Raw genomic sequence first — 54,407 nt, 5'->3', positions numbered from 1 at the left:
CATCAGGGCCGGCAGCTTCGCGGCGATCTCCTCGGCCAGGGCCGGGGTGAGGTATTCGTCGGCGTCCAGCGCCAGGATCCAGTCGTGGCCGGCCTGGGTGCTGGCGAAGTTGCGCTGCGGGCCGAAGCCCAGCCAGTCCTGGTGCACCACGCGTGCGCCGTGGGCCTGGGCGAGCGCCACCGTGTCGTCGGTGCTGCCGCTGTCGATCACCACTTTTTCGGCGGCGAACGGCACGCTGTCCAGGCAACGGGCGATGTTCTTCGCCTCGTTGTAGGTCATCACGACGAGGGTGAGGGGGAGCGTCTGCATCCGGCGATTCTAGCCGATGGCTTCTGCCGCCCGCCCCAAACCCTCCGGCGCAGGTTGGGGTGAGCCAACGGCGAACCCCAACCTGCGCTGGCTTGCTCCGGCGTTGCGCAAATGCGCCGGCCGAACGTTCTGCTTTGGGTTATGTCCCCGTTCGCGCTCCGTTTCCCCCGGTATGGGTATCCTTGCGCACGGTTGTGCGTTGACTGGTGGGGTCTGGCTCCAGCGGCACCCCCCGGTTGACAGGAATCGCCTCGAGAATGTGGAAGGACAGCTTGAAAGACACCGTGCATGCCGGGGCAAGGGAAGAAGGCCTGGCCGCCCAGTTCAAGCGGCGCTGGCTGGCTTTGCCGGCGTGGCTGCGCCTGTGGATGCTGCTGGGCCTGGGCTGGCTGCTGGTCGGCATGGCGGCCAGTCCGCCGGGACCGAAGGTCTGGAATCCGGGCAAGTACTACCACGACAGCCTGATCGCGCTGTTCCTGCTGCCGGCCGCCTGGCTGACCTGGTCCTGGCGCCGCGCGCTGGCGCGCGGCCTGCTGGAGGCGCGCGAAGGCAAGCTGCTGCTGGCCTTCCTCGGCTGGACCCTGCTGTCGGTGATCTGGGCGCGCAACGGCACGCTCGGCGACGACGCGGTGGTGGTCCTCTACGTGCTGGCCTTCGTGCTGCTGCTGGGCAGCCTGGTCGCGGGCCAGCCGCGGCGCGCGCAGGCGCTGCTCTATTGGGCGGGCGCCGGCCTGGGGCTGGCGGCCCTGGTGTCGATGGCGGTGTTCCCGCTGCGCGTGGGTTCGACCTGGCAGGAGCAGGACCGCCTGGTCGGCTTCGGCACCCTGGACAACCCCAACCTCGCCGCCTTCGCCTTCGGCGCCGCCAGCGTGTGGCTGCTGCAGCTGTCGGTGCGCGGGCGCTGGCAGCGGGTGCTGCAGATCGGCTCGATCGTGGCGCTGATGACCTTCGTGCTGCTGACCTTCACCCGCTCGATCTGGCTGGCCCTGATCGCTACCCAGGCGGTGATGCTGCTGGCCGCGCCGCACCGGCACATCCGCCGCCGCGCCGCGGCGATGCTGGGCGTGGCCGCGGTGATCATTGCCTTGGGAGGCTGGCAGTACATGAAGGACCGCGGCCTGTCCTACCGGCCGGAGATCCTGCAGCAGTCGCTGGTGCTGATCGGCCAGCACCCGTGGCTGGGCCTGGGCATGGGCAGCCACTACGACATCGTCGGCCAGGGCCAGACCTGGGAACACAGCCACAACATCCTCAGCCACCTGGCGATCCTGCTCGGCGTGCCGGGCATGCTGCTGTGGGCGCTGCTGTGGCTGGTGATGGGCTGGCGCGCCTGGCGCTACCGCCACGTGATGCTGGGGCGGGTGATGCTGGCGCTGTGGATCTACGCCAGCGTGGCCTGGCAGTTCGACGCCCCGCAGCTGCTGCGCCGCCCCGACGTGGAATGGCTGCTCGGCTGGCTGCCGCTGGCGCTGAGCCTGGGCCTGTCGTGGAGCATCCGCACGCGCGGCGCGCGCACCGCGCCGCGTTCGGTCAGCCTGCTGGTGCTGACCTACAACTGGCCCGAGGCGCTGGAGCGCGTGCTGGCCAGCGCGGCGGCGCAGAGCCGCCTGCCGGACGAAGTGATCGTGGCCGACGACGGCTCCGGCCCCGCCACGCGCGCGGTGATCGAGCGCATGGCTAAAAGCTTCCCGGTGCCGCTGCGCCACGTATGGCAGGAAGACCTGGGCTTCCGCGCCTCGCGCAGCCGCAATCTCGGCATCGCCGCCAGCCGCGGCGAATACGTGGTGATGATCGACGGCGACATGGTGCTGCACCCGGACTTCATCGCCGACCACCTCGCCCTGGCCGGGCGCGGCTATTTCCTGCAGGGCGGCCGCTTCAAGAACAGCGAGCGGGAATCCAGGCGCCTGCTGGCCGGCGGCCGGCCGGTGTTCGCGCCCTGGGCCGATGCGGATTTCCAGGTGTTCGACGGCATCAAGCGCCTATATGCGTTCCGTTCGCTGCCGCTCGCACGCTGGAAATCCCGCGCGCGCAGCGGCGGCCGCGTGATGAGCTGCAATATGAGCTGCTGGCGCGACGACCTGCTGCGCGTGAACGGCTTCGACGAACAGATGGAAGGCTACGGCGCGGAAGACCGCGAACTGGCCGCGCGCTTAGGCAACGCCGGCGTGCGCCGCCGCGCGCTCAAGTGGGCCGCGCTGGCCGCGCACCTGGAACACCGCAGCCGCGCGCAGGAAGAAGTGGACGATCCCAGCCTGCCGAACAACCAGATCTATCTGCGCACCGTGCGCGAGCACATCGTGCGCTGCGAGCGGGGCATCGACGGCCACCTGGCGGCGATGGCCGCCGGAGAGAACTACGAAATCTCAGCCGCGACCGGCTGAGTCGGCCAGCGCCTGGCGGATGCGCGGGACGAAACCCGCGCTGTTGTCGAGGAACCATTGCCGCGCCCTGGCGCCCATCTGTGCGACGTCCGCTTCCGGCATCGCCAGCGCGCGCGCCACGGCGGTTTCCAGCGCGGCTTCGTCGAACTGGTAAGTGGTCGCCTGTCCCATCCGGCCGGTCTGCGCATAAGGCACCAGCAGGCCGCGTTCGGCGGTGACGATCTCGTTCATCGGCGGCGCGTCGACCACGAAGGTGATCGCGCCCACGCCCAGCGCCTCGACGATGTAGTGGCCCCAGCCCTCGATCTCCGAGGTGCAGATCTGGAACAGATGGCTGTTCTGCAGGCGGCTCAATTCCGCGTACTGCGCCGGCACGTTGCCGTCGAGGAACTGGCGCAGGTGGCGGATATTCGGGGCGCTCAGATCCTGCGGCGCACAGGCCGGATGCTGCAGCACGGTGAGCGTCGGCCATTCCGGATGGCGCCGCCATACCGCGAGCAGGCGGTCGGTGCCGCGCGTGACGCTGCCGCCGGCCAGGTGGAAGAAGGCGCGTTCGCGCGGCACCGCGGCGTCGTAGCGGTCCTCGCTGTCGAAACCCACCATGGAGGTCGGTTTGCCCAGGCCGCGGAATACCTCCACCGCGTCGTTGGTCTTGCACCACACGCGCGCCACGCGCGGCAGGTGCAGCACGTCCTTGGCATCGAACCAGGCCGTATTGGGCAGCGCGATGGTCTGCCGCGCCAGGCCGAAATGCGCCGGCCACAGATGTTCGAACATGATGTTGAGATCGAAGCGCGGCGGCTCGCGGTGGCGCATGGCGAAACGCCAGCGGCGCAGGTCGCCGCGCAGTCCCTTGCGGCCCAGCGACCAGCGTACTTTCTCGTCCGCATCGGTCAGCCGCGTGAAGTGCACCGTGCAGCCGCAGGCCTTCAGCGCCTCGGCGGTGAACTGCAGGTCGCGGCTCAGGCCCAGGCCGTTGTCGGGTGCGATGAGATTGACGCTGGTGCTCATGGAGGATGCGGTCTGCAAGTGGAAGGTCAGGGCAGCGTATCGAGCGCGCGCAGCAGGCGGCCGGGGAAATCCCGCCGATTGTCTTCGAACCAGCGGCGCGCGGCCTGGCCCAGGCGCTGCTGCTCGGCTTCCGGCATATGGATGCAGCGCTCGATCGCGGCACGCATCGCGTCCATGTCGAAATCGTAGAGCGTGGCCAGCGCCTGCGTGCCGGCGGCGTGCGCGGCGACCAGGATGCCGTGCTCGGGCGTGACCAGCTCGTTCATCGGTTCGGCGTCGGTGGAGATCACCACGGCGCCGATGCCTAAGCTCTCGACGATCGAATGGCCATAGCCCTCGGTCTGCGAGGGGCACAGATGGAACACGCTGCTGTTCTGCAGTTCGCGCAGTGCCTCGTCGCCGACGTATTCGCGGATCAGCCGCACGTTGGCCGGCGTCTGCGGCCAGGCGCGGGCTTCGTCGCTGCGCCAGACCACGGTGAGCTGCGGCCAGTCCGGATGGTCCGCCCACAGTTTCAGGATCTGCGCGGTGCCCTTGTTGTTGCTGCGGCCCGGGCCGTGGAAAAAGGTGGGCTGGCGTGCGATGTCCGGCGCGCGCTGGTCTTCGCTGACGAAACCGGTGTGTATCACCGGCCGGCCCAGCTCACTGAAGATGCGCTGCGCATGATGGGTCTTGGCCAGCACCAGGTCGATGCCGCCCAGATCCGCCAGCCATGCCTGGTCGAACCACTCCGGATGCGGCAGCAGCGCGCTGGCGCCGGCCTGGCGGAAATAGCGTGCGCTGACGCTTTCGCACATCAGGTTGAGGTCGTAGCGCGCATGCAAGCGGCCCCGCGCGAGGTTGCGCAGCAGCTGGCGCGCGCGCCCGGAAAAACGCTGCCAGCGGTGGCTGAGCCGCGCGCGGTTATTGAGCCGGGTCACCGTGACCTGATGGCCGCCCTCGCGCAGGATGCGCGCGACCAGGCGCATGTCGCGGGTGAGGCCGGCGCCGTTGTCGTTGCCGATCAGTTGGATGGCGCGCTTGCGCATGCGGGGTCCGGTGGGCATCAGGGCAGGGCGGCGATGGCGGCGCGCAGGCGCGCGGGCCAGTCGGCGCGGTTGGTGTCGTACCAGCCGCGGGCGGCGCGGCCGAGCTGTTCGGCGGTGCTTGCGTCCATGGCGATGCAGCGTTCGATCGCGGCGGACATGGCTTCATCGGCGTAGCCGTAGAGCGTGGCGAGATCCTGCGCGCCCTCGCTGCGCGCCGGCACCAGCACGCCGCGTTGCGCGGTCACCAGCTCGTTCATCGGTTCCGCATCCAGCGTCACCACCACCGCGCCGCAGCTCATCGCCTCGACCAGGTAGTGGCCGTAGCCTTCAGTCTGCGACGGGCACAGGTGGAAGCGGTGTTCGTTCTGCAGCCGGCGATACGCTGCGTCGTCCAGATGCTCGCGCAGCAGCGTGACGTTTGCCGGCAGCGCGCCGATATCCACGCGCTTGCGCCGCCACGCCACGGTCAGCTGTGGCCACGACGGATGCGCGGCCCACAAACGCAGCAGCGCTTCGGTGCCTTTGTTGCCGCTGCGGCCCGGGCCATGGAAGAACGCATGCTTGCGCGGCACCGACGCATCCAGCCGGTCGGGACTGGTGAAGCCGATGTACTGCGTGCGCGCACCGAGCGCGCCGAACAGGCGTTCCGCATGGCGCGTCTTCACCCACACCGCATCCATCGCGGCGAGATGGGCGCGGTCGAACGGGCGGAAATATTCGGGGTTCGGAATCACCACGTTGCGCCGCGCACCGCGCAGGAATTCGGGGCGGATGCGTTCCAGCATCAGGTTGATGTCCTGCGCCGGCGCGCGCCAGGCCAGGCGCAGCCGCGTCGCCCATTCGGCGAGGCGGCCGCGATGCGGCAGGCCGCTGAGCGTGACGCCGTTGCCGGCCTCGCGCAGCGCCTCGGCCAGCAAGGCCATGTCGCGGCTGAGGCCGGCGCCGTTGTCGCGTCCGATCAGGTCCAGGCGCGCCATGGGGCGGTCACTCGGAATCGGCGGTACTGGCCGGCACGCGGTCGACCTCTTCGTTCGGCGTGCAGCCCGGGATCACCGCGTCGGCCTTGAACAGCCACCACTCGCGGCGGTTGGCGTGGCCGAGGCTGATCGCCTTGCTGCGGTCGACGCACTTGTCCATCACGCCGTCCAGCGCGAACAGCCAGCGGTGCGCCGGCGCCTGCGCCTGCCACTTCACCGCCGCCACGTACTGCTCGTGCCAGGGCACGGTGAAGCCGAAGTCGGTGGCGGGACGGTCGAGCATCAGCAGGTTCTGTTCCTTCCACGCGACCAGGCCCAGTTCCTCGTCGGCCGGCACGCGCGCACGCACGTCCTGCATCAGCGCGGCAGCGGAGCTGGAATCGTTGAGCAGCGGATACGCCCACAGGCCCCAGGCCAGCCACATCGCCGCCATGCCGCCGCACACCGCCCACACGGCGTGGCGCAGGCGCAGCGCGGCGATCAGCACCAGCTGCACGGCGCCGATGGCGACGAACATCCACCACAGCGCGTGGCCGCCGTCGTCGAAGCCGCGTGCGGTGGCGAACTCGGTGGCGAACTTCGGATGCGCGATCAAGGCGGCCGCGCCGACGCCGAGCATGGCCGCGCCCATCACGCCGATGAACACCAGGCCCGCGATGCGCAGCCAGCGCTTCTGCAGCAGCTCGTGCAGGAAGGGGCCGGTGATCAGCGCCAGCATCGGCAGCGCCGGCATGATGTAGACGTCGCGCTTGCCCTTGGGGATGGCGAAGAACACCAGGATCAGCACGATCCAGCCCAGCGGCAGCAGGATGCGCGCGTCCTTCGCCTTCAGCCGCTGCCACCAGCGCGGCAGCGTGCCCGGATAGGTGAGCGACAGCGGCAGCCAGCTGAACAGCACGATCGGCACGTAATAGAACGGCGAATGGTGGTGGTCCCACGACTTGCTGTAGCGGCCGGCGGTCTGGTGGAACAGGATGTCGTTGACATAAGCCGTATAGGCCGGATCGTTGCCGTGCGCCTTCGCGCCCAGCAGCATCGGCACCAGCCACAGCGCGATCGCCGCCAGCAGCGCCACCAGGCCCAGCGGCCAGCGCCACCATGCGCCCGGCCCCATGCGCGACACGCCGTCCCAGCCGCCGCGCCATGCCACCAGGTAGGGCAGCAGCATGAACAGCGCGAGCACGCCCACGCCCTTGGTGATCACGCCCAGGCCCGCGCAGAAACAGCCGAACCAGAACGCGCGCCAGTTCGGGCCCTTGAGCAGATGCACCAGCAGGCCCCAGTTCGCCGCGGTGATGTAGAACATCACCAGCGGATCGATCTGCGCGCGTTTCACCTGGTAGACGAACTGGAAACTCACCAGCAGCGCCGCGGCCGCATACAGGCCGGCCTGCCGGTTCCACAGCCGCCGGCCCAGGTCGTAGACCAGCAGCAGGGTGCCCAGCGCGGCCAGCAGCGACGGCAGCAGGAAGGCCGCGCGCCAGCTGCGCAGCACCGTGTAGCTGGCCGCTTCGGTCCACATCAGCATCGGCGGCTTGTCCGAATACAGCTCGCTGCCGCGATGCGGGAACAGCCAGTCGCCGCTTTCCACCATCTGCTTGGCGGCCAGGGTGAAGCGCGGCTCGTCCGACGGCCACGGGTCGCGCAGGCCGATGCCGGCGCCGATCACCACCACGGCGAAGATCAGCAGCAGCCAGAAATAGCGGCGTTCCTGGGGAGTGGCTTGCGAGGCAACGGGCATGCGTGGACTTCCGGCGGCGGCGCCGCGACGTAGCGATGGGTGTAGCGTTTTTTTAGGCCGGGCGCCTTATCGGGCGCTTAGGCGCGCCGGTCAGGCCCGTTCGAGCACGGCATAGTACATGCCGTCGAGGTCCCCATCCCCGGGGAGAACCTGCCAGCCCAGCGCCGCCGCCTGCCCCGCGGGCAGGGTGAACGCGGCCGCCCTTGCTTCGGGCTGGCTGGCCAGGAATGCGCCGACCACCGCTTCGTTTTCCGCCTTCAGCAGCGAGCAGGTCACGTAGACCAGCCGTCCGCCCGGCGCCAGCAGCGGCCACAGCGCCTGCAGGATGCGGCGCTGCTGCGCGGCCAGCGCGGCGATGTCGCTGTCGCGGCGGTGCAGGCGCACGTCCGGCCGGCGGCGCAGGACGCCGGTGGCCGAGCAGGGGGCATCGATCAGGATGCGGTCGAACGGACGGCCATCCCACCAGGTATCCGGGGCGCCGGCGTCGCCGATCACCACGTCGGCGTCGAGGCCGAGGCGGTCGAGGTTCTGGCCGATGCGCCTGGCGCGGCCGGCGTCGGATTCGAGCGCGATCAGGTCGAGCCGGGCGCGTTCGAGCAGATGGCAGGCCTTGCCGCCGGGGGCGGCGCAGGCGTCGAGTACGCGCAGCCCGTCGCGCACCTCGGCCAGATCCGCCGCGGCCTGGGCGGCGCCGTCCTGCACGGCGAAATGGCCTTCGGCGAAGCCGGGCATGCGGGTGACGTCGGCGCTGTGCGGCAGCACGATGCCGTCGGCCAGCCAGGCGTGGGCCTCGGCGGTATAGCCGGCGGCGCGCAGGCGTTCGAGCAGGTCGTCGCGGCCGCTGCGGCGGCGGTTGGCGCGCAGCATCAGCGGCGGCTCGATATTGTTCGCGGCCATCACCGCGTCGGCCTGTTCCGGCCAGTCGCGGGCGATAGCCTTGGCCAGCCAGGCGGGGTGGGCGTGGCGGGTCTGCGGCTTGGCGTCAAGCGCGGCCAGCAGCTCGGTGCGCTCGCGCTGCCAGCGGCGCAGCACGGCGTTGACCAGCCCGGCCATGCGCGGCCGCTGCAGCGCGCGCGCCGCCTGCACGGTGGCGGCGACGGCGGCGTAGTCGGGCAGCTCCAGGATCTCCAGCTGCACCAGGCCCAGCACCAGCAGGGCGTGCACGGCCGGCTCCTTCTGGCGCAGCGGTTTCTCCAGCAGGCGGTCGATGGCGGCGTCGAAGCGCAGCCACCAGCGCGCGCCGTCGCTGACCAGGGCGGTGAACAGGGCGCGGTCGCGCGGGTCGGGCAGGCGCGGGGCGTAGCGCTCGGTGGCGTCCCGCTGCGAGGCGCCGCGCAGGGCGACTTCGGCGAGGGCCTGGGCGGCCAGGGCGCGGGTATCGGTCATCGGGCGCTGCGCAGTTCGGGCCGCGCATTGAGATAGTCGGCCGCGCCGATGCGCTTGCCGCCGGCACGCTGCAGCGCGGTCACGCGCAGGGCGCCTTCGCCGCAGGCGATCTCGATGCCGTCGCGGCCGGCGGACAGCACGCTGCCGGGGGCGGCGGCGTGGTCGCGCGCGATGGCTTCGGCGGCCCAGATGCGCAGCGGCTCGCCGGCGATCTCGCCTTCGGCGACGGGCCAGGGATCGAAGGCGCGGACCTGGCGTTCCAGGCTGAGCGCGTCGCGCTGGAAATCCAGCTTCGCCTCGGCCTTATCCAATTTGTGCGCGTAGGTGACGCCGTCTTCCGGTTGCGCGCGCGGGCTCGGCGTTTCGCCGGCCATGGCGCGGCGCAGGCCTTCGGCCAGCACCTCGGCGCCCAGCGCCGAGAGGCGGTCGTGCAGGCTGCCGCCGGTGTCGGCGCGTTCGATCGGCGTGCGGCGCTCCAGCAGCACGGGGCCGGTGTCCAGGCCCGCTTCCATCTGCATCAGGTCCACGCCGCTTTCGGTGTCGCCGGCCAGGATCGCGCGCTGGATCGGCGCGGCGCCGCGCCAGCGCGGCAGCAGGCTGGCATGTACGTTCCAGCAGCCCAGGCGCGGCAGGGCCAGCACCTTGCGCGGCAGGATCAGGCCGTAGGCGACCACCACCATCAGGTCGGCCCGCCAGGCAGCGAGCGTGTCGCGCGCTTCCTGGCTTTTGAGCGATTCGGGCTGTTCCACCGGGATGCCGGCGGCCAGCGCGGCCTGCTTCACCGGGCTGGGCGTGAGCTTGCGGCCGCGGCCCGCGGGGCGGTCCGGCTGCGTATACACGGCAACGACCTCGGCGCCGCTGGCGCGGCAGGCTTCCAGGCAGGGGACGGAGAACTCGGGCGTGCCGGCGAAGACGACGCGCAAGGGCGCGCCCGTCAAGCGCTGGCCGCCTGCTTGCGCTGCTTGTCCAGGCGCTTGAGCAGCATGGAGCGCTTCAGCGGCGACAGGTAATCGACGAACACCTTGCCGGCCAGGTGATCCATCTCGTGCTGGATGCACACCGCCAGCGGGCCTTCCACGTCGAGCACGAACTCCTTGCCGTCGGCGTCCTGCGCCTTGACCTTGATCTTCAGCGCGCGGGTCACGTCGGCATAGATGCCGGGGAAGGACAGGCAGCCCTCCTGGTACACCTGGGAGCCGTCCTTTTCCAGGATTTCGGCATTGATCAGGGCCAGCGGCTCGTCGCGCCCGTCGCTCATGTCCGCCACCAGCACGCGCCGGTGCACGTTGACCTGGGTGGCGGCCAGGCCGACGCCGTTGGCGGCATACATGGTTTCGAACATGTCGGCGACGAACTGCTTGAGTTCTGCGTCGAACAGGCGCACGGGCTCGGCCTTGGTGCGCAGGCGGGGGTCGGGGAATTCGAGAATGGTCAGGGTCGACATTTGGTGTACACCTCGGCGCCAAAAATGCGGGCGAATCGGTGAAAACCCAGCCCGGGCGCGATCTAGAATGAGCCTTATTGTACGTCGGCAACCCCGTGTCTGGCAGAGGATTCTGCCAACTGGCTCTGGTTGCGGGCGTTAAACCATCGGTTACACTCCGCCGAGCATCGGGGGATGGGGGAATCCCGTTTATGATTAGAAAGTCCATCGGGCTGCTGGCCGGCATGCTGGTCACTGTCGCCGTTTACGCTGCCGGCGCTCAATTGCGCTCGGACCACCCCGATTCGTACACCGTGCGCAAGGGCGACACGCTCTGGGCCATTTCGGCGCGCTTCCTCTCCAAGCCCTGGCTGTGGCCGGAGATCTGGCAGGCGAACCCGCAGGTGCAGAACCCGCACCTGATCTATCCGGGCGACGTGCTCAATCTTTCCTTCATCAACGGTCCGCGCCTTGGCCTGCAGCCGCGCGTGCGCGCCGAAGGCGAGCCGATCCCCGCCATCCCGCTGTCCGCGCTGCGCATGTTCCTGAAGGAAACGCGCGTGATGAACTCGGACGAGGTGAAGCAGTCGCCGTACGTGATGGGCTTCGAGGAAGCTCGCCTGCGCGGCACCGTCGGCCAGAACATCTACGCGCGCAATCTCAAGTCCGAGCCGGGCCAGCGCTGGGCGATCGTGCGCCCGACGCATACCTTCCGCGGCTTCAACCAGGACGACCGCAGCGAGCCGTACCCGATGGTCGGCCATGAGCTGGACGACGACGCCTCGGTGGTCACCACCCCGTGGCGCGAAGAATTCCGCAACGACCACCACTACGGCACCGGCACCGACCTGGGCACCGAAGTGACGGTGATCGGCAATGCCGAAACGCTGCGCACCGGCGACGTCTCCACCCTGCTGCTGCTGGATTCCACCCAGGAGATCCGCAAGGGCGATCGCATCATGCCGATCGACGACAAGCCCTACGACCCGTACTACTACCCGCATGCGCCGAAGTCGGTGCCGGACAACTCCCGCGTGATCGCCTTCACCGACGCGCTGGAGGCCGTGGGCCCGCACCAGGTGGTGGCGATGTCGATCGGCGCGAAGGACGGCGTGGAGAACGGCCAGACCTTCTCGATCGTGCATCCGGGCGAGACCATCAACGACGACGTGGCCAGCGACAGCTGGCGCCGCGGCACCGGCAAGGCGGTGACCCTGCCGGAGGAATTCGTCGGCCACGTGATGGTGTTCCGCACCTTCGACAAGGTCAGCTACGGCCTGGTCATGGACGGCATCAAGCCGATCTCGATGGGCGACCGCCTGACGATGCCTGAGTAAGCGCATCGGCATCGGCTGACACAACGGCGCGGCATCGTCCGCGCCGTTTTCGTTTGCGCGGCCCATAAACTGCACGGATGAGCGAAACCGACGCATGGCGCGCCTGGCTGGTCCTGCTGCGCACTCCCGGCCTGGGGCCTTCCACCCTCCGTCAATGGCTGCTGGCCCACGACCGGCGCATCGAGACCGTGCTGGCGCATGCGCCGCGGCGTGCGGCGGCGTTGGGCGCAGATGCAGTGGCCTGGCTGGAGCGGCCGGACGAAGCCCTGATCGCCGCCGACCTGGACTGGCTGGCCCAGCCGGGGCATCGCCTGCTGTGCTGCACCGAGGCGGATTTCCCGCCCCTGCTGGAGGCGATCCCGAACCCGCCCGCCGCGCTGTTCGTCAGCGGCGACGCCGGGCTGCTGCTGTTCCCGCAGGTGGCGATCGTCGGCTCGCGCGGCGCCACCGCCGGCGGGCTGGCGCAGGCGCGGGCGTTCGCGCGGGACCTCGCCGTGGCCGGCTTCGTGGTGACCAGCGGCATGGCCGACGGCGTCGACGGCGCGGCCCACCTGGGCGCGCTGGATGCCGGCCGGCCCACGGTGGCGGTAGTGGGCACGGGCCTGGACCGGGTCTATCCGCGCAAGCATCTCGCCCTGGCGCACCGGATCGCGCAGGAAGGCGTCCTGGTCAGCGAATTCCCGCTGGGCACGCCGGCCGTGGCGGGGCATTTCCCGCGGCGCAACCGCATCTTGTCGGGCCTGGCCCTGGGCACCCTGGTGGTCGAGGCGGACCTGGAATCGGGCTCGCTGATCACCGCCCGCCTGGCCGGCGAGCAGGGGCGGGAGGTATTCGCGCTGCCCGGCTCCGTCCATAATCCGCAGTCCCGTGGCTGCCACCAGCTGATCCGCGACGGCGCCCGGCTGGTCGAAACGGCGGCCGAAGTGGCCGAGGTGCTGGCGCCGCAGGCGCGCGCGCTGGGCGCGGAACTGGCGGCGCGGCTGCAGGATGCGCCACCGGGCCGGGCCGTTCAGGCCGCCCAGGCGGGCTGGAGCGGCGACCCGGAGTACGGCCAGCTGCTGGCCGCCCTGGGCCACGACCCGGCCAGCCTGGACGAGCTGGCCGGCCGTACCGGGCAGTCCGCCGCCGCCTTGTCGTCCATGCTGCTGATGCTGGAGCTGGAGGGCGTGGTCGGCAGCCTGCCGGGCAATCGCTACCAGCGCCTGCCGGGCTAGCCGGGCCGGATGGCCGAAATGGCTCCATGCCTCGTTTTCACGAGACCGAGCTTGACGGCGTTGGCGCGGCATGCCTTTAACTAAATAAAGAAGGCCCGCCAAAGTGCGGGCCGTTGGCTTCTGGAAACCCCGCTGCATGGCAAAGAATCTGCTCATCGTCGAGTCGCCCGCCAAGGCCAAGACGATCAACAAGTACCTGGGCAAGGACTTCCAGGTCCTGGCCTCCTACGGTCACGTGCGTGACCTGAAGCCGAAGGAGGGCGCGGTCGATCCGGACCATGGTTTCGCCATGGCCTACGAGATCATCGAGCGCAATCAGAAACACGTCGATGCCATCGCCAAGGCGGCCCAGGCGGCCGACGACATCTACCTCGCGACCGACTTGGATCGCGAAGGCGAGGCGATCAGCTGGCATATCAGCGAGATCCTGCAGCAGCGCGGCCTGACCAAGGGCAAGCAGCTGCACCGCGTGGTGTTCTCCGAGATCACCCCCAAGGCGATCAAGGCCGCCGTGGCCCAGCCGCGCCAGCTCTCGCACGACCTGGTCGACGCCCAGCAGGCGCGCCGCGCGCTGGACTACCTGGTCGGCTTCAACCTGTCGCCGGTGCTGTGGCGCAAGGTGCAGCGCGGCCTGTCCGCCGGCCGCGTGCAGAGCCCGGCGCTGCGCATGATCGTGGAGCGCGAGGAAGAGATCGAAGCCTTCGTCGCCCGCGAGTACTGGACCGTCGAAGCCGCGCTGCGCCACCCCGAGGGCGACTTCAGCGCGCGCCTCACCCGCCTGTACGGCAAGAAGTTCGAGCAGTTCGACCTCACCAACGAGGCCGACGCCATGGCTGCCCGCGCGGCGCTGAAGGAAGCCGCGCACGGCCGCCTCACCGTCAGCGACGTCGGCAGCAAGGAGCGCAAGCGCCGCCCGGCGCCGCCGTTCACCACCTCCACCCTGCAGCAGGAGGCCGCGCGCAAGCTCGGTTTCTCCACCAGCCGCACCATGAAGGTGGCGCAGGGGCTGTACGAGGGCGTGTCGCTGGGCAGCGAGGGCAACGTCGGCCTCATTACCTATATGCGTACCGACTCGGTGGCGCTGTCCGAGGACGCCGTGGGCGAGCTGCGCCAGCTGATTGCGCGCGACTACGGCAACAAGGCGCTGCCGGACCATCCGCAGGTCTACAAGTCCAAGTCCAAGAACGCGCAGGAAGCGCACGAGGCGATCCGCCCGACCTCGGCCATGTACACGCCGCGCGAGGTGGCTTCGTACCTCAACGACGAGCAGCGCAAGCTGTACGAGCTGATCTGGAAGCGCACCGTCGCCTGCCAGATGATCCACGCCACGCTCAACACCGTGTCGGTGGATTTCGCCCTGCCGCATGCCCAGGGCGGTGAGGCGGGCTTCCGCTCCACCGGCACCACCGTGGTCGACCCGGGCTTCCTGGCCGTGTACGAGGAAGGCCGCGACCAGAAGAGCGCCGAGGACGACGACGAAGGCCGCCGCCTGCCCAGGCTGGAAAAGGGCGAGCAGGTCGCGCTGCACGACATCCTGGCCGACCAGCACTTCACCGAGCCGCCGCCGCGCTATTCCGAAGCGAGCCTGGTGAAGTCGCTGGAAGAACACGGCATCGGCCGTCCGTCGACCTACGCCAGCATCATCCAGGTGCTGCTCAACCGCGAATACGTGCTGCTGGACAGCCGCCGCTTCAAGCCCACCGACGTGGGCCGCGCGGTGAGCAAGTTCCTGACCCAGCACTTCACCCGCTACGTCGACTACGACTTCACCGCCAAGCTCGAGGACGAGCTCGACGCGGTGAGCCGCGGCGAGGAAGCCTGGGTGCCGCTGATGGAGCGTTTCTGGCAGCCGTTCAAGCAGCAGGTCGAGGAAAAGACCGAGACCGTCGACCGCAGCGAGGCCACCGGCGCGCGCGAGCTGGGCACGGATCCGAAGACCGGCAAGCCGGTGTCGGTGCGCCTGGGCCGCTATGGGCCGTATGCGCAGATCGGCGACAAGGACACCGACGAGAAGCTGCAGTTCGCCAGCCTGCGTCCGGGCCAGAGCATGCACACCATCACCCTGGAAGAGTCGCTGGAGCTGTTCAAGCTGCCGCGCAAGCTCGGCCAGGCCGAGAACGGCGACGAGGTGTCGGTGGGCGTGGGCCGCTTCGGCCCGTTCGTGAAGCAGGGCAGTACCTATGCCTCGCTCAAGGCCGAGGACGACCCCTACACCATCGAGCTGCCGCGCGCGCTGCAGATCGTGCAGGAGAAGCTGGAGCTGATCGCCAACCGCGTGATCCAGGACTTCGGCAACGGCGTGCAGGTGCTCAACGGCCGCTTCGGTCCCTACATCACCGACGGCGAGAAGAACGCGCGCATCCCGAAGGACCAGGACCCGAAGACCCTGACCGAGGCGCAATGCATCGAACTGCTCGCCGCGGCGCCGGTGAAGAAGGGCCGCGGCGGCGCCAGGAAGGCAGCGGCGAAGAAGGCCGCGCCGGCAGCGAAAAAGGCGGCCGCCAAGAAGGCTCCGGCGGAAAAACCGGCGGTGAAGAAGGCCGCGGCCAAGAAGACGACGGCCACCAAGACGGCAGCCAAGAAAACCGCGGCGAAGAAAACCGCCACCAAGAAAGCCGCCGCGAAGAAGCCCGCAGGCAAGGCCAAGGCCTGAGTGGCCCGGCACTTCGCGCTCGATCAGCTCGACGATGCCGCCGCGCTCCTGCGCGGCGGCGGCGTGCTGGCCTATCCCACCGAGGCGGTGTTCGGCCTGGGCTGCGATCCGCATGACCGCGCGGCGTTCGAGCAGATCTTCGCCTTGAAGCAGCGCCCGCCTACCCAGGGCGTGCTGCTGATCGCGGCTGACTTCGCCCAGGTCGAGCGCTACATCGCCCGCGCCGCGGTGCCCGATGAAGTGATGGAGCAGGTCCGCGCGAGCTGGCCCGGACCGAATACCTGGATCTTCCCGCGCTCGGCCGAAGTGCCCGAATGGGTGGCCGGCGCCCACAGCGGCATCGCCCTGCGCGTCACCGCGCACGAGCCCGCCGCCGCGCTGTGCCGCGCCTTCGGCGGCGCGCTGGTGTCGACCAGCGCCAACCCGCACGGCCAGCCGCCGGCCCGTTCCGCGGCGGCGGTGGAGCGCTACTTCGGCGCCGCGCTGGACGGCCTGCTGGACGCTCCGCTGGGCGGCCTGGAGCGGCCCACGGTGATCCGCGACGCGCTCACGGGCGCTATCATCCGCGCCTGACCCGAGCCGGCTCGCCGGCCCGCCTGAATACGCTCTGGACGCTACCGGCGCCAGTGGGGAGGTATTCAGCGGCGGTCGCGAGGATGGGAAGAGCCTCGCCGGGCCCAATCCGCGATCCATTCCGTCGGCCCGGTTTTCCGGGGCGGCTCCATGGATGCGTTGCCGGTGAACAGTACGGGGAGAACACCGCTTGGCCATTGTCTACGACAGCTACCGCCACGATCCGGCCAGCACCGGCCTGCCGCTGCTGGTGGCCGGCCATGCGGCGCGCACGGTGGCCTGGCGCGGCGCCGGGGCGGTGAGCGCCGCGCAGTTCCTGGCGCACGTGCAGCAGGTGGCGGCCGGGCTGCCCACCGCCACCGCGGCGGTGAACTTGTGCGATGACCGCTACGCCTTCCTGGTCGCGTTCTGCGCCATCGCGCTGCGCGGCCAGGCCAACCTGCTGCCGTCCTCGCGCCAGCCGCAGGCGGTGATGGAAGTGATGGCGGCGCACCCGGGCAGCTACGCGCTGGGCGAACTGGCGCTGGATGCCCCACCGCCCGGCTACCGCCTGATGCCCGTGCTGGACGCGCCCGCCGCCGACGGCGAAACGCCGGCGCCGCTGATTCCGGCCGAGCAGGTGGTGGCGATCGGCTACACCTCCGGTTCCACCGGCGTGCCGAAGGCCTACCCGAAGACCTGGCGCAGCTTCCACGCCAGCAACGCCGGCAACATGCGCGCGCTGCGCGCCGTCGTCGGCCCGCGTTTCGACGTGGTGGCCACGGTGCCGCCGCAGCACATGTACGGCATGGAGGCCTCGGTGCTGCTGCCGCTGCTGGGCGACGTGGGCGTGCATGCGGCGCGGCCGTTCTTCCCGGCCGACGTGGCCGACGCGCTGGCGCAGACGCGCGGCCCGCGCGTGCTGGTGATCACGCCGATCCATCTGCGCGCCCTGATCGAATCCGGCGTCGCGTTGCCGCCGATCGCCGCCATGATGTCGGCCACCGCGCCGATGCCGGCGGAGCTGGCCGCCGCCGCGGAACAGCGCTTCGGCGCGCCGCTGCTGGAAGTGTTCGGCTCCACCGAAACCTGCGTGATCGCCTCGCGCCGCGCCGCCGCGGACGAGCCCTGGACGCTGTACGACGGCGTGCGCCTGCATCCGCAGCCGGACGGCACCCTGGTCGACGCGCCGCAGCTGGACCAGCCGATCGCCCTGGCCGACATCGTCGCCCTGCAGGACGAGGGTCGCCGCTTCCGCCTGTGCGGCCGCCATGCGGACCTGTTGGAAATCGCCGGCAAGCGCGCTTCGCTGGGCGATCTCACCCGCCGCCTGCTGGCGGTGCCGGGCGTGCGCGACGGCGTGGTGTTCCAGCTCGACGGCGACGCCATCGGCGTCAAGCGCATCGCCGCCCTGGCGGTGGCGCCGGGGCTGGACGAGCACGGCATCCTGGAAGCCCTGCGCGGCTCGGTGGAACCGGTGTTCCTGCCGCGCCCGCTGCGCCTGGTCGACGCGCTGCCGCGCAACGAGACCGGCAAGCTGCCGCGCAGCGCGCTGATGGAGCTGATCGGCCGCTGAGGGCCGCCTGGGCGGTCCCGCCCGCTACAATGTCGCGCTGCGCCGTGCAGGCGCATCCCTTCGTAGTGGAGCAAGGCATGAAAGTTCTGGTCATCGGCAACGGCGGTCGCGAACACGCGCTGGCGTGGAAGCTCAAGCAGTCGCCGCGCGTGAGCGAGGTGATCGTCGCGCCCGGCAACGCCGGCACGGCGCGCGAGCGCGGCCTGCGCAACGCGGACGTGGCGGTGACCGACCTGGACGGCCTGCTCAAGCTGGCGCGCGAGGAGAAAGTCGAGCTGACCGTGGTCGGCCCCGAAGTGCCGCTGGTGGCCGGCGTGGTCGACAAGTTCCGCGCCGCCGGCCTGCGCATCTTCGGGCCGCGCGCGGTCGCCGCGCAGCTGGAAGGCTCCAAGGCCTTCGCCAAGGATTTCCTGCTCCGCCACAACATTCCCACCGCGCGCTACGCGGTGTTCACCCAGCTGGAACCGGCGCTGGCCTATGTGCGCAAGCACGGCGCGCCGATCGTGATCAAGGCCGACGGCCTGGCCGCCGGCAAGGGCGTAGTGGTGGCGCTCACGCTGGCCGACGCCGAACTCGCGCTGCACGACATGCTCGGCGCGCACAGCTTCGGCGATGCTTCGGCGCGCGTGGTGATCGAGGAATTCCTCGACGGCGAGGAAGCCAGCTACATCGTGATGAGCGACGGCAGCCACGCCCTGCCCATGGCCAGCAGCCAGGACCACAAGCGCCGCGACGAGGGCGACCTCGGCCCCAATACCGGCGGCATGGGCGCGTACTCGCCCGCGCCGGTGGTGACGCCGGAGGTGGAGCGCCGCATCCTCAAGGAAGTGATCGAGCCGACCCTGCACGGCATGGCCGCCGAGGGCGCGCCGTTCATCGGCTTCCTCTATGCCGGCCTGATGATCGACCAGAGCGGCGCGCCGAAGGTGATCGAATTCAACGTGCGCTTCGGCGACCCGGAAACGCAGCCGATCATGCTGCGGCTGAAGTCCGACCTGGTCGAGCTGATCGAAGCCGCGCTGGACGGCGAGCTGCGCCACACCACCGCGCATTGGGACCCGCGCCCTTCGATCGGCGTGGTGATGGCCGCGGGCGGCTATCCGGGCAAGGTGCGCAGCGGCGATGCGATCACCGGGCTGGATGCCGTGTCCGGTCCGGACGCCAAGGTTTTCCACGCAGGCACGAAGCTCGATGCGCAAGGCCAGCCGGTGACGGCCGGCGGCCGCGTGCTGACGGTATGCGCGCTGGGCAAGGACATCGCGGCGGCGCGCGAGCAGGCTTATGCGGCGGTGTCGAAGGTGCATTTCGACGGCGCGTTCTGCCGGCGCGACATCGCGCACCGCGCGCTGCACCGCTGAGCGTGTAGGTTGGGGTGAGCCAAAGGCGAACCCCAACATGGCCAGGCTCATCGAACCGTTGGGGTTCGCCTCTGGCTCACCCCAACCTACGCCGCTCAGTGCGCGAGGTAGTAGCGCACCAGCGCCATCGCCAGCGCGAACACGTAGCCATAGGCGAACCGGTCGATGCGCAGCGGCGCATCGCCGCGGCGCTGGCGCCAGTAACCGAACAGCATCATCGCGCCGCCGGCGAGGACGGGCACCAGCACCAGGCTGGCCAGGCGCTGCGTTTGGGTGTGCGCCAGGTGGCCCGGCATGACCAGCAGGCTCAAGCCGCCGGCCAGGCCGCCCAGCAGGAGCATCCCGATCACCGCCACGACGGGATGCGGGCGCCGGCGGAAGGGTTCGCGCACGGCGTGGAAACCCAGCTCCGCCAGCGTTTCGGCGAACAGCTGCAACAGCAGTTCGCCCAGGATCTGCAGGATGGCTTCCAGCATGTCAGCGCCGGCCCGCAGGCGCCGCACGCCTGTCCTTCGAATCGCTCATCGATCGCCCCCGGTTCGTTGCCGCATCTTTGCCGATACGCCGCGGCGAGGGTAGCCACCGGCGCCGCCGGGTTTCCGGCTAGGCTATGCCGCACCGCTCTGACGCCAAGGACCTGCATGAGCCAGTTTTCCCTGCTGGGCAGCCGCCGCTTCGCGCCGTTCTTCTGGACCCAGGCGCTGGGCGCGTTCAACGACAACGCGTTCCGCAATGCCATGGTCATGCTGGTGGCGTTCCAGATGGGGCTGGACGACCGCACGGTGTCGCTTTACACCAGCCTGGCGCCGGCGCTGTTCATCCTGCCGTACTTCCTGTTCTCGGCCACGGCGGGGCAGCTGGCGGAGAAGTACGAGAAGACGCGCATCATCCGCTTCGTCAAGCTGTTCGAGATCGGCGCGATGCTGCTGGCGGCGATCGGCTTCTATACGCATCACGTGTCGCTGCTGCTGGTGGTGCTGTTCCTGATGGGGCTGCACTCGACCGTGTTCGGGCCGATCAAGTACGCGATCCTGCCGCAGGCGCTCAAGCCTCAGGAGCTGGTCGGCGGCAACGGCCTGGTGGAAATGGGCACGCAGCTGGCGATGCTGGTCGGCATGATCGCCGGCAACGCGCTGATGCTGATCGTGGGCTTCGGGCCGGTGGCGGCTTCGTCGCTGACCATCCTGGTGGCGTGCATCGGCTACTTCGCCTCGCGGCAGATTCCGTCGGCGCCGGCCACCGCGCCGGACCTGCGTTTCAGCTGGAATCCGTACACCGAGACGGTGAAGGTGCTGAAGCTGACCCGTGCCGACCGCGCGGTGTTCAACGCGGTGCTGGGCATTTCCTGGTTCTGGTTCTTCGGCACGGTGCTGATCTCGCAGCTGCCGAACTACACGCGGTTGAACCTGGGCGGCGACGGCTCGGTGAACACGCTGGTGCTGACGCTGTTCTCGATCGGCACGGGCATCGGTTCGCTGCTGTGCGAGCGCATGTCCGGGCGCCGCGTGGAGGTGGGCCTGGTGCCGCTGGGCGCGTTCGGCCTGACCGTGTTCGGCGTGGACCTGTACTTCGCGCGCTCCGGCCTGGCGCCGATGCATGGGCTGGACTGGACGGCCTTCCTGCATTCGCCCGGCAGCTGGCGCATCGCGCTGGACCTCACCCTGGTGGGCATGTTCGCCGGCTTCTACGTGGTGCCGCTGTTCGCCTTCGTGCAGAGCCGCGCGCCGCGCGAGCAGCTGTCGCGCATCATCGCGGGCAACAACATTCTCAATGCGCTGTGGATCTGCGTCGCTTCCGGCTTCGGCCTGGGGTTGGGCGCGGCGGGGCTGACGCCGGCGCAGATCTTCCTGGCGACGGCGTTGCTGAACATCGCGGTGGCGGTGTACATCTTCACCCTGGTGCCCGAGTTCCTGATGCGGTTCATCACCTGGGTGCTGGTGAACACGCTGTACCGGGTGCGCGTGGACGGCACGCAGCACATTCCGGAAGAAGGCCCGGTGCTGCTGGTGTGCAACCACGTGAGCTTCATGGATCCGCTGCTGCTGATGGCGAACCTGCGCCGGCCGGCGCGCTTCGTCATGTACTACAAGATCTTCAACATCCCGCTGCTCAACTTCGTGTTCCGCACGGCGAAGGCGATTCCGATCGCGGGGCAGAAGGAAGACCCCGAGGTGCTGCGCAAGGCGTACGAGGAAGTGGATGCGGCGCTCGCCGACGGCGAAGTGGTGTGCATCTTTCCGGAGGGCGGGCTGACCAAGGATGGCGAGGTGGCGACGTTCCGTCCCGGCGTCGCGCACATCCTGCAGCAGCGTCCGGTGCCGGTGGTGCCGATGGCGCTGCGTGGACTGTGGGGCAGCGTGTGGAGCCGGCGCGACAACATGCTGCGGCGCGCGCGGCTGCCGCGGCGTTTCCGTGCGCGGGTGGAGCTGGTGATCGGCGAACCGCTTGCGCCCGCCGAGGCGCAGCTGTCGGTGCTGGAAGCGCGGGTGCGCGAACTGCGCGGCGACAAGGCCTGAAGCGCGAGCCGGCGGCTCAGTGCAGCCAGCCGGCCAGCACGATCAGCGCCACCACGCTCATCCACGCCAGCAGCGCGCGCAGCAGCGCGCCGCGCAGGCGGCGCAGTTCGCCGAGCACGTCGATGCGTTCCTCGGCATAGCCGTCGCCGGCTTCGATATCCACCTCGATATCGGCACGCGCGGCGGCGCCCAGAAAGCCGGGGCCTTCGCGCAGCCAGCTGCCGGGAATGGCCTGCTGGTGCCACTGGCGCCAGGCGCCGATCACCGCGTCCCAGTGGCCGACCAGGGCCAGGGTGAACACCATCAGCTGCGCGGGCACCCAGTCCAGGCCGTGGGCGATGCGGCGGGCCATGGATTGCGCGTCGGTGTCCAGGCGCAGGGTGGCGTCGCTGCGCAGCGTCTGCGCCAGCCGGTACAGCAGCGCGCCGGCCGGGCCGAGCACGAAGAACCAGAACAGCACGCCGAAGCGGCGGCGCAGCGCGGCGTAGGCGACGGCTTCGCCGACCGCGACGGCGTTCCAGGCGATCGGTTCGCCCTCGTCCGACAGCGCCTGCACGGCGGCCTGGCGGCTGACGCCGTCCGGCGCCTTGAGGATCGCTTCCAGATCCGCTTCGTAGGCATGCGGCCCGAAGCAGTACAGCAGCACCGCGAGCGAGAACACCAGCAGCACCAGGTCGCGCATCGGCAGCAGGCTGATCAGCCAGATCGCCAGCAGGCACAGCACCACTGGCACGGCCAGCGCGATCACCGTGCGGCCGGCGCCGCTGGCGTCGCCCAGCTGCGCCACCCAGCGCCGGAAGCCGCCGTCGCCGCGCCAGTGCGCGAGCGCCGGCTGCAGATGCAGCAGGCCGAGGGCGATAAGAGCGGTGAGCAGGCTGACGGCCATCGGTGGGACTCCCTTGCGTTGGCCGCATTGTAGCGAGGAGCGTGCGACAGCCGTGCGCCTGGCGGGCAGGCCTTTCTTTATACGTCGTTGGTGATGCGCGGCTTCAGCGCGCCGGCGTGGTCCGCGCCGCGTGCGCCTGTTCGACCAGCGTGTCGAGGTCCAGCCCCGCGCGCCACTGCAGCCAATGCGCGAGCAGGTGGTACGACACCGACAGGCGCGGCGACGGCAGGAAGCTGCCGTCGTTGAGGCCGTCCACGATCTGCCGCGGGGTGAACCAGCGGGCGTCTTCGAGTTCGTCGTCGCGCAGGCGGATCGCCGGCGACACTGCCTTGGCCATGAAGCCGACCATCAGCGAGGCCGGCAGCGGCCACGGCTGCGAGGAGTGGTAATGCACCTCGCCCACCACCACGCCGGATTCCTCGGCGACTTCGCGGCGCACCGCGTCTTCCAGCGCCTCGCCGGGTTCGACGAAGCCGGCCAGGGTGGAATAGCGCCCCGGCGGCCAGCCGGCCTGGCGGCCGAGCAGGCAGGCGCCTTCGTGTTCCACCAGCACGATGATCGCCGCGTCGGTGCGCGGGAAGTGCAGGCGGCCGCAGTCGGCGTTGGTGCATTGCGCGCGATGGCCGGAAGCGACCAGCACCAGCGGCGCGCCGCAGCGCGCGCAGTAGCGCGTCTCGCGCTGCCAGTGCGCCAGGCCCTTGGCGTAGGCGAACAGGCCGGCCTCGTCGGCGGGCAGGCGCAGGCCGGCATCGCGCAGGTTGGCGCGGCGGGCGTCGAGCGGGATTTCCAGCGCGGCGGCGCGTTCGGCGTCGTCCAGCGCCAGCACGAAGTGCGGACGGTCGTCGGCGAAGCCGAGCAGGCTGGCGTCGATGTCGCCGAGCAGGCTGGCGCGCTCGGCGGCATCGAGCCAGCGCAGCGCTTCGCCGTCCTTGCGCAGATAGGTTTCGCCCAGGCCGTCCAGCAGCAGGTAGCGCGCTTCGGGCGAGGCGCCCTGTTCGGCCACCCAGGCCAGTTCCTCGCGCCGCTCGGCGACGCGGTCCAGGATCAGGCTGAGGCCGGCGAAGGTGTTGGGCCGCGGCAAGGTCTTGCTGTCCATGCCCGGGAGGCCTTTAGGCGGAGAAGGAGGAGCCGCAGCCGCAGGTGGTCTTGGCGTTGGGATTGCGGATCACGAACTGCGAGCCGCTGAGGTTTTCCGCGTAGTCGATCTCGGCGCCGGTGAGATATTGCAGCGAGAGCGGATCCACCAGCAGGGTGACCCCCTCGCGCTCCAGCGCGAAGTCGTCCTCGGCCTGGGCCTCGTCGAAGGTGAAGCCGTACTGGAAGCCCGAGCAGCCGCCGCCGGTGATGTAGACGCGCAGCTTCAGCGAAGGATTGCCTTCTTCCTGGATCAGCTCGCGCACCTTGTGCGCGGCGGCCTCGGTGAACACCAGCGGTGCGCCGGCGCTGCGGTAGTCGGGAACGGTGGGGAAGGGAACGACGGTATCCATCGCGATCACATGGGGCTGCGGCGGGCGATGCGCAAGGATACCGCGTTTCGGGCCGGCCTCAGGCGGGAACGGGTTCGCCCAGTTCTTCCGGCGACGGCAGCTCGCGCGGGGCCTCGCCGGTGCGGTGCGACATGCGGCCGTTGACCTGGGCGCCAGCGGCCATTTCCAGGGTCTTGTAGTGCACGTCGCCGTGGATGCGCGCCTGCGGCGCCAGTTCCAGGCGCTCCTCGATGTGGATGTCGCCCTGCACCTGGCCGTTGATGATGGCGTGGGGCACGCGGATGTCGCCGTGCACCTGGCCCGATTCGCTCAAGGTGAACACGGCATCCGGGCCTTCGCCCAGCACGGCGCCTTCGATGCGGCCGTCCAGGTGCAGCGCGCCATTGAAGCGCAGGTCGCCCTGGATCACCGTGCCGCGGGCGATCAGGCTGGTGTCGTGGGAGGTGCTGCTGCTGGTGCGCTCGGTGCGCTGCTTACGGTTGAGCATGGGAATCCCCTGGTTTGGTGAGAGTGCCGCCGACGGCATCGGTCCAGGCGACCGTGCGGCTGACCGCATCGTCGCCCGCGGGCTGCGCGCTGACGTACACGCGATTGGGGCGGAAATCCGCCGGCAGCACGATGGTGGCGTGCAGTTCCTGGAAATACTTGAGGCGAAACGGCAGGCCGTCCTTCTGCGCGGTGTCGCCGAGCGCGGCCCAGTCCAGCCGCACCACCTTGTCGCCGCGCAGGCCTTCCACGCTGAGCGTGGCGGTGCCGCTGGTGTCTTCGCCGCGCTTGGCGTTCTGGGTGAGCGAGACGGTGAGGTTCCAGCCCTGGGTGCCTTCGATCGGCTGCACCCGCACGCTCTGGATGCGCAGGCCGCCGCGCTGGGCGTCGCCGCCGACCAGGCGGCCGTAGAAGTCGAGGTCGGCGCGCAGGCCGCTGATTTCCTCTTCGCGCTCGGCCAGCGTGGTGCGCAGCGAGCGGTTGGCGATGTCGTTGACCTGGGCGGCGCGCAGCTGGTTGGTGACCTGCTGCTTGAGGTCGTCGTTCTCCCGGCTCAGCGCCTGCACCTGGCGGTGCTCGCTGGCCGCGGGCGTGCCATGCCCGACCAGCAGGCCGGTGACCAGGGCCACCAGCAGCACGCTGGCGAACCACGCCACGCCCAGCCAGATCCAGCGGCGGCGCTGGCCGGCCATATCGTGCGGTCGCACGACGAAGCGCGGTGGTGGACGTGAAGCCATGCGGGGCCTTCCCGGGAAAAAACACGGTATAGCCGCGGCGTGACAAGAGCGTCAAGGAACGGCCGCACGCTTCGGCGGCCATTCCCTGCATTTCGCGATAATTCCGGGACGTTTATGTCCGGATCGTCACGGATCAGCTGGACATCTTGCTCTGCAGGTAGCGCTCCGCGCCGATGTCCTTGATCAGGCTCTGCTGGGTTTCCAGCCAGTCGATGTGTTCTTCCTCGTCGTGCAGGATGCCCTTGAACATGTCGCGGCTGACGTAGTCGGCGATGCCTTCGCTGTAGGCGATGGCTTCGCGCAGGTCCTTCACCGCGGCCATTTCCAGGTCCAGGTCGCCCTGGATGCATTCGAGCACGTTCTCGCCGATGCGCAGCTTGCCCAGGTGCTGCAGGTTGGGCAGGCCTTCGAGGAACAGGATGCGCTCGATCAGGTGGTCGGCGTGCTTCATTTCCTCGATCGATTCCTTGTACTCGTGCTCGGCGAGTTCGCCGTAGCCCCAGTCCTTGAACATGCGGTAATGCAGGAAGTACTGGTTGATCGCGGTGAGCTCGTTGTAGAGCACCTTGTTGAGGAACTCGATGACCTTGGTGTCGCCCTTCATGGTGTTGTCTCCTGATCGCTGCAGCTGGCGACTATACGGGTCCGTGCCGCGCCATGATGGAACGCAAATAGGAATGCTTCGCTCACACGAAAGCGCCCGCGGCGAACCGCGGGCGCCAACATAGCCGTGGGGACGGTATTAAGCGGTGACGATGGGCAGCTGGAGCAGCACCTGCTCCACCGCCTTGCCGAGCGTGGCGCGCGCTTCCTGCTCGCAGCAGCCGCAGCAATCCGAGCAGCCGGTGCGGGCCTGCAGCTCGGCAAAGGTATGCACGCCATCGGCCGCGGCGCGGCGGATGTCATGGTCGGTAACGGCGTTGCACATGCAGATGTACATGTGGCGTATGGGAACGCAAATGCGAATGATTGTCAACTTACGTGCCCGGATGCCCGGGCCAGGTAGTCAGGCAGCCTGGCAGCCCGGACCGCCGCCCGGCCGCTCGGTCTCTTCCTGCCGGGGCAGGTTGCCGAGCTGGATGCTCAGCAGGGTCTCGACCATGGGCGCGAACTGGCGCAGCGCCCGCTCGTAGACCTGGCGCTTGAAGTTCACCACGTGGTTGGCCGGATACCAGAAATCCACCCAGCGCCAGTGGTCGAACTCGGGTTTCTCACAGCCATCGAGACAGAAGGCCTCTTCGCTGCCGACCAGGCGCAGCAGGAACCACACCTGCTTCTGGCCGATGCACATGGGGCGCTGGTGGTGGCGGATATAGCGGTTGGGCAGCTTGTAGCGCAGCCAGCCGCGGGTCGCGCCGATCACTTCGACGTCGGCGGGGTTCAGGCCGGTTTCCTCGGCCAGCTCGCGGTACATGGCTTCCAGCGGGGTCTCGTCGCTGCGCATGCCGCCCTGGGGGAACTGCCAGCCATCACGATTGACGCGGCGCGCCCAGAACAGGCGGCCGTCTGTATTCAGCAGCACGATGCCCACATTCGGACGGTAGCCATCGACGTCGATCATGTCTTCTCCTAGGTCAGGCGCTTGCCTTGATGCCGGCAACACCTTGTTCCCGCGACCGATTCAACCACAGCCCCGGAAGCACCGGCAAGCGACGCCTGAACCGGAGACTTGAACCCATGGCTAAGGCCGACTAAACTTCCGCGCCCTCGCCCCGGTGCTTCCGCGCCCGCCGGGCGAAAGACCTTACCGTGGCTAGGTAGCTCAGATGGTTAGAGCGCGGCACTCATAATGCTGAGGTCGGCGGTTCGATCCCGCCTCTAGCCACCATTCATTCCTTCGCCGACAGCGGCGAACGGTCAGGAAACCGCGCCAGGCGCGGTTTTTTTGTGCCTGCGATTCCTTGGGCGCGGCACTCATGGGGATATCCCTATCTAGGGTTCGACCTAGCTGGTCGCTGTCCGGTGCCTGCGGATACTTCGCCTACGGCCCGGAGGCGGTCTGCACGGGGCGAGGCCATCGGCGCCGGCAAGGCGCGGCGGAGCGGCCATCCAATCCTTCCCCCTAGATGCAGAGGAATCGCCATGTCGCACGGAATCAGCTTCAACTCGATCGCCAACCCCGTCCTGGACGCCACGGCTACCTCGCTCAGCGGCGGTTCCTCGCTGGTGTTCAACTCGGCGGTGCGCCAGATCGCCCATGAGGCCTTCACCAACGCCATCACGCAGCAGTTCGGCCCCAGCGGCACCCTCGCCAGCGACGCTTTCAATGCCTCGTTCACCGGCGACACCGCGTCGCTCAGCGGCTGGAACGACAGCGCGCTGCCGCAGGCCACCAGCGACGTGATCGCCGCCGCCAACCACCAGGGCCCGAACGGCGCCTACACCGGCGACGCCGACCGCTTCCGCAGCGACCTGCAGGACGCGATGACCAAGGACATCAACAGCATCATCAACAACGAGTCGCTGATGCGCGCGCTGAAGGGCGGTTCCGACAAGGACTCCGACGGCCTCGGCGAAAGCTGGCTGGTGGCGATCGCCAAGGCGATGGGCAAGATGCTCGGCCAGCAGGCGCAGCACCTGGTGGACCTGACCAACCAGATGTCGCAGCACACCGGCAAGGACGATGCGCAGGTATTCCAGCAGCTCAACGCCGAGTTCTCCGCGCAGTCGCAGATGTTCGGCATCCTGTCCAACTCCTTCAGCAACTCGATCAAGACCATCGGCGACGGCCTGACCACGCTGGCGCGCAAGAACTGATCGAACGGCTGCACCGGTTGTTCACACGCGGGGGCTACCATGCCCCCGCGTTGTTTTTCTGGAGCCATGCCCATGAAACGTTCCCCGCTCGCGCTGCTGCTGTTGCTGCTGGCGTGCACCGCGCACGCGCAGTACGACGCCGGCGCCACGGTGGGCATGGGCCAGGGCATGGTGCTCAACAATGCAGTGATCGGCTCCAACGTGATGGGCGACGTGATCCTGAAGCAGGGTCAGGCGGCGCATCGCGGCGGCGCATCCAGCCAGGGCGGCGCCGCGAATCTCGCCGCCCTGCAATTCCAGCCCTCGGCGGACGTGAGCAGGTCGGTGCTCGACCGCATCGCCCGCCAATTCGGCGGCCGCCAGCCGGACAGCTACCGCCAGGCGCTGCTGCGCGAAGGCCTGCTGGCGAAGTTCGATGCGCTGCTGCAGCAGTACGGCTACGACAGCCATAACGTGGCCGACGCATTCACCGCCTACCTGGTGCTGTCGTGGGAAGTGGTGAACAACGGCAGCATCGGCCAGAACCGCGCGGGCATCGATGCCGTCCGCCGCAACATGCAGCAGGCGCTGGCGCGCAATCCGCGCTTCGTCGCCATGCCGGATGCGCAGAAGCAGGAAATGGCCGAGACCTTCGGCTATCTCGCGATGATCGCCTCGTCCACGCGCAGCGCATTGCAGCGTAAGGGCGATCAGATGAGCCTGGCCAGGCTGCAGGAAGGCGTCAACGGTACCGCGCAGAAAATGGGCGTCGATTTGCGCGAGGTCAGACTCACGCCGCAAGGCTTCGTCGCGCTGTGATGCAGCGGCCTGGGGAAATCCCCAGCTAGCCAGCGCCGCCGCCGCGCGTCAGAGTCGCGCAAGCATCGACTTCGGGCACGGCCATGAGCGATACGGCGGAACGGCAGGTCAGGGCGCGGCCCATGGCGCCGGCCGCTGGCGTGGAAATCGCGCGCAGCCGCCGCATTCGCTTGCGCCAGCTGAGCTACGGCGACATTCCCTGGCTTAGCCGTCTATACGCCCAGCCGCAGGTGCGCCAGTTCCAGCTGGACGATTGCCCCACGCGCTTTATCGACGTCGCCGCCCTGGTGGCCTGGGTCAACCAGATCTACGCCAGGCATCGTGGCCTGGGCATCTGGCGCGCCGATTCGATGGGCGGGGAATTTCTCGGCACCTTCTCGCTGATGCCGGTGCAGGCCACCGGCGAAGTCGAAATCGGCGCGCGGCTCACGGCCCAGGCATGGGGGCGCTGGTATGCGATCGAGGGCGGCCGGCTGCTGTGCCGGCAGGCCTTTGCGGTGCTGGGCTTGCCGGCGCTCGCGGCTTACCACCATCCGCAGAACGAAGTGGTCGCACGCGTACTGGAACGCTTGGGCTTCCGTGAAACCGGCGCTTGCGAATACGCGGGCAAAGCGGCGCGCCGTTTCGAACTGGCCGCGGCGGATTGGGGTGTGAGCGAGGCCGCGGCCGCGCAGGCCTGATCACAGCCGATGCACGATCCAGCCCGGCGGCACCGGCGTATCCGGCGCATCGCCGCGCAAGGCGGCGCGCACGACTTCGTCCGGCGTGCTCTGCGGCTTGCGCCAGCGCTGCGCCATGCGGCTCAGGATGTCGCGCGTATCGCGCGTGTAGGTGCCTTCCAGTTCGCCGCCGGCATCGGAGCCGAGCTTGCCGGCGTACAGCTCGCGCAGTTCGGGATTGAGATCGAACAGCGCCAGCAGCTTGCGCACCGCATCGGCGTACAGCGCTTCTTCCAGCATCGGGCGCTGGGTCTGCTGGCAATGCCACACGGTGAGATATTCGATCGGACCGAGCAGGCGGCGGCGCGTGTGCGCATTCATGCCGGCGCCTTCGCCGCTGGAGCCGCCCCAGGCGCTCAAGGGGCCGCTGGGCAGATCCATGCGGCGCGCGGCGGCGGCGAGCAGGTCGGCCACCAGTTGCTTGGCGGCGCTGTCTTCGCTTTCCGCCACGATCAGCAGGATCTTGAGGAACACCGGATACGCCTCGTCGCCGAGCTGGCGCACCACGCGCTTGGCCAGCGCCAGGCGCATCTCGACGGAAGGTTCTTGCTGAAGCGCACCGATCAGCCGCCGCGCGGTTTCCAGCAGCGGTGCGGCAAGCGGTTGCAGCTGGGCGCTCATGCGGGCGCTCGCGCCGGATCAGCCGAGCGGGGCCAGGATGTGGCTGACGACCTGGTCCAGATGCGCACCGCCGCCGGGCAGGGCCGGGGCGCCGCCCAGCAGGCGTTCCGCGGCGCTGCTGCCGGCCCACACGTCCAGGCCCAGCAGCTGGTTGCCGTGGCTTGCCGGCAGGCGCTGCGCCAGGGCCTGGCCCGCCAGCGCGTGCAGGCCGCCGGCCTCGAGGGACGGCGCAAGCGGACGCGGCTGGAGTTCGGAAAGGCTCATGGCACCCGGCGTGGAATCGATGCTTGGCATCAGTCTAGGTCTCGCATGGTGCTGAATCAGCTGGGGTAATCCCTAGGTGGTCGGCAGCGGCCGGCCTGTCCACACTGGCGTCCTGGTCACGGTGAATGCCCAACGCCAGGGCGTAGCATCGGTTGACCGCCACAGGCGCGAGCGGACTCATGGCCGGGCAGAACAAGGACAGCGGTGACCGCACCGAAAAACCCACCCCGAAACGCTTGCGCGACGCCCGCAAGGAAGGCGACGTCCACAAGAGCCGCGAGCTGACCAGCACCGTACTGGTATTGGCCTGGCTGCTGATGGTGATGATGGGCATGCCGCTGATCCGCGCTCGTCTCAGCGGATTGTTCGATACCACCCTGTCCGGCCTCAATCAGCCATTCGGCCAGGCGCTGCATACGGTGGGGCTGGCCACGCTGGAAGCCTTCCTGTGGTTGACCTTGCCCTTCCTGCTCGGCGCGGTGGCGGTGGGCGCGATGGTGGAATTCCTGCAGGTCGGGCCGGTGTTCGCGCCCAGGAAGCTCAAGCCCGACGCCAGCCGCATGAATCCGGCCGAGGGCATCAAGCGGCTGTTCTCGCAGGAGAACCTGGTGGAGGTGATCAAGGCCATCGCCAAGAGCGGCCTGCTGATCGGCCTGTTCGCCTGGGTGCTGTTCGCGCTGATCGGCCAGTTCGCGCAGCTGCCGCAGGCGCCGCCGGAAATGCTGGGCGAGGCGCACTGGGTGGCGGTGAAGCGCCTGGCGACCGGGGTGATCTTCGTTTTCTTCTTCGTGTCGGTGCTGGATGCGTTCTACCAGCGCTACGCGTTCACCAGGAAAATGAAGATGAGCCGCCGCGACATCAAGCAGGAGCTCAAGGACAACGAAGGCGACCCGATGGTGAAAGGCCGCCGCCGCCAGCTGCACCAGGAGTGGGCGCAGCAGAACACCCTGGCCGGCGTGCGCAGCGCCAGCGTGGTGGTCACCAACCCCACCCATCTGGCCATCGCCATCCGCTATCAGCAGGGCGAGGACGACCTGCCGGTGATCGTGGCCAAGGGCGAGGACCACGAAGCCGCGCTGATCCGCCAGGCCGCCGAGGAAGCCGGCGTGCCGATCATGCGCAACGTCACCCTGGCGCGCGGCCTGTACGAGAAAGTGGAAGTGGACGAGTACCTGCCGTCCGATTTCTTCGAAGCCGTGGCCGAGCTGTTGCGCTGGGCCGAGTCGATCCGCGATTCGCGCGACGGCAAATAGCCCTCAAAGAATCGACTGCAGCATCTTCAGCAGTCCGCGGTTCTCGTACAGCTTGCGCATCACTACTTCCACCATCGCGCCCAGCGCCAGCAGCAGCACCCAGGTGGACATCCACGCCTTGATCGGCATCGCCAGCGCGAACACGTTCAACTGCTGCGCATAGCGGTTGACCAGGCCCAGCGCGATATCCACCAGCGACATCACCACCAGGGCCGGCGCCGACAGCACCAGCACGGCCGTCATCAGGTAATTGAACTGGCCGATAAAGAACTCCATGCCGCCGGCCTTCAGCGGCGGCAGCATGCTCGTCACCGGCCACAGCGCATAGCTGGACATCAGCAGGTCCAGGAATACGGTGAACGCGCCGCTGGTCATGAACAGCCAGGTCGCCAGCTGCATCAGGAACACGCTGGTGAGCGTGCTCTGCTGGCCGGCGATCGGGTCCATGTCCATCGACATCGACGAGCCGGCCTTGGTGTCGATCACCGCGCCCGCCGCACCCAGCGCCCAGAACACCATGCCGAAGCAGAAGCCGATCAGCAGCCCGATAAAGACTTCCTTGCCCAGTACGCCGATCCAGTTGGCGCCGGTCATCACCGTCATGCCGGGGCTGGCGGCGGCAGCGAGCGGATAGGCCAGGATCGCCAGGCTCACATAGAAGCTGTTGCGCACCAGCGACGGTACCGTCTCCGCCGTCATCAGCGGCAGCACCAGGAAGGCCGCGACGATGCGCGGCAAAGTCAGCGCCACGCCGGTGAGCTGGTCGCCCAGGTATTGAACGGAAAACGCGTCCCCCGTCATCGCGCGCTCAATGCAGCATGCCGGGGAAGCCGCTGAACAAGCGGTCGGCGAACTTGAACAGGGTGCCGCCGAGCATCGCCGCCGTACCCAGCAGCGCGACGACGACCACCACGAATTTCACCGCGTAGGGGAAGGTCTGTTCCTGGATCTGCGTAGCCGCCTGCAGAAACGCCACCAGCAGGCCGGCGATGGCCGCGGCCAGGATCGGCGGCGCGGACAGCACCAGCACCAGCCACAGGGCTTCGCGGGCGAGCTGGATTTCCTGATCGTACATGCCCGCCTCCTATTGGTAGGTCATCACCAGGCCGTGGATCAGCTTGGCCCAGCCGCTGAGCAGCACGAACAGCAATAACTTGAACGGCAGCGACACCATGGTCGGCGACAGCATCATCATGCCCATCGCCAGCAGGATGTTGGACACCACCAGGTCGATCACCAGGAACGGCAGGAAGATCAGGAAGCCGATCTGGAACGCCTGGGTCAGCTCGCTCACGGTGAACGCGGGCACGATCACCATGTAGTCCTCGTTGGTGAGGTCGGCCTGGCGGTCCGCCGGCAGCAGGCGCTTGGCGCTGGCGAGAAAAAAACCGCGCTCGTTCTCGTTGCTGTGCTTGATCAAAAAGCGCCGCAGCGGCTCCTTGCCCGATTGCACCAGCTGGCCGAGTTTCTCCATGGTCATCGGCCCGGGCGCCTGCGTGCTCATCTGCGTCTGCACGTCGCGGTAGCTGTCGCCGAGCACCGGGTTCATCACGTAGATCGACAGGATGATGGCCAACCCGTTGATCACCACGTTCGGCGGCACCTGCTGCAGCCCCAGCGCGTTGCGCAGCAGGCTCAGCACCACCACGATCTTGGTGAACGAGGTGACCATCACCGCGACGAACGGCGCCATCGCCAGCGCCACCACCATGGTGATGACCAGCGCCGGCGAGAAACTATTGAAATCCATGCTCAGTCCCTTTGCGCAATACGTACGCCCAGCCATTCGCCCAGCCGCACCACGCTGCCTTCGCCGTAGCGCCGTCCGCCGAGCATGATCCCGACGGTGGCGCCGACCAGCACACCGTCCACCTGCAGCACGCTGCCGGCGCGCAGGGCTCCCAGGTCGTCGAGGCTCATGTTCAGCCGCGTCAGCAGGAACAGCGGGCGCGCGGAGTCGTTGCCCACGGCCATCAGCGGGCGCTGCACGATCTGCCACTCGCCCTGGCGCCGCTGCACCGCCCAGCCTTCGGGCAGGCCGAAAACGTGGCGTGCGCTTTCGTCGTCCGGCTGCAGCCGCGCTTCGCAGTCCGCCTCGTGGCCGACGACCAGCACGTCGCCGGGCGCGAGTGCGGCCGCGGCGGCGGCATCGAGTGCGTGCCCCGGCACCACCAGGCGCAGTGAGAGAGATGCAATGTCGCCGATCAGCGCGGGCGTAGACGGGTCCTGCCGCCACTCGCTGCGTGCCGCCAGCGCGCGCACGTCGGTTTCGGCCAGGCCGACCCAGCCGCCGACGGTGCCGCCGTCGTGCTCCTGCCACAGCAGCTTGAGCCACAGCTTGTCGCGCTCGCCGCCGATCGGCAGGAAGGCCGCCGGCAGCGCGTCCTGGCCGAGCAGCGCACCCAGCGCACCGACCAGCGCTTCGTGCGAGAGCGACCAGGCGAGCAGGCGAGCCTCGCCGTCGTAGTCCTGCCAGCGCGCATCGCCAAGCGGGCTTTCGCCGCGCTCCTGCTCCAGGGCCAGCCAGCACGAGCCATGCGCATGATCGAGCCGCACGCAGGCCAGGCCGGCGGCGTGGCGCTGGCCGCGTCCGGCCTGCACGGTGAGCACGCCGATGGCGTCGGCATAAGCCAATACGTTGCCGCGCGACAGCAATGCGCGGGCCGCGGCGAGCAAGCCGTCGCCGGGCGGGGGAATGGCCGGTACGGCCTCCATGGCGACCATGCTCAAGCCTGGCCCAGCACGGCGCGCGTCAGTTCGACCACGTTGTGCGCACCGAGCTTGGCCATCAGGTTGGCGCGGTGCAGTTCCACGGTCTTGGGGCTGATCTTCAGATCGTCCGCGATCACTTTATTGAGTTTCCCGCTCATGATGCCGTCCAGTACCTGCCGCTCGCGCCGGGTCAGGTTCGCCAGCGCGCCGGAAGCCGCCTGCGGCGCGTGCGCCGACAGCGCGGACTGGATCGCCTCGATCAATAGCGGCGCGTCGAACGGCTTCTCGATGAAATTGGCCGCGCCATGGCGCATCGCATCCACCGCCAGCGGCACGTCGCCGTGGCCGGTAACGAAGATCAGCGGCAGCGCCAGGCCGCGGTGGGCCAGCTCGCTCTGCAGTTCCAGCCCGCTCATGCCGGGCATGCGGATATCGCTGACCACGCAGCTGCGCGCCGGCGGCGGCGTGCGCGCGATCTCCTTCAGCAGGGCCTCCGCGCTGGAAAACGCCTGCACCTCGAAGCCGGTCTGCTCCAGGATCCAGACACAGGAATCGCGGAACTCCTGGTGGTCGTCCACCAGGTAGATGCGGGTGCCGTGGTTGGCCGATGTCATGCAGCGTTCCCTCGTGGCACGGTGAACGCCATGGCGCAGCCGCCGCGCCCTTCCGGGTTCGGTTCGGCGAACAGGCGTCCCTCGTGGTATTCGACGATCGAGCGGCAGATGGCCAGGCCGATCCCCAGCCCGTCGGGCTTGGTGGTGTACAGCGGCGTGAACAGCCGTTGCATGTCGGCGGCGCCGAGGCCGCAGCCCTGGTCGACCACGCGGATCTCCACCATGCCGTCGTAGTCCACCCGCGCGGTGACGCGGATGCCGCGCCGCGCCGGCGGTGTCTCGCGCATGGCTTCGATCGCGTTCTTGATCAGGTTGAGCAGCACCTGCTCGATCATCACGCGGTCGGCGAAGATCGGCGGCAGGTCCGCCGGCAGCGCGTCGACGATGGCGACCTGGAACTGCTCAGCCTCCAGCCGCAGCAGCTCGATCACGCCGTGCACCAGCGCATGCGCATCCAGGTTCTGCCGGTGCGGTTCGCGGCTGCGCACGAACTCGCGGATGCTGCCGATGATCTGCGCGGCGCGTTCGGCCTGGCGCTTGGCCAGGCGGATGCCCTGCAGCAGATGGCCCGACCCCTGCGTCTCGCCCGCCAGCTGTTCGCAGCCGTTCAAGTAGTTCACCGCCGCGGCCAGCGGCTGGTTGAGTTCATGCGCCAGCGTGGTCGCCATCTCGCCCACGCTCATCATGCGCGAGGTGGACAACAGCTGTTCGTGCTGCGCCTGGTGGCGGCGCAGCAGGTCGATGCACTCGCTGATATTGGTGATGAACAGCGCCTCGGCCGGCGCGGCGACGGTCGGCTGGCCGTTGTCGATGCGATACCAGCGTCGCGTCTGCGCGGCGTAGTAGATCGGCTTGCCGCCCTGGCCGCTGGTGCTTTCGAACGCTGCGTCGAAGTGTGCGCGCGCCGGTGCGCGCTCGAACTGGGGGAACTCGTCGCGGAAAGCCGCGTTGCAGGCCAGTGCGTTGCCGTCGTGGCGGTCGAACACGATGCACGGCCACGGCACCGCGTCGATCCATGCATATCCCTGCGCTGCGTCGGCGGTCGCGTTCCGTGCGGGCGTCGGCTTGCGGTGAATCCGGGTCACAGGCATCGTGACGATCCTTGATCGATCAGGTGTGCCGCGCTTTCGTCCCCCATGACGAACGACACAGTGGCCAGGTCGGTTGGTTTTTTTTGGAATGGGAATAATGCCATGAAGAGATTACTTCGCAACGTCATGGCCGGATTAACTTGGCCATCCGTCGCATTTGCAACCGATTCACCCGAAGGCGGCAGCCTCTGGCTAGGCCTTTTATTACCGCTGATTGCAGTATGCGCGGCCTTGCTTGCATGGCTGTGGTGGCTGCGCAAGGGCCAGGCGTTACGTGGTCCCGGCGGTCCGTTGAAAGTGGTTCAGGCCGTTGCCGTAGGCGCCCGCGAGCGCGTGGTGGTGGTGGATGCGGCGGAGCGCCGCCTGGTGCTTGGCGTCACGGCGCAGCGCGTGGAACTGATCGCCGAATTACGGCGTGATGACAATGCGAAATAGCGTGATCAATATCACGCTGAAAGCGTGAATCGGAAAATACTTTCGATTATATGCCCCGTGTGAATTTCATTTTCACGAAGGTGAATCATAAAACCTAGGGTTTTCCCTAGGTACCGATTTTCAGGGGCGCTGTGTAGGTTGCCACTTCACCGAGCGCCGACAGGGGGCGTAAGGCTGAAGTGGATCGCGCCGCAAGAGCGCGGCGGCATCGGCAACGGCAGTGGGAGAGGGCGTTTCCATTCGCTCAATGGACGAGTGTGTCCGCTTGCCGGAGTCGTGTGCGTGGTCAGCGTGGCGAGGCCAATCAGGTTGCCAGCACAGCGGGTCGTCGCCGGCCGCGCCGCAGCGGTGCGCCATGGCGCTTGAAGCGATCCTCTCGCGGCTGGCGCCCGGCGCCGGCGGCTCGCGCAGCTACAGCGACCTGGTGCTGGTCGCGGGTGTGGTGGCGATCATCGGTTTGATGATCCTGCCGCTGCCGATGATGGCCATCGACGCCCTGGTGGCGCTCAACATGCTCATCGGCGTCGGCCTGCTGCTGATCGCCATCTATATCCCGGCGCCCGTCGCGTTCTCCAGCTTCCCCAGCGTGCTGCTGCTCACCACGCTGTTCCGCCTGGCGCTGTCGATCGCCATCACGCGCTCGATCCTGCTCAATGCCGACGGCGGCCACATCATCGACACCTTCGGCAACATGGTGGTCGGCGGCAACCTGATCGTGGGCCTGGTGGTGTTCCTCATCATCACGGTGGTGCAGTTCATCGTGGTGGCCAAGGGCGCCGAGCGCGTGGCCGAAGTGGCGGCCCGCTTCTCGCTGGACGCCATGCCCGGCAAGCAGCTGTCGATCGACTCGGACCTGCGCTCGGGCCTGCTCGAGAAAGACGAGGCGCGCCGCCGCCGGCGTCTGCTCGAAATCGAAAGCCAGCTGCACGGTTCGCTCGATGGCGCCATGAAGTTCGTCAAGGGCGACGCCATCGCCGGCATCGTGATCATCGTGATCAACCTGCTGGGCGGCCTGGGCGTGGGCGTGATGATGCACGGCATGGGCCTGGGCGAGGCCGTGCACACGTACAGCGTGCTGACCATCGGCGACGGCCTGGTCGCGCAGATCCCGGCCCTGCTGGCTTCCATCTCCGCCGGCCTGATCGTCACCCGCACCGCGGGCGACGAGGAGGACCGCAACCTCGGCGCGATCATCGCGCGGCAGATCTCCGGCGAGCCGCGGGTGACCATGATCATCGGCTGCATCGCGCTGGGCATGATGCTGGTGCCGGGCTTCCCGGTGCTGGTGTTCCTGCCGCTGGGCCTGATCCTGGTCGGCATCGCTTCCTGGCGCATGCGCGAGCGCGTGGGCTTCCTGCGCCGCCTGTTCAAGGTGCCGGAGAGCCAGGCCGAGCTGCTGCCGCCGGACGTGGCCGACAGCGACGTGCTGCTGCCCTCGGCGCCGCTGTTGCTGGAAGTGCACATGTCGGCGCTGCAGGCGCTGGGCAGCAACCAGGTGCGCAGCGTGCTGCGCCAGGTGGTCGGCGGCCTGCGCGAAGACTACGGCGTGCCGCTGCCGAAACCCGCGCTGCGTGCCGGCCTGAATCTGCCGGAGCAGGGCTACGCGCTGTATGCCTACGGCGTACGCATCGCCCACGGTGCGCTGCGTCCGGGCCAGCTGTTCCTCCCCGGCCGTGCCGCGCTGCCGCCGGCGGCGGCAGCGGACAACGGCGCGCTGGCCCCGGCGGAAGGCGTGAACGGTTTCCCCGGCCGCTGGCTGCCGCGCGACGGCGCGCGCCAGGCCAAGGCGCTGGAAGCGCCGCAGGTGCTGCACGAGCACATCCGCCTGTCGCTGGAGCGGCATCTGTCGCTGTTCGTCGGCATCCAGGAAACCTCCAATCTCTCCAATGGCCTGAGCCGCGACTACCCGGACCTGGTGCGCGAAATGCTGCGCGTGGTGTCGCCGCAGCGCGTGGCCGAGGTGCTCAAGCGCCTGGTCGAGGAACGCGTGCCGATCCGCCAGCTGCGCGACGTGTTCGAGGCGATCACCGACGCCGCCAGCCGCGAGAAGGACATCGTGCTGGTGGCCGAATACGTGCGCATGGCGCTGCGCCGCCACCTCAGCTACCGCTACGCCGACGACAACCACGTGCTGCGCGTGCTGGTGGCGCGCCCGGAGCTGGAAGAACGCCTGCGCCGCTCGGTGCACACCGGCCCGGCCGGCACCCAGCTGGCGGTGGAGCCGGATCTCGCCGCGCGCCTGCTGGCGCAGATCGGCGAGCACGCGCGCGGCGAACACGGCACGGCGATGGTGCTGCTCAGCTCGATGGACGTGCGCCGCCACCTGCGCAAGCTCACCGAGGCGGAGTACGCCGACATCCCGGTGCTTTCTTATCAGGAGCTGGTACCCGACCTGCGTCTGGTGCCGGTGGGACAACTGGCCGTCTGACGGCCGCGACATTGAACAGGCCAAGGAATCCGTGAAGATGGGCGATGACAGGGGCAGGACGATGGGCAAGGGCACGCGGCGGGCGCTGGCCTGCATGGCGGTGCTTGGCCTGATGCTGTACGCCGCGCTGGCGCAGGCGGCCGCGATACCGTTCAAGAAGAGCAGCACCGAGATCCAGACCGACAAGACGCTGCGCGAGATCCTGCCGGACTTCTTCCACGACCAGGGCCTGGAAGTGGTGCTGAGTCCGCAGGTCGCCGCGCGCAACGGCACGCTCAACGGCAGCTTCAAGGGCACCTATGCGCAGGTGTGGCGGCGCATCGCCGACACCAATGGCCTGCTGGCCTATTGGGACGGTTCAGCCGTCTACGTCTACCTCGATTCCGAGCGCGTCACCGACTACACCAGCGTGCCGCTGCCGCTGGAGCAGCAGTTCATCTCCGCCATGGGCAGCGTGAACTGGGCCGACGCCGCCACCGGCAACGTGTGGAAGCTCGAACCCAGCACCGGCCTGGTCTCCATCACCGGCACCAAGCGCTTCGCCGAGCAGGTCAAGCAGATGTCGCTGACCATTGCCGGCCTGGGCCAGCGCGAGACCACGCGCTTCAAGTTCTATCCGCTGAAATACGCCTGGGCCTCCGACACCAGCATGAACCTGGGGAGCCGCCAGGTGACGGTGCCGGGCGTGGCCAGCGTGCTGCGCGCCCTGGTCAGCGACCCGGGCAGCTACAGCCAGTTCAGCGGCGCCAGCGAGCGGCTCGCCTCGCCGCGCCAGCGCGGCCTGCGCGGCCAGGGCCTGGCCGGCCAGGGGCAGCAACCGCCGCCGCCGCTGGGCAACTACAGCGTGCCGCCGGCGCAGGACGACGACGGCCTGACCCCGCCCGCCGCGCAGCTGGCGCCCACCGCGCAGCGCAACGGCGTGGAAGCGATCGCCGGCAGCGGCGACACGCGCATCGTCGCCGACAGCTTCCGCAACGCGATCATCGTGCGCGACACGCCCGACCGCCTGCCGATGTACGACGAATTGATCCGCCAGCTCGACGTGCCGCCGCAGATGGTCGAGATCGAAGCGACCATCATCGACGTCAACAAGACCAAGGCGCGCCAGCTCGGCATCAACTGGTTCTACCGCAACCACCGCACCACGGTGGGCTTCATGAGCGGCAACCAGACGCCGGCCGACGCCCTGTACAACAAGGCGCTGCTGCTGGCCGCGCTGGGGCTGGGCGACACCAGTGGCCTGCCGCCGCTGTTCAACAACGGTTTCCAGATCGGCACGATCCTGGGCAACCCCGCCAAGTTCGTGGCCAACATCAATGCGCTGGAAGACGACGGCATCGCCCACGTGGTCACCCGTCCGCAGGTGATCACCATGAACGACGCCGAGGCGGTGATCCAGAGCAACCAGTCCGTGTATGTGCCGGTGGCCGGCGCCTATAACTCCGACCTCTACAACGTCACCGCGGGCACCACGCTGCGCGTCACGCCGCATCTGGTGATGGAAGAGGGCGCACCGCGCATCCGCATGATGGTGCAGATCGAGGACGGCAACATCACCTACTCGGCCAAGGATGCGCAGGACATCTCGTATCCCATCGTCAGCCAGAACGCGGTCAACACGCAGGCGGTGATCCAGGACGGCCAGGGCCTGCTGCTGGGCGGCCTGGTGCAGGACCAGTCGCAGAACAACGAGCACAAGATTCCCGTGCTCGGCGACATCCCGCTGCTGGGTTATCTGTTCAAGACCGTGCAGAAGCAGCGCGCGCATACCGAGCGCCTGTTCCTGATCACGCCGCGCCTGGTGATGCTCAACCACATCAACGGCCAGCAGACCCCCAGCTCGCCGCAGGTGAGCATGGAAAGCCAGGAGCAGCTGGACAAGCAGGAAGCCAGCCGCGACGCCTGGTGGAACCACAAGAAGAGCCAGGTCACGCAGCCCGCGCCGCTGCCGGTGATCGTGCAGTCGCCGCCGCCCGCGGCGCCGGCTCCCGCACCCCAGAAGCGCCCTCCGGAGTAATGCCATGAGCGCCTTGCCCGCCACCCGCCAACGCGCCAGCCAGCCGCCCAAGGTGCAGCTGGCCTTGCGCGTGTTCAGCGGGCTGCATGCGGGTGCGGAGCTGCGCCTGCCGCAGCGCGGCATCCTGATGATCGGGCAGGCCGACGACTGCGATCTGATCCTCAACGACACCGGCATCGCCAACCATCACTGCGTGCTCACCGTGGTCGGCGACCAGGTGCTGCTGCGCGCGATGGACGGCGAGGTGGAAACCCACGACGGCCGCATCGCGGTGGGCGAGAACGTCAGCCTGGAACACTTCGCCCTGGTGCGCCTGGGCGAAGTGCAGTTCGCGGTCGGTCCGCATTGGAGCGAGCGCTGGCAAAGCTTGTCCGATGCCGGCGACGACGCGCTGCCCGCGCTCACCGAACGCCAGTTGGCCGGCCGCCGCCGCGGCGTGCTGGCCCTGGCCGGCCTGCTGCTGGCGGTAGCCGCGCTGGTGCTGGCCGGCAGCTGGAAGGTCACGCATCCGGCGGTGACGGTGCGCGCGGCCAGCGTGTCCGACCAGCTCGACCGCGTCCGCGCGATCCTGCATGGCCTGTCGCTGCGCCACGTCAGCGCCTCGGCGGGCGAGGGCGGCCACGTGGTGCTGCGCGGAGTGATCGGCAATGCGGCGCAGCTGCCGCAGCTCAAGCGCAAGCTTTCGGAAGCCGGCCTCACCACCGAGCTGACCGTGCGCGACTGGCCCAGCGTGGAGAAGCAGGTCAACGACATCTTCGCCATGCACGGCTACACGGTGGAAACCAAATTGCTCGACCAGGGCGGCGTGGAAGTCGGCGGCCATTTCGGCGACATCGCCAAGGCCGACAAGGTGAAGAGGGACGTGCTCGGCTCCACCGACATGCAGAACCTCAACGCCGACGCGCTGGGCCTGACCCTGGCGCTGAAGAACTACGACGAACATGCGCCGGAACCGGTCAAGCCCGATCCCGGCAAGCGCATCCGCCACGTCGTCGGCGGGCGCGAACCGTACCTCGTGACGCGCGACGAGTCGCGCTACTACGTGGGCAACAAGCTGCCGCAGGGCGGCGTGTTCCTCGCCGTCAGCGCGGAAGGAACCATCCTCCTGCGCATGCCGGACAACCGCTACATGCAATTGAACAAGGCCGACGACTACCAGACCCCGCAGCCGCTCGACGAAGCGGCCGCGTCGGTGCTGCTGCCGCCGGCTGTGCCGGAGTCCGCCGCTTCCGCGGCCGAACCGGCGCCGGAGCCGCCCGTGCTTCCCGCCAAGGCCGTCGCCATCGGTGCGAGGGCCCAGGCCGGCGGCGGGCGTTGAAGCGAGCAGTGTCACCACCAGGAGACGAACCATGAGCAGCAACAACAGCATCAACGGCAACGGCGGCAATACGCAGTTCCCGACCATCAACACCAGCATCGCCGGCGGCAGCGCGGCGGCCGGCCGCTCGGCCAGCGACGAGCAGTCCAAGAGCTGGTTCGAAGCCATGGCCAAGGCCTGGGGCAACGCGCTGGACCATCAGGCATCCAAGGTCACCGAGCTGTCCGCGCAGGTGAGCGAGAACGGTTCGGACCAGCCGTCGGTGATGACCCAGCTCACCGCCGAGAGCCTGAAGATGCAGTTCCTTTCCACCAACGCGGCCACCTCGAACAACGCGGTCGGCCAGGCGCTGGAAACCCTCGGACGCAAGCAGTAATCCGGCCGCGTGCCAGGAGGCATGAGCATGAACGTGGATCCTACCCAGCTGGTCAACGTCGGCCAGTTCGCGCCGGCCGAACCGAAGGCCGCCTCGCCGGCGCATGCCGACGACGTGGCCAAGTTCCGCCAGAGCTTCGCCGACGCCGCGCCGGCCAACGCGGTGCAGTCAGAGCAGGTCACGCCGGTGCCGCACGAGATGTCGCCGGAGTTCAAGGCGGTGCTCGGCCAGTTCGACTCGCTCAACGGCCGCGCCAACGAACTGGGCCGCCTGTCCGAGGCGATGAAGGCGAACGGGCGCGATCTCTCGCCCAGCCAGGTCATCGACATGACCCTGAAATGCCACGAGCTGGTGTTCCAGGCGGAGCTGACCAGCAACGTCGCCAACCGCAGTTCGGAAGGCGTGCAGCAATTGTTCCGCCAGCAGTCCTGAGGTCTCAAGGCGATGATCAAGCGTTTCGCGACCTTCGCCCTGCGGCTGGCGGCCCTGGCCTGCGTGCTCGGGCTGCTCGCCGGCTGCAGCCGCGACGTGCTGTACGCCAAGCTGGACGAACAGCAGGCCAACGACGTGGTGGCCGCGCTGATCAACGCCGGCATCGACGCGCAGAAGGAACCCGGCGAGCGCGGCGAGGGCTGGCGGGTGTCGCTCGACCGCCGCGACATGCCGGCCGCGGTGGCGGTGCTGCGCGACGCCGGCCTGCCGCACCAGGGCATCGCCAATATCGCGCAGATCTACAAGAAGGACGGCTTCGTCTCCTCGCCGCTGGAGGACAAGCAGCGCTTCATCTACGCGCGCGAACAGCAGCTGGGCAATACGCTGCGGCAGTTCGACGGCGTGGTCGATGCGTACGTCTACCTGTCGATTCCCGACAAGAGCCCGATCGACGACAAGCCGCCGAGCGGCTCCGCCTCGGTGGTGATCATCGCCCGCCCCAATGCCGGCATCGAAAGCCGTGCGCCGGACATCAAGGCGGCGGTGATGACCGGCACCGAAGGGCTGACCGATCCCAGCCGCGTCACCGTGCAGTTCTTCCAGCGCACGCCCAGCGAAGTGCCGGTGCAGCCGGCGCGGTCGGGCGTGATGCGCGGCGACGTCGCGTCGATTTTGCTGATCGGCCTGGCGGCGCTTGCGGTGCTGCTGGCCGGCCTGCTGCTGTGGCGCAACCGCGGCGCGCTGATGGGCCACCCGTCGCGCGGCGTGATGCGGCGCGAGGCGGCGGGTGAGCGCTGAGCGCGCCATGCGTCGCCAGCACGCGCGGGCCGCGCTCGACGGCCTGCATCCGGCGCGCTGCGCGGCGCTGCCGGCGCCGCTGCTGGAACGTGCGCGGATGTCCGCGCTCGGCCGGCGCCAGCTCGCACGTGCGGCACTGCGCACGCAGCCGCGCGTGTTCGCGCCCGACCAGGAGCGCTGGGCGATGTGGGTGGAAGAAGAACCCTGGCTGCACTGGCCGCAGGCGGAGCTCGATGCGTTCACCCGCGTACTCGGCGCGATCGCGCTCGGTCCGGCGGTGCGCGTCACGGTGGAGCGCAGCGAAGTGCTGTTCCTGCGCGAAGCGCTGGGACTCGAACATTGGCGCCGCGCGCAGGGTGCCGACCCCTGGCGCGGCCCCGCGCCCGAAGCCGTGCGCAACATGGGCCGCGCACTGATCCAGCGTTGCGAGCGCGATGCCGGCGCCCTGCGCGAGGCCGCCTATGAGCGCGGCAAGATCGAATTCCTGGGCCATGCTGGCCGTCACGATCCGCGGCTGGCCGAGCGCCTGGCGCTGGCCTATGCCACCGCGCCGGCGCTGCCCTGCGCGAAGGAAGCCTGGCTGCCGGCGTCCACCGTGCCGGCCCTGCTAGCTCCCGTGCCGGTGGAACCTGTCGCGGAGGAGCCCGCCCTATGAACGCCCAGGCCATGTTCGTCGACCGCGAGCGCTTCCAGCTGTATCTGGATGGCGGCGTGATTCCGGCCGCCGCTTGGGCGCCGCTGCAGGAAGCCCAGCGCATCCTGGACGAGGCCAACGCGATCCTGCGGCAGGCGCAGCAGGAAGTGGAGCAGATCCGCGGCCAGGCCAAGTTCGAAGGCCTGGTCGAAGGCCGCGAGCGCGGCCTGCGCGATTGCGCGCGCGCGCTGGAGGCGCTGGTGGTGGCGCGCGCCGCCGCCACGGTGGAATTGCGCCGGCGCGCCAGCGAGATCGCCATCGCGGTGGTGCGGCATATCGCGCCGGCGATCGGCGCCGAGCGCCTGGTCGCCTCGCTGGTGGCCGAGGCCATGCAGAAGCTGGTGTTCGAGCCGCACCTGCTGGTGCGCGTGCATCCGGACGTGGCCGAGCAGGCCCGGGCCGAAGTGGCCGCGCTGGGCGCGGCGGCGGCGCCTGACACCGAAATCATCGGCGACCCGGAACTGGACCGCTTCGACTGCATCATCGAATCCGCCGGCGGCATGGTGCGCGCCGGCTTCAACGAACAGCTGGAACAGGCGCGCGTGATCCTGGCCGCCGCCGAGCACAGCGGGGCCGGCGTGCCATGAGCCTGCCGCAGCCCGACGCGCCGCTGCCGGAGACCTTCGCCGCACCCAGCGACGACCCGCTGCTGCGCGCGCTGAGCCGGCGCGACACGCTGCAGCGCGTGGGCCGCGTGGCCGAGGCCTACGGCACCCTGGTGCGCGCCACCGGCGTGCGCGCGGCGATAGGCGAACTGTGCCTGCTGGAGCAGCCGGACAACGATTTCTGCCTGCCGGCCGAAGTGGTCGGCGTGTCGCAGCACCAGACCCTGCTCACCCCGCTGGGTCCGCTGGAAGGCATCTCCACCGCCACCACCGTGACCGCCACCGGCAAGCAGGCCACCGCGCCGGCCGGCATGAGCCTGCTCGGCCGCGTGATCGACGCGCACGGCGATCCGCTGGATGGCCTGGGCGCGCTGGAGCATGTGGAACGCGTGCCTTTGTATGCGGCGTCGCCCAATCCGCTCAGCCGCCAGGTGATCGACCAGGCCATGCCCACCGGCGTGCGCGCGATCGACGCCGCGCTCACCATCGGCCGCGGCCAGCGCACCGGCATCTTCGCTGTGGCCGGCGGCGGCAAGAGCACCTTGCTCGGCATGCTGGCGCGCAACGCGCAGGCCGACGTCAACGTGATCGTGCTGGTCGGCGAACGCGGCCGCGAAGTGGGCGAGTTCCTGCACGACAGCCTGGGCGAGGAAGGCCTCAAGCGCAGCGTGGTGGTGGTCGCCACTTCCGACCGGCCAGCGCTGGAGCGCAGCCGCGTGGCCTGGCTGGGCACGGCCATCGCCGAATACTTCCGCGACCGCGGCATGAACGTGCTGCTGATGATGGACTCGATCACCCGCTTCGCCCGCGCGCTGCGCGACGTCGGCCTGGCGATGGGCGAACCGCCGTCGCGGCGCGGCTTCACGCCGTCGGTGTTCTCCGCGCTGCCGCGCCTGTTCGAGCGCGCCGGCACCAACGACAAGGGCGCCATCACCGCGTTCTATACGGTGCTGATGGAAGACGAGGACGGCAGCGATCCGATCGCCGAGGAAGTGCGTTCGATCCTGGACGGCCATATCTATCTTTCGCGCCGGTTGGCGCAGGCCGGGCACTACCCGGCGATCGACGTGCTGGCCAGCGCCAGCCGCCTGATGCCGCGCGTGACCGGCAACGCGCACCAGCGCGCCGCCTCGCTGCTGCGCCGCTACCTCGCCAAATACCGCGACATCGAAATGCTGTTGCAGCTGGGCGAGTACAAACCCGGCGGCGACGCCGACGCCGACACGGCGATCGCGCGCATCGACGCCATCAACCAACTGTTGCGCCAGGGCACGCACGAGGCGGCCGACTTCGCCGGCACGCGCTCGCGCCTGACGGGAGTGTGCACATGAGCGCCGGTCCTTTCCCGCTGGAACCGCTGCGCACGGTGCGCGGCATCCGCCTGCATGCGCTGGAGTCGGAACTGAAGCAGTGCCGGGAACGCCACCGCCTGGCCGACGAGGAGCGCGCCGCCGCGGACGAGCGCCTGCAGCAGGCCACGTTCGCGCGCCAGGATTTCGCCGACCGCGCCTGGACCGGCATGTTCGCCAACGGCGCGCCCACCGCGCTGGCGATCGACCGCTACGAGCGGCACCTGGCCCTGCTCGATCACCAGATCCTGCTGCGCCGCGCGGAGCTGGACGAGCGCGAGATCGCCTGCGCGCAGACCCAGGACGCGCTGGACCGCGCCGCCGCCGCGTGGCGGCAGGCGCGCGGCAAGCTCGACGCCGTGGACGAAATGAAACAAGGCTGGCTGCGCGAGATGCGCGGCCGCATCGAATGGAGCGAGGAACAGAACCTGGAAGAACTGTTCCTGCGCCGCGCACCGACGAACTGAGGTCCCTATGCGCAACGATGCCACCACCGCCACCCACACCACGCCGCCCGCGCCGCATACGCACGGGCATACGCAGCGCGCCAAGGACGAACCCGCGCGCGGACGCGAGGACATCCAGCGCTTCCGCAAGCTGATGGACGGCAAGGGCCAGGACGTGCAGGACAGCGGCGAGGCCGCCACCGGCCCGCGCGGCCCAGGTGCCAGCGAACAGGAAAAGGCATTGCGCGAACTGCTGCAGCGCCAGCTCGACGCTTCCGCCGGCAAGGCCACCGCACTGCCGCCGCGCGACGGCGAGCGCGACAGCGGCAGCGATACGTCTTCGGGCGGCGGCCAGCCGGACGGCCAGGCCCAGGCCCAGGCCAGCGCCGGCGCGCAGGCCTGGCAGCAGGCGCAGCAGATCGTGCTGCACGGCGCGGAACAGCCGGCGCCCGCCGCGCAGGCGGCGCTGGCGCCCGCGCTGGCCGAGCTGATCGAGCGCCACGTCAAGCGGCTGCTGGTGCCCGATGCGCGCAGCTCCGCGCAGTCGCGCGAAATCATGATCACCTTGAAGGACGGCGTGCTGCCCGGCACCGAGCTGTGGCTGAGCCGTACCGACAAGGGCTGGAAGCTGCGCGCCGACACGCATTCGCCGGATGCCTACCGGCAGCTGCTGGACGGCGCGCCGCAGCTGATCGAGCGGTTCGCCAGCAGCCGGCTGGGCGAGCTGGAGATCGCTCCGTCCCTGCTGAGCTGAGGAGAGGGGCGATGGGCATCCACCTTCCGAACGATCCGGTGCTGCGGCTGTTGGGCGGCGACCGCGGCGGCCACGATGCGCAGGGCAACGGCCACGTGCAGCTGAGCTTCCCGATGTCGCCGGGCGACACGGTAAGCACCATCGCCGACAAGCTCGGCCTGCCGCTGGACAGCCTGCTGCAGGTCAATCCCGGCATGAGCGCGAACACGCCGCTGTCGTCAGGGCTGACCGTGCAGCTGCCGGTGTCGAGCCTGGGCGATCTGAATGGCAACTGGGGCAATCGCGGCAACGGCAATGTCGACAATCCATCCGGCCACGAACTGCCCCTGCTGCCGGAGCTGGCCGATGCCTTGCGCGGCAGCGCGCGCATCGACGGCATCCAGCTGGGCGTGACCTTGTCGACCAGCGGCGGCCTGCAGGCGATTCCCCTGATTTCCGCCGGCGCCATGAACAGCGCCGACCTGGCCGCGCAGGCCTCGCGCAACCAGCTCGCCGGCTGGCCCGGCGGCACCGTGCCCGGCAGTGCGCCGGTGAACTACGTGCAGGGCGCGGACCGCAGTGGCGCCACCGCGACGGGCGTACCCGCCACCGCGCTGGGCGCCGCGCGCGCCGACGGCGTCGTGCTGAGCTTCGCCCAGGCTGCCGGCGCGATGGCGCAGGCGGCGCTGAACAACCAGCACGGCAACGACTCCGTGCCGCCGCCTCCGCCGATGCCCTGGCTGGACGGCACGCGGCCGGCGCTGGTGAGCACGCCGATGGCCTGGCAGGCGGTGCCGCAGGGCATGCCGCCGGCCGGCTGGAGCGTGGCCGCGGCGGCGGTGGACGGCAACGAAGCGAAGCTGCAGATCATGGCCCTGCTGATGGCCCAGCTCGGCCAGGCCGCCGCCGGCAGCGCCGGCGCGGCGAACGTGCAGGCGCCCGGTTTTATCGACCCGCAGGCCGTGGCCGCGCAGGCCGCGGCGATGCGCGCCGGCCGCAATATCGACCTGGGCGCCGGCCGCAGCCTGCAGTTCACCCTGGTGCAGGACCGCATGCGGCGCGTCGGCGCGGTGGGCGAAGAGGAACGCGCAGCCGCTGGCCGCCGTCCGGGCGAGGCAGAGGTGAAATCCGCGCGCGAACGGCGCGCCGCCGACGCCGAGGAAACGCAGGAAAACCGCGACCGCCGCGAGCAGGACCGCCGCCGCCGCGCCGCCGAAGCCGCGCTGCGCCGCCGCCGCAAGCTCAGCGCCCGCTGCCGTCCGCGCCGCGGGCCGCGCATGCCGTTGCGCGAGGCGGGGCGCGGGCGTTATCCGAAGGCGGTGGATTGGGCGGAGTTCCGTGGGCGGCTGCCGCCGCGCTATCTGTGGGGCAGTGCGCCGGACTTGGAATAGTGCGCCAACTCCTCAACTGGCGTCATCCCGGCGCAGGCCGGGATCCAGCGGCGATAAGCCATGTGCAGGCGAGGAGTTCAAGGACTCAGCTTTTGAGCCTTTCGCGACAATCGAGCGGCGACGCTACTGGATCCCGGCCTGCGCCGGGATGACGAGCGTTTATTGCACGCCTTGCTCCACCGCCACATGGTGCAACCGCAGCCACTGATGCACTTGCTCGTGCTGCGCCCGTGCCGTGGCGTTCAAGCCACCCGCAGGAAGAATGTTGAAGTACGTCTGGAACGTTGCCCCCTGCTGATTGCGCCGCGTCGCATCCGCCCCGGCCTCCAGCAGGCGCAGCACGCAATGCGTGCGATGCACCTTGGCCGCGACGTGCAGCGGCGTATTGCCCAGGCGGTCGGCGCGGTTGGGATCGGCGTGATGGGCGAGCAGCAGGTCGAAGGCATCTTCGCCGGGGTTCATCAGCGCGGCGTCCAGCGGCGGCGCCTGCGTCACGCCGTGCGGCGCGTTCGGGTCGGCGCCATGGTCGAGCAGCAGGCGCAGATAGCTGGAGTCGTTCGCCATCGCCGCCAGGTGCAGCACCGTGGCGCCACCCACGCCGGGGCGCGCCGGATCGGCGCCGGCGCGCAGCAGGGTTTCCATGGCGCGGCGGTCCTTGTGCAGGAGCGCCCATTCCAGCGGCGTCACGCCGCGGTCGCCCTGCGCGTTGAGGTCGGCGCCTTGCTCGCGCAAGGCGCGCACGCGTGCTTCGTCGCCTTGCGCGGCGGCATCGACCAGCGCCACCACGCGCGTATCCGTGAACACCTTGCTTGCATCCGTGTCGCTCATGGCCTGGGTTTCCGCGGCGGCGCCGGCGAGCGCAAGGCCTGCCAGCAGACACCAGGCAATACGCCTGGGGCGAGGGATGTGCATCATGCCGGGTTCTCCCATGTCGGCCCAGCGCCGAAAGCCGCCCGAGTACAGCAGAGGCGGCGTCATGGTTTCATGGTGGGGCGGCTCAGGGCTGCCAGGGATGGTCTTTCTGCAGCGCGGCGAGCACGGCGTCATCCAGATGCAGGTCGACGGAATGCTTGGCCACGTCGACGGCGTACTTCGCTTCCAGCACTTCCGCCTTGCCGTCGAGCCAGTCGTACCAGTGGAGGTCCGGCTTGGCGACCGGATCGGGATCGTGCAGCGCGATCTTGTGGCCGACCGCATCGGGCAGGGGCGAGTGTTCCTGCACGGTGGTGAGGATCTCGCCGTCCACCGCGTAGCGCCGGATCAAGCCGTTTTCGGCCTGCTGCTTCAGCGCCGCGGGATCGCCGTCGGGAATCAGCCGGCGGATCGTCTCGTCGTTGAGGCCCGCGGCATTGAAGGTGACGCCGGCCGAATCCGTCGCCAGCGAGGCGATCGAGGCGAGGCCGCCGCCCAGCGAGTGGCCGGTGATGGCCAGGCTGTCGCCGAACGCCGCCTTGGCTTCGGTGGCCAGGGCCACGGCCTGGTGGTACTGCGCGGCCGGGACACCTAAGCCCTGCTCGGCATTGTTGAGCCAGTCCTTGATGTCGTTGGAGCCGGCGAAAGCCAGCACGTGGTCGCCGTTCTTGTCCTGGTAGATGGCGGCGCGGAAGCCGGTGCTCGGGTCTTCCAGCGAGGCGGGGTCGATGCCGGCCTGGGCGAGTTGGTCCGCGGTGAGGCGCGTCCAGCCATCGACGCCCTGGCTGTGCGGATCGTAGACGTCCTGTGCGATGCGCATGAGCTGCAGATCGATCGCCTTCGGGTCGGTGCCGCGCACTTGCGCGTCGAAGTCCGGCGCGCCGGCGCCGGAAGCGCCGAACATCGAGCCGGTGAGCTTCGTCAGTTGCGGATTGAACGCCAGCTGCGGCTGCGAGACGTGCGCGTCGGGATGCGCGGCGCTGCTGGCTGCGGCTTGCGCCGAAGCGCCGTAGCGATCTACCGGCAGCGCCGCGCCGCTGCGTTGGGACTGCAGTTCCAGGTACATCGCTCCACCTCCCATGGTGACGCCCGGACGATAGCCCCGCGGCTCGAGCGCCGATCAGTAGGGCGCTCCCTAGCTGGGGTTTTCCCTAGATGGTCTGGACGTCCATCTAGGGTTGCACCTAGCTGGGGAAAGTCCCAATGGGAGAGCTCGTTGTCACGATGCTGCAATTCGGCGGCCGGCCAGGTGGGCCGCATGCATCCGAGCAAAGAGGCCTTCCATGACCGCAGTCAGCGCCGTGCGTTCCTCGCCAGCCTTCGCCGCGAGCGACGAGTCGTCGAATACGTATTCCGTGCAGCATGGCGATTCGCTGTCGGCGATCGCGCAACGCTTCGGCGTGTCGCTGGCGGCGCTGGAGGCGGCCAATCCGCAGATCGCCAACCCCTATCGCATCTATCCCGGCGACGTGATCCATCTCCCCGCCCATGCGAACGATGGCGGCGCCGCGCCTGCCGCGCCCACCGGTGGCGCGCAAGCGGCGGCGGGCAAGGCGGGGCCGGCCTCGGGTTTCAGCATCAGCCAGAACGGCGTGCAGATGATCGAGGGCTTCGAGGGCTACAGCGCCACGGCGTATCCCGACCCCGGCACCGGCGGCGCGCCGTGGACCATCGGCTACGGCCACACCAAGGGCGTGCAGCCGGGACAGACCATCACCCGCGCGCAGGCCGAGCAATACCTCAAGGAAGACCTGGCCTGGGCGCAGGATGCGGTGCGGCGCAATGTGCATGTGCCGATCACGCAGAACCAGTTCGATGCCTTGGTAAGCCTTACCTACAACCTCGGCGCGAACGGTTATCCGGGGCTGCTGGCCAAGCTCAATGCCGGCGACTACAAGGGCGCGCAGGCAATGTTCGGCGAGTACGTGCATGCCGGCGGCCATGTCCTGCAGGGACTGGTGAACCGGCGCGCGAAGGAGGCCGCGTTGTTCGGCAGCGATGCGCCGAATGGCGGTAATCCGCCGGCACCGCCGTCGCCTCCTGCGCCGCCGGGCGGTTCGCACGATTACACGGTGCAGTCGGGCGATACGCTGTCGGCTATCGCCGCGCGCCAGGGTGTGTCGCTGAAAGCGCTGGAAGCGGCCAATCCGCAGATTCGCGATTTCAACCATATCTATCCCGGGCAGGTCATCCATCTGCCGGGTGGCGGCGGCAGTGCGGCATCGGGTGGCAGCTATACGGTGAAGTCGGGCGACACCCTGTCGGGTATTGCCGCGCGCCATGGCGTGTCGCTTTCCGCGCTGCTCGCGGCGAATCCGCAGATCGCCAATCCGAACCGCATCTATCCGGGCCAGGTGATCCATCTGCCCGGCGGCGGCAGCGCGAGCAGCGCGCCGGCCAGCCACGACTACACGGTGCGTTCGGGCGACAGCATGTCGAGCATCGCCTCGCGCAACGGCGTATCGCTGTCGGCGCTGGAGCGCGCTAATCCGCAGATCGCCAATCCCAATCGCATCTATCCGGGGCAGGTGGTGCATATCCCCGGCGCGGGCGGCACGCAAGGCACCGGCGGTACGCAGGGCTCCGGTGGCGTGCATGGCGGCAGCGGTGCGAGCGGCAGCAAGGTGGTGGACATCGCCAGGCAGTTTCTCGGGCGCAATGCGTCGGAGCTGGAACGCAGCGGCGCCTTGCCGATGAATCCCGGCGTATCGCCCGACGAGTGCTGCGCGAATTTCGTCTCCGCGGTGCTGCAGAAGGCGGGTGTGCTCGACCGGCACACCGACCTGGTGTCGGGTTCCAGCCGCACCGGTCCGGGCGCGCCCGGTTCGATCGGGCGGATCTTGAAGGACCGCGGCTGGAAAGTGGTCGATGCGGCCCATGCGAAGCCGGGCGACGTGTGCATCCTCAACAACGGCGGCCACGTCGAGCTGGTGGCCAGCAACAGCGGCGGCAACATCCAGCTGATCGGTTCGAACAACACCAATCGCAACGGCACGCAGCAGGTGGGCTACGGCCACCCCTACGGCGGCGCGTGGTACCTCACGCCCCCTTGAGCCTGCGGCCAGGCGGGGGAGGGCGAAGGGCGGCCTGCGGGGCGCCCTTCGTCTTTTGCAGTGCCCGATAGCCCGCGCGAAAAGAAGAGGCCCCGTGCCGGGGCCTCTTCCAAGCGATGCCGTTCGCGAACGACTTACTGCTGCTTCATGCACACCGCCCACACCACGGCGAGGAACGAAAGCGTGCTTTGCGTGGGCGTGCCGGTGTAGCGGATCGTCCAGCCCTGCTGGGTGCCGCCGATGGGCGCGTTGTAGAGCACGTTGGCGGTGTCGGCGATGAACTTGTAGCCGCCGCCGCTGACGACTTCATCGGCCTGGCACGAGATCGTCAGGTCGCCGGCGGTAGCGCTGCTGCTGGCCGAGCGCGTGGTGGTCACGAGTGCGGCGTCGGCCACCGAGCCGTAGCCGAGCAGGATCAAACCGATACAGGCAGCTTTGGTAAGAAATGTCACACGACGCATAAACCCTCCTGGTTAGTGTGTGTGTTGCTCAGGCTTCGAAAGGCGTCTCGCGCCAGCCCTGCGTGTTGCTTGGCGTGGCGGTCTTTCCTGGCGCCATGTCGAGCCGCTGCGGCTTATATCGGGGATGTTGTGAATCTTCCGCGCAGACCTTGGCCTGGCTGTCGGTGAGCTTGCGGCGATCGAAGGCGTGCCCGGTGCAAGGCCGGAACGACGGTGCTTTCAAGCCTTGCTCAGTCGACGAACAGCGTTGTCGGCGCGCCATAGGTCTGCGCCCAGGCGGTCCAGGCCGGATCGGTCGGGCCGATCGCTTCGGCCTTGATGGTCCAGTGGCCGGCCTTGCGTTCCAGCAGCGCGGCATAGGCGCGCGACATCGCGCCATGGCTGGCCGCTTCGGCGAACTCGGTGCCAGTGAAATCCATTGGCGTGCCGCCCGCGCCTTGCATATGCGCGTGCAGGAAAGCCCAGTCGCCCGCGACGCGAAGCCGATCGACCGCGAACTGCACCGGTCGATGCAGGCGCCGTTCCAGCGGCGCGCGGGCCGCGTCGAGGATGGCTTTGCGTTCGGGGCTGCCGGCGTCGGGCGTGCCGATGGAAGAGGCGGTGGCGGTCATGGCAGTCAGGCTCAGCAGCAAGGTGGCGAGAAGGCGCATGGGAAGGGCTCGGGCCTTGGCCGGCCGAGTATCGCGCCGGCGCGGCGGGCGCCGGACCTGGGGCGTTCCCCAGTGCGCGCAAGGCGCCATGGCGGGGTGGGCGCTAGAATGGCGCAATGCATATCTTCAAGCTCTTCCATCTCGAAGCCGCCCACCGCCTGCCCCATGTGCCGCCGGGGCATAAGTGCGCGCGCCTGCACGGCCATTCCTTCCGCGTGGAAATCCATGTGGAGGGCCAGCCGGATCCCCAGCTGGGCTGGGTGATGGACTTCGCCGACGTCAAGGCGGCCTTCGCGCCGCTGTACGAACAGCTGGACCACCACTACCTCAACGACATCGAGGGCCTGGAAAACCCCACCAGCGAGAACCTCGCGCGCTGGATCTTCCGCCGCCTCGAGCCGCGCCTGCCGGGGCTGGAC

Annotated in this window: 57 protein-coding genes and 1 tRNA gene (2 of these 58 only partly in view); 28 read left to right on the top strand and 30 right to left on the bottom strand. The window is 69.2% G+C overall.

The genetic code is table 11. The annotated features are described in order from the left end of the window. Positions 1 to 309 carry the 5' portion of a glycosyltransferase family 2 protein gene (locus tag FHW85_RS12250; protein ID WP_167253184.1) on the bottom strand. 507 nt of this gene lie to the left of the window's left edge, so only the first 309 of its 816 coding nucleotides appear in the window; its start codon is at positions 307 to 309; its stop codon lies beyond the left edge, outside the window. Between the two features lie 272 nt (positions 310 to 581). On the opposite strand from FHW85_RS12250, the gene FHW85_RS22570 reads away from it, so the two are divergent. Next, on the top strand, positions 582 to 2,693 hold the full coding sequence (locus FHW85_RS22570) for a glycosyltransferase (RefSeq protein WP_168648398.1): 2,112 nt from the start codon (positions 582 to 584) through the stop codon (positions 2,691 to 2,693). On the opposite strand, the gene FHW85_RS12240 is transcribed toward FHW85_RS22570, so the two are convergent. The 7 genes from FHW85_RS12240 to def all read right to left on the bottom strand — a co-directional run bounded on the left by FHW85_RS12240 (position 2,676) and on the right by def (position 10,280). Beyond that, a complete protein-coding gene (locus FHW85_RS12240) occupies positions 2,676 to 3,704 on the bottom strand; it encodes a glycosyl transferase family 1 (protein WP_168648397.1) in 1,029 nt (342 codons plus the stop codon). The genes FHW85_RS22570 and FHW85_RS12240 overlap by 18 nt on opposite strands. Before the next feature lie 26 nt (positions 3,705 to 3,730). After that, positions 3,731 to 4,732, bottom strand: a complete 1,002-nt coding sequence (locus FHW85_RS12235) for a glycosyltransferase (RefSeq protein ID WP_167253190.1) — start codon at positions 4,730 to 4,732, stop codon at positions 3,731 to 3,733. Between the two features lie 17 nt (positions 4,733 to 4,749). Then, positions 4,750 to 5,709, bottom strand: coding sequence for a glycosyltransferase (locus FHW85_RS12230; RefSeq protein WP_168648396.1), 960 nt, complete (start codon positions 5,707 to 5,709; stop codon positions 4,750 to 4,752). Between the two features lie 7 nt (positions 5,710 to 5,716). Continuing rightward, positions 5,717 to 7,450 (bottom strand): glycosyltransferase family 39 protein, encoded by a 1,734-nt coding sequence (locus FHW85_RS12225; protein ID WP_168648395.1) that lies wholly within the window; start codon positions 7,448 to 7,450, stop codon positions 5,717 to 5,719. Between the two features lie 90 nt (positions 7,451 to 7,540). Continuing rightward, positions 7,541 to 8,836: a 16S rRNA (cytosine(967)-C(5))-methyltransferase RsmB gene (gene rsmB / locus FHW85_RS12220; protein ID WP_168648394.1), complete on the bottom strand. Its 1,296-nt coding sequence runs from the start codon at positions 8,834 to 8,836 to the stop codon at positions 7,541 to 7,543. Next, a complete protein-coding gene (gene fmt, locus FHW85_RS12215; RefSeq protein WP_210427766.1) occupies positions 8,833 to 9,759 on the bottom strand; it encodes a methionyl-tRNA formyltransferase in 927 nt (308 codons plus the stop codon). Before fmt ends, rsmB begins: the two co-directional genes overlap by 4 nt. Before the next feature lie 11 nt (positions 9,760 to 9,770). Continuing rightward, positions 9,771 to 10,280, bottom strand: a complete 510-nt coding sequence (gene def / locus FHW85_RS12210; protein WP_168648392.1) for a peptide deformylase — start codon at positions 10,278 to 10,280, stop codon at positions 9,771 to 9,773. Between the two features lie 191 nt (positions 10,281 to 10,471). Here def and FHW85_RS12205 point away from each other — a divergent pair, with 191 nt between their 5' ends. The 6 genes from FHW85_RS12205 (at position 10,472) to purD (ending at position 18,949) form a co-directional block, all read left to right on the top strand. Next, positions 10,472 to 11,596 carry a LysM domain-containing protein gene (locus tag FHW85_RS12205; protein WP_167253202.1) on the top strand — a complete coding sequence of 375 codons (1,125 nt, stop codon included), beginning with the start codon at positions 10,472 to 10,474 and terminating at the stop codon, positions 11,594 to 11,596. Positions 11,597 to 11,673: 77 nt separating this feature from the next. Beyond that, entirely contained in the window at positions 11,674 to 12,810 is a 1,137-nt protein-coding gene (gene dprA / locus FHW85_RS12200) for a DNA-processing protein DprA (protein ID WP_168648391.1), read from the top strand. 136 nt (positions 12,811 to 12,946) lie between these two features. Continuing rightward, positions 12,947 to 15,463 (top strand): DNA topoisomerase I, encoded by a 2,517-nt coding sequence (locus tag FHW85_RS12195; RefSeq protein WP_167253206.1) that lies wholly within the window; start codon positions 12,947 to 12,949, stop codon positions 15,461 to 15,463. Beyond that, on the top strand, positions 15,464 to 16,036 hold the full coding sequence (locus FHW85_RS12190; RefSeq protein WP_167253208.1) for a Sua5/YciO/YrdC/YwlC family protein: 573 nt from the start codon (positions 15,464 to 15,466) through the stop codon (positions 16,034 to 16,036). It abuts the gene before it with no gap. 190 nt (positions 16,037 to 16,226) lie between these two features. Then, on the top strand, positions 16,227 to 17,591 hold the full coding sequence (locus FHW85_RS12185; RefSeq protein WP_168648390.1) for an AMP-binding protein: 1,365 nt from the start codon (positions 16,227 to 16,229) through the stop codon (positions 17,589 to 17,591). Between the two features lie 77 nt (positions 17,592 to 17,668). Beyond that, positions 17,669 to 18,949, top strand: coding sequence for a phosphoribosylamine--glycine ligase (gene purD / locus FHW85_RS12180; RefSeq protein ID WP_167253212.1), 1,281 nt, complete (start codon positions 17,669 to 17,671; stop codon positions 18,947 to 18,949). 95 nt (positions 18,950 to 19,044) lie between these two features. Here purD and FHW85_RS12175 read toward each other — a convergent pair whose 3' ends face one another. Then, positions 19,045 to 19,425, bottom strand: a complete 381-nt coding sequence (locus FHW85_RS12175; RefSeq protein ID WP_168648389.1) for a hypothetical protein — start codon at positions 19,423 to 19,425, stop codon at positions 19,045 to 19,047. 165 nt (positions 19,426 to 19,590) lie between these two features. Between FHW85_RS12175 and FHW85_RS12170 the strand changes: the two genes are divergently transcribed. Further along, entirely contained in the window at positions 19,591 to 21,465 is a 1,875-nt protein-coding gene (locus FHW85_RS12170) for an MFS transporter (protein ID WP_168648388.1), read from the top strand. Positions 21,466 to 21,481: 16 nt separating this feature from the next. Here the strand turns inward: FHW85_RS12170 and ampE are convergent, their stop codons facing one another. From ampE to FHW85_RS12130, 8 genes are all read right to left on the bottom strand, one after another. Continuing rightward, positions 21,482 to 22,351: a regulatory signaling modulator protein AmpE gene (ampE, locus tag FHW85_RS12165; protein WP_167253216.1), complete on the bottom strand. Its 870-nt coding sequence runs from the start codon at positions 22,349 to 22,351 to the stop codon at positions 21,482 to 21,484. A 103-nt stretch (positions 22,352 to 22,454) separates the two neighbouring features. Beyond that, positions 22,455 to 23,447, bottom strand: a complete 993-nt coding sequence (gene nudC, locus FHW85_RS12160) for an NAD(+) diphosphatase (RefSeq protein WP_168648387.1) — start codon at positions 23,445 to 23,447, stop codon at positions 22,455 to 22,457. A 13-nt stretch (positions 23,448 to 23,460) separates the two neighbouring features. Further along, complete coding sequence (erpA, locus tag FHW85_RS12155; protein ID WP_167253220.1) at positions 23,461 to 23,838, bottom strand: iron-sulfur cluster insertion protein ErpA; 378 nt, start codon at positions 23,836 to 23,838, stop codon at positions 23,461 to 23,463. Between the two features lie 58 nt (positions 23,839 to 23,896). Beyond that, complete coding sequence (locus tag FHW85_RS12150; protein ID WP_167253222.1) at positions 23,897 to 24,325, bottom strand: polymer-forming cytoskeletal protein; 429 nt, start codon at positions 24,323 to 24,325, stop codon at positions 23,897 to 23,899. Next, positions 24,312 to 25,061, bottom strand: coding sequence for a DUF6776 family protein (locus FHW85_RS12145; RefSeq protein ID WP_167253224.1), 750 nt, complete (start codon positions 25,059 to 25,061; stop codon positions 24,312 to 24,314). The genes FHW85_RS12150 and FHW85_RS12145 overlap by 14 nt, the downstream gene beginning before the upstream one ends. A 133-nt stretch (positions 25,062 to 25,194) precedes the next feature. Continuing rightward, positions 25,195 to 25,665, bottom strand: a complete 471-nt coding sequence (bfr, locus tag FHW85_RS12140) for a bacterioferritin (protein WP_167253226.1) — start codon at positions 25,663 to 25,665, stop codon at positions 25,195 to 25,197. Positions 25,666 to 25,803: 138 nt separating this feature from the next. Continuing rightward, entirely contained in the window at positions 25,804 to 26,001 is a 198-nt protein-coding gene (locus tag FHW85_RS12135; protein ID WP_167253227.1) for a (2Fe-2S)-binding protein, read from the bottom strand. A 66-nt stretch (positions 26,002 to 26,067) separates the two neighbouring features. Beyond that, positions 26,068 to 26,622 carry an RNA pyrophosphohydrolase gene (locus FHW85_RS12130; protein ID WP_168648386.1) on the bottom strand — a complete coding sequence of 185 codons (555 nt, stop codon included), beginning with the start codon at positions 26,620 to 26,622 and terminating at the stop codon, positions 26,068 to 26,070. A gap of 190 nt (positions 26,623 to 26,812) precedes the next feature. On the opposite strand from FHW85_RS12130, the gene FHW85_RS12125 reads away from it, so the two are divergent. From FHW85_RS12125 to FHW85_RS12110, 4 genes are all read left to right on the top strand, one after another. Beyond that, positions 26,813 to 26,889: transfer RNA gene (locus FHW85_RS12125), tRNA-Met, on the top strand. 254 nt (positions 26,890 to 27,143) lie between these two features. After that, on the top strand, positions 27,144 to 27,818 hold the full coding sequence (locus FHW85_RS12120) for a hypothetical protein (protein ID WP_167253231.1): 675 nt from the start codon (positions 27,144 to 27,146) through the stop codon (positions 27,816 to 27,818). A 72-nt stretch (positions 27,819 to 27,890) separates the two neighbouring features. Further along, positions 27,891 to 28,616, top strand: coding sequence for a DUF6683 family protein (locus FHW85_RS12115; RefSeq protein ID WP_168648385.1), 726 nt, complete (start codon positions 27,891 to 27,893; stop codon positions 28,614 to 28,616). 122 nt (positions 28,617 to 28,738) lie between these two features. Next, positions 28,739 to 29,296, top strand: coding sequence for a GNAT family N-acetyltransferase (locus FHW85_RS12110; RefSeq protein ID WP_168648384.1), 558 nt, complete (start codon positions 28,739 to 28,741; stop codon positions 29,294 to 29,296). Here the strand turns inward: FHW85_RS12110 and FHW85_RS12105 are convergent, their stop codons facing one another. Continuing rightward, on the bottom strand, positions 29,297 to 29,956 hold the full coding sequence (locus FHW85_RS12105) for a hypothetical protein (protein ID WP_168648383.1): 660 nt from the start codon (positions 29,954 to 29,956) through the stop codon (positions 29,297 to 29,299). It abuts the gene before it with no gap. An 18-nt stretch (positions 29,957 to 29,974) separates the two neighbouring features. Beyond that, on the bottom strand, positions 29,975 to 30,220 hold the full coding sequence (locus tag FHW85_RS12100; RefSeq protein ID WP_168648382.1) for a hypothetical protein: 246 nt from the start codon (positions 30,218 to 30,220) through the stop codon (positions 29,975 to 29,977). A gap of 179 nt (positions 30,221 to 30,399) precedes the next feature. On the opposite strand from FHW85_RS12100, the gene sctU reads away from it, so the two are divergent. Next, positions 30,400 to 31,473 (top strand): type III secretion system export apparatus subunit SctU, encoded by a 1,074-nt coding sequence (sctU, locus tag FHW85_RS12095; protein ID WP_168648381.1) that lies wholly within the window; start codon positions 30,400 to 30,402, stop codon positions 31,471 to 31,473. Positions 31,474 to 31,476: 3 nt separating this feature from the next. Here the strand turns inward: sctU and sctT are convergent, their stop codons facing one another. From sctT to FHW85_RS12065, 6 genes are read right to left on the bottom strand one after another with little or no spacing between them, the layout of a single operon-like run. Next, the gene (gene sctT / locus FHW85_RS12090) at positions 31,477 to 32,274 is read right to left on the bottom strand and encodes a type III secretion system export apparatus subunit SctT (RefSeq protein ID WP_168648380.1); all 798 of its coding nucleotides are present in this window, start codon (positions 32,272 to 32,274) and stop codon (positions 31,477 to 31,479) included. A 7-nt stretch (positions 32,275 to 32,281) separates the two neighbouring features. After that, positions 32,282 to 32,548, bottom strand: coding sequence for a type III secretion system export apparatus subunit SctS (gene sctS / locus FHW85_RS12085; RefSeq protein WP_167253244.1), 267 nt, complete (start codon positions 32,546 to 32,548; stop codon positions 32,282 to 32,284). A 9-nt stretch (positions 32,549 to 32,557) separates the two neighbouring features. After that, complete coding sequence (gene sctR / locus FHW85_RS12080) at positions 32,558 to 33,223, bottom strand: type III secretion system export apparatus subunit SctR (RefSeq protein WP_167253246.1); 666 nt, start codon at positions 33,221 to 33,223, stop codon at positions 32,558 to 32,560. 2 nt (positions 33,224 to 33,225) lie between these two features. Further along, positions 33,226 to 34,197 carry a FliM/FliN family flagellar motor switch protein gene (locus FHW85_RS12075; protein ID WP_168648379.1) on the bottom strand — a complete coding sequence of 324 codons (972 nt, stop codon included), beginning with the start codon at positions 34,195 to 34,197 and terminating at the stop codon, positions 33,226 to 33,228. A 2-nt stretch (positions 34,198 to 34,199) separates the two neighbouring features. Then, complete coding sequence (locus tag FHW85_RS12070; RefSeq protein ID WP_167253250.1) at positions 34,200 to 34,799, bottom strand: response regulator; 600 nt, start codon at positions 34,797 to 34,799, stop codon at positions 34,200 to 34,202. After that, entirely contained in the window at positions 34,796 to 35,890 is a 1,095-nt protein-coding gene (locus FHW85_RS12065; RefSeq protein WP_167253252.1) for an ATP-binding protein, read from the bottom strand. Before FHW85_RS12065 ends, FHW85_RS12070 begins: the two co-directional genes overlap by 4 nt. 102 nt (positions 35,891 to 35,992) lie before the next feature. Here FHW85_RS12065 and fliO point away from each other — a divergent pair, with 102 nt between their 5' ends. The 13 genes from fliO to FHW85_RS12000 all read left to right on the top strand — a co-directional run bounded on the left by fliO (position 35,993) and on the right by FHW85_RS12000 (position 48,912). After that, positions 35,993 to 36,325, top strand: coding sequence for a flagellar biosynthetic protein FliO (gene fliO / locus FHW85_RS12060; RefSeq protein ID WP_167253254.1), 333 nt, complete (start codon positions 35,993 to 35,995; stop codon positions 36,323 to 36,325). A 355-nt stretch (positions 36,326 to 36,680) separates the two neighbouring features. Beyond that, positions 36,681 to 38,753 carry a type III secretion system export apparatus subunit SctV gene (gene sctV, locus FHW85_RS12055; protein WP_168648378.1) on the top strand — a complete coding sequence of 691 codons (2,073 nt, stop codon included), beginning with the start codon at positions 36,681 to 36,683 and terminating at the stop codon, positions 38,751 to 38,753. Between the two features lie 37 nt (positions 38,754 to 38,790). Beyond that, positions 38,791 to 40,770, top strand: a complete 1,980-nt coding sequence (gene sctC, locus FHW85_RS12050) for a type III secretion system outer membrane ring subunit SctC (RefSeq protein ID WP_168648377.1) — start codon at positions 38,791 to 38,793, stop codon at positions 40,768 to 40,770. Between the two features lie 4 nt (positions 40,771 to 40,774). Then, entirely contained in the window at positions 40,775 to 42,088 is a 1,314-nt protein-coding gene (locus tag FHW85_RS12045) for an FHA domain-containing protein (RefSeq protein WP_168648376.1), read from the top strand. A 31-nt stretch (positions 42,089 to 42,119) separates the two neighbouring features. Further along, entirely contained in the window at positions 42,120 to 42,464 is a 345-nt protein-coding gene (locus FHW85_RS12040) for a hypothetical protein (protein WP_208399640.1), read from the top strand. Between the two features lie 27 nt (positions 42,465 to 42,491). After that, on the top strand, positions 42,492 to 42,896 hold the full coding sequence (locus FHW85_RS12035; protein ID WP_167253260.1) for a hypothetical protein: 405 nt from the start codon (positions 42,492 to 42,494) through the stop codon (positions 42,894 to 42,896). 12 nt (positions 42,897 to 42,908) lie between these two features. Then, complete coding sequence (gene sctJ, locus FHW85_RS12030; protein ID WP_168648375.1) at positions 42,909 to 43,694, top strand: type III secretion inner membrane ring lipoprotein SctJ; 786 nt, start codon at positions 42,909 to 42,911, stop codon at positions 43,692 to 43,694. 7 nt (positions 43,695 to 43,701) lie between these two features. Beyond that, positions 43,702 to 44,349, top strand: a complete 648-nt coding sequence (locus FHW85_RS12025) for a hypothetical protein (protein WP_168648374.1) — start codon at positions 43,702 to 43,704, stop codon at positions 44,347 to 44,349. Continuing rightward, positions 44,346 to 44,975 carry a FliH/SctL family protein gene (locus FHW85_RS12020; protein WP_167253266.1) on the top strand — a complete coding sequence of 210 codons (630 nt, stop codon included), beginning with the start codon at positions 44,346 to 44,348 and terminating at the stop codon, positions 44,973 to 44,975. The genes FHW85_RS12025 and FHW85_RS12020 overlap by 4 nt, the downstream gene beginning before the upstream one ends. Continuing rightward, complete coding sequence (locus FHW85_RS12015) at positions 44,972 to 46,324, top strand: FliI/YscN family ATPase (protein ID WP_167253268.1); 1,353 nt, start codon at positions 44,972 to 44,974, stop codon at positions 46,322 to 46,324. The genes FHW85_RS12020 and FHW85_RS12015 overlap by 4 nt, the downstream gene beginning before the upstream one ends. Next, positions 46,321 to 46,809, top strand: coding sequence for a hypothetical protein (locus tag FHW85_RS12010; RefSeq protein ID WP_168648373.1), 489 nt, complete (start codon positions 46,321 to 46,323; stop codon positions 46,807 to 46,809). The genes FHW85_RS12015 and FHW85_RS12010 overlap by 4 nt, the downstream gene beginning before the upstream one ends. Positions 46,810 to 46,816: 7 nt before the next feature. Next, a complete protein-coding gene (locus FHW85_RS12005) occupies positions 46,817 to 47,542 on the top strand; it encodes a type III secretion HpaP family protein (RefSeq protein ID WP_168648372.1) in 726 nt (241 codons plus the stop codon). 11 nt (positions 47,543 to 47,553) lie between these two features. Beyond that, positions 47,554 to 48,912, top strand: a complete 1,359-nt coding sequence (locus tag FHW85_RS12000; RefSeq protein ID WP_168648371.1) for a LysM domain-containing protein — start codon at positions 47,554 to 47,556, stop codon at positions 48,910 to 48,912. Between the two features lie 159 nt (positions 48,913 to 49,071). Here FHW85_RS12000 and FHW85_RS11995 read toward each other — a convergent pair whose 3' ends face one another. Together FHW85_RS11995 and FHW85_RS11990 are read right to left on the bottom strand one after the other, a co-directional pair. After that, on the bottom strand, positions 49,072 to 49,827 hold the full coding sequence (locus FHW85_RS11995) for an ankyrin repeat domain-containing protein (RefSeq protein ID WP_168648370.1): 756 nt from the start codon (positions 49,825 to 49,827) through the stop codon (positions 49,072 to 49,074). 82 nt (positions 49,828 to 49,909) lie between these two features. After that, on the bottom strand, positions 49,910 to 50,890 hold the full coding sequence (locus FHW85_RS11990; RefSeq protein ID WP_168648369.1) for a DUF2974 domain-containing protein: 981 nt from the start codon (positions 50,888 to 50,890) through the stop codon (positions 49,910 to 49,912). Between the two features lie 217 nt (positions 50,891 to 51,107). Between FHW85_RS11990 and FHW85_RS22365 the strand changes: the two genes are divergently transcribed. After that, the gene (locus FHW85_RS22365) at positions 51,108 to 52,877 is read left to right on the top strand and encodes a LysM peptidoglycan-binding domain-containing protein (protein ID WP_246866729.1); all 1,770 of its coding nucleotides are present in this window, start codon (positions 51,108 to 51,110) and stop codon (positions 52,875 to 52,877) included. 134 nt (positions 52,878 to 53,011) lie between these two features. Here the strand turns inward: FHW85_RS22365 and FHW85_RS11975 are convergent, their stop codons facing one another. Genes FHW85_RS11975 through FHW85_RS11965 form a run of 3 tightly spaced genes read right to left on the bottom strand, consistent with a single transcriptional unit; the run spans position 53,012 to position 53,988 of the window. Further along, positions 53,012 to 53,338 carry a hypothetical protein gene (locus FHW85_RS11975; RefSeq protein ID WP_167253282.1) on the bottom strand — a complete coding sequence of 109 codons (327 nt, stop codon included), beginning with the start codon at positions 53,336 to 53,338 and terminating at the stop codon, positions 53,012 to 53,014. A 28-nt stretch (positions 53,339 to 53,366) separates the two neighbouring features. Next, entirely contained in the window at positions 53,367 to 53,561 is a 195-nt protein-coding gene (locus FHW85_RS11970; RefSeq protein WP_168648368.1) for a hypothetical protein, read from the bottom strand. Between the two features lie 7 nt (positions 53,562 to 53,568). Then, positions 53,569 to 53,988: a hypothetical protein gene (locus FHW85_RS11965; RefSeq protein ID WP_168648367.1), complete on the bottom strand. Its 420-nt coding sequence runs from the start codon at positions 53,986 to 53,988 to the stop codon at positions 53,569 to 53,571. 116 nt (positions 53,989 to 54,104) lie between these two features. Here FHW85_RS11965 and queD point away from each other — a divergent pair, with 116 nt between their 5' ends. Next, positions 54,105 to 54,407, top strand: the 5' portion of a protein-coding gene (gene queD / locus FHW85_RS11960) for a 6-carboxytetrahydropterin synthase QueD (protein ID WP_167253288.1). It continues 60 nt past the right edge of the window; the window shows 303 of its 363 coding nt (coding positions 1-303); its start codon is at positions 54,105 to 54,107; the stop codon falls past the right edge of the window.

Origin of the sequence: Dyella sp. SG609 (assembly GCF_012275375.1) — a bacterium.
Lineage (GTDB): Bacteria > Pseudomonadota > Gammaproteobacteria > Xanthomonadales > Rhodanobacteraceae > Dyella_D > Dyella_D marensis.
Note: the sequence above shows the minus strand (reverse complement) of the source record. Positions and strands in the feature narration are given on the sequence as shown.

Bases quoted from the DNA above. Each gene is read 5' to 3' on its own strand.
- FHW85_RS12240 (WP_168648397.1), bottom strand. From the start codon at position 3,704: ATGAGCACCAGCGTCAATCTCATCGCACCCGACAACGGCCTGGGCCTG.
- FHW85_RS12235 (WP_167253190.1), bottom strand. From the start codon at position 4,732: ATGCGCAAGCGCGCCATCCAACTGATCGGCAACGACAACGGCGCCGGC.
- FHW85_RS12230 (WP_168648396.1), bottom strand. From the start codon at position 5,709: ATGGCGCGCCTGGACCTGATCGGACGCGACAACGGCGCCGGCCTCAGC.
- FHW85_RS12225 (WP_168648395.1), bottom strand. From the start codon at position 7,450: ATGCCCGTTGCCTCGCAAGCCACTCCCCAGGAACGCCGCTATTTCTGG.
- rsmB (WP_168648394.1), bottom strand. From the start codon at position 8,836: ATGACCGATACCCGCGCCCTGGCCGCCCAGGCCCTCGCCGAAGTCGCC.
- def (WP_168648392.1), bottom strand. From the start codon at position 10,280: ATGTCGACCCTGACCATTCTCGAATTCCCCGACCCCCGCCTGCGCACC.
- FHW85_RS12205 (WP_167253202.1), top strand. From the start codon at position 10,472: ATGATTAGAAAGTCCATCGGGCTGCTGGCCGGCATGCTGGTCACTGTC.
- dprA (WP_168648391.1), top strand. From the start codon at position 11,674: ATGAGCGAAACCGACGCATGGCGCGCCTGGCTGGTCCTGCTGCGCACT.
- FHW85_RS12195 (WP_167253206.1), top strand. From the start codon at position 12,947: ATGGCAAAGAATCTGCTCATCGTCGAGTCGCCCGCCAAGGCCAAGACG.
- purD (WP_167253212.1), top strand. From the start codon at position 17,669: ATGAAAGTTCTGGTCATCGGCAACGGCGGTCGCGAACACGCGCTGGCG.
- FHW85_RS12175 (WP_168648389.1), bottom strand. From the start codon at position 19,425: ATGCTGGAAGCCATCCTGCAGATCCTGGGCGAACTGCTGTTGCAGCTG.
- FHW85_RS12170 (WP_168648388.1), top strand. From the start codon at position 19,591: ATGAGCCAGTTTTCCCTGCTGGGCAGCCGCCGCTTCGCGCCGTTCTTC.
- ampE (WP_167253216.1), bottom strand. From the start codon at position 22,351: ATGGCCGTCAGCCTGCTCACCGCTCTTATCGCCCTCGGCCTGCTGCAT.
- nudC (WP_168648387.1), bottom strand. From the start codon at position 23,447: ATGGACAGCAAGACCTTGCCGCGGCCCAACACCTTCGCCGGCCTCAGC.
- erpA (WP_167253220.1), bottom strand. From the start codon at position 23,838: ATGGATACCGTCGTTCCCTTCCCCACCGTTCCCGACTACCGCAGCGCC.
- FHW85_RS12150 (WP_167253222.1), bottom strand. From the start codon at position 24,325: ATGCTCAACCGTAAGCAGCGCACCGAGCGCACCAGCAGCAGCACCTCC.
- FHW85_RS12145 (WP_167253224.1), bottom strand. From the start codon at position 25,061: ATGGCTTCACGTCCACCACCGCGCTTCGTCGTGCGACCGCACGATATG.
- bfr (WP_167253226.1), bottom strand. From the start codon at position 25,665: ATGAAGGGCGACACCAAGGTCATCGAGTTCCTCAACAAGGTGCTCTAC.
- FHW85_RS12135 (WP_167253227.1), bottom strand. From the start codon at position 26,001: ATGTACATCTGCATGTGCAACGCCGTTACCGACCATGACATCCGCCGC.
- FHW85_RS12130 (WP_168648386.1), bottom strand. From the start codon at position 26,622: ATGATCGACGTCGATGGCTACCGTCCGAATGTGGGCATCGTGCTGCTG.
- FHW85_RS12120 (WP_167253231.1), top strand. From the start codon at position 27,144: ATGTCGCACGGAATCAGCTTCAACTCGATCGCCAACCCCGTCCTGGAC.
- FHW85_RS12115 (WP_168648385.1), top strand. From the start codon at position 27,891: ATGAAACGTTCCCCGCTCGCGCTGCTGCTGTTGCTGCTGGCGTGCACC.
- FHW85_RS12110 (WP_168648384.1), top strand. From the start codon at position 28,739: ATGGCGCCGGCCGCTGGCGTGGAAATCGCGCGCAGCCGCCGCATTCGC.
- FHW85_RS12105 (WP_168648383.1), bottom strand. From the start codon at position 29,956: ATGAGCGCCCAGCTGCAACCGCTTGCCGCACCGCTGCTGGAAACCGCG.
- FHW85_RS12100 (WP_168648382.1), bottom strand. From the start codon at position 30,220: ATGAGCCTTTCCGAACTCCAGCCGCGTCCGCTTGCGCCGTCCCTCGAG.
- sctU (WP_168648381.1), top strand. From the start codon at position 30,400: ATGGCCGGGCAGAACAAGGACAGCGGTGACCGCACCGAAAAACCCACC.
- sctT (WP_168648380.1), bottom strand. From the start codon at position 32,274: ATGACGGGGGACGCGTTTTCCGTTCAATACCTGGGCGACCAGCTCACC.
- sctS (WP_167253244.1), bottom strand. From the start codon at position 32,548: ATGTACGATCAGGAAATCCAGCTCGCCCGCGAAGCCCTGTGGCTGGTG.
- sctR (WP_167253246.1), bottom strand. From the start codon at position 33,223: ATGGATTTCAATAGTTTCTCGCCGGCGCTGGTCATCACCATGGTGGTG.
- FHW85_RS12075 (WP_168648379.1), bottom strand. From the start codon at position 34,197: ATGGTCGCCATGGAGGCCGTACCGGCCATTCCCCCGCCCGGCGACGGC.
- FHW85_RS12070 (WP_167253250.1), bottom strand. From the start codon at position 34,799: ATGACATCGGCCAACCACGGCACCCGCATCTACCTGGTGGACGACCAC.
- FHW85_RS12065 (WP_167253252.1), bottom strand. From the start codon at position 35,890: ATGCCTGTGACCCGGATTCACCGCAAGCCGACGCCCGCACGGAACGCG.
- fliO (WP_167253254.1), top strand. From the start codon at position 35,993: ATGAAGAGATTACTTCGCAACGTCATGGCCGGATTAACTTGGCCATCC.
- sctV (WP_168648378.1), top strand. From the start codon at position 36,681: ATGGCGCTTGAAGCGATCCTCTCGCGGCTGGCGCCCGGCGCCGGCGGC.
- sctC (WP_168648377.1), top strand. From the start codon at position 38,791: ATGGGCGATGACAGGGGCAGGACGATGGGCAAGGGCACGCGGCGGGCG.
- FHW85_RS12045 (WP_168648376.1), top strand. From the start codon at position 40,775: ATGAGCGCCTTGCCCGCCACCCGCCAACGCGCCAGCCAGCCGCCCAAG.
- FHW85_RS12040 (WP_208399640.1), top strand. From the start codon at position 42,120: ATGAGCAGCAACAACAGCATCAACGGCAACGGCGGCAATACGCAGTTC.
- FHW85_RS12035 (WP_167253260.1), top strand. From the start codon at position 42,492: ATGAACGTGGATCCTACCCAGCTGGTCAACGTCGGCCAGTTCGCGCCG.
- sctJ (WP_168648375.1), top strand. From the start codon at position 42,909: ATGATCAAGCGTTTCGCGACCTTCGCCCTGCGGCTGGCGGCCCTGGCC.
- FHW85_RS12025 (WP_168648374.1), top strand. From the start codon at position 43,702: ATGCGTCGCCAGCACGCGCGGGCCGCGCTCGACGGCCTGCATCCGGCG.
- FHW85_RS12020 (WP_167253266.1), top strand. From the start codon at position 44,346: ATGAACGCCCAGGCCATGTTCGTCGACCGCGAGCGCTTCCAGCTGTAT.
- FHW85_RS12015 (WP_167253268.1), top strand. From the start codon at position 44,972: ATGAGCCTGCCGCAGCCCGACGCGCCGCTGCCGGAGACCTTCGCCGCA.
- FHW85_RS12010 (WP_168648373.1), top strand. From the start codon at position 46,321: ATGAGCGCCGGTCCTTTCCCGCTGGAACCGCTGCGCACGGTGCGCGGC.
- FHW85_RS12005 (WP_168648372.1), top strand. From the start codon at position 46,817: ATGCGCAACGATGCCACCACCGCCACCCACACCACGCCGCCCGCGCCG.
- FHW85_RS12000 (WP_168648371.1), top strand. From the start codon at position 47,554: ATGGGCATCCACCTTCCGAACGATCCGGTGCTGCGGCTGTTGGGCGGC.
- FHW85_RS11995 (WP_168648370.1), bottom strand. From the start codon at position 49,827: ATGATGCACATCCCTCGCCCCAGGCGTATTGCCTGGTGTCTGCTGGCA.
- FHW85_RS11990 (WP_168648369.1), bottom strand. From the start codon at position 50,890: ATGTACCTGGAACTGCAGTCCCAACGCAGCGGCGCGGCGCTGCCGGTA.
- FHW85_RS22365 (WP_246866729.1), top strand. From the start codon at position 51,108: ATGACCGCAGTCAGCGCCGTGCGTTCCTCGCCAGCCTTCGCCGCGAGC.
- FHW85_RS11975 (WP_167253282.1), bottom strand. From the start codon at position 53,338: ATGCGTCGTGTGACATTTCTTACCAAAGCTGCCTGTATCGGTTTGATC.
- FHW85_RS11965 (WP_168648367.1), bottom strand. From the start codon at position 53,988: ATGCGCCTTCTCGCCACCTTGCTGCTGAGCCTGACTGCCATGACCGCC.